Here is a 57,425-nt window from a genome sequence, read left to right as displayed (position 1 = left end):
GCTGGCGTGAAGGCTACGAGAAGGACGACGAACGGCGGGCCTTCCGGCTCCTGAACGAATGGGGCATGGGCCCGATGCTCAACCGCCGTTTCGTGTCCCTGTCCGAGGGTGAACGGAAGCGGGTCCAGATCGCCCGCGCCCTCATGACGGATCCCGAACTGCTGCTCCTGGATGAGCCAGGAGCTGGCCTGGACCTCGGCGGCCGCGAGGACCTGGTCCACCGGCTCAGCCAACTGGCCCGCGATGAGGCGGCCCCGGCCATGATCCTGGTCACACACCACCTCGAGGAAGTCCCGCCCGGCTTCACGCACGCCATGCTGCTCCGCGATGCGGGAGTGGTGGCCTCAGGCCCCATCGAAGAGGTACTGACCGGTGCGAACCTGAGCCGGACCTTCGGCCTGGACCTCGACGTGAGCGTCAACGCCGGCCGGTACGCCGCCGTCGCCCGCCGCTGACCCCGGAGCCTGCGGCGTGGACCTCCTCAGCAGCATCTTTGTGTCCATCGCCGGGCTCTGGGCCGGCACCATCAACGCGGTGGTGGGCTCCGGCACGCTGGTGACGTTCCCGGTGCTTATTGCACTGGGCGTGACCCCGGTGGTGGCGTCGATGTCCAATGCCATGGGCCTGGTGTTCGGCACGGCGGCCGGTGCGTTCGGCTACCGCCGCGAACTCAGGGGCCGCGGCCGGCAGCTGCTTAAGCTCCTGCCGGCGTCCCTGCTGGGCGGCATCTCCGGCGCATGGCTGCTGCTGCACCTCCCCGAACAGGTGTTCCACTACGTGGCGCCGGTGCTGCTGGTCCTCGCGCTCCTGATGGTGGTGTTCCAGCCCCGGCTGCAGGCATGGGTCCGCAACCGCGAGTCCGATCCGGAACAGGCGGTCCGGGACAAACGGCACGGCCTGCTCCTGGTGGTGCTGGTGTTCCTGGCCGGGGTGTACGGCGGCTACTTTGTGGCCGCCCAGGGCATCCTCCTGGTGGGCATCCTGGGGGTCTTCCTCAAGGGCACCATCCAGAACGCCAACGCCATGAAAAATGTCCTGGTGCTCGGCGTGAACCTGGTGGCTGCCCTGTCCTACCTGCTCTTCGCCTTTGACCGGATCCACTGGCTGGTGGTCCTTCTGATCGCCGTCACCTCCACGGTGGGTGGACTGGTGGGCGCGAAAGTGGGCCGGAAACTGAAGCCCGCAGTGCTCCGCGGCGTGATCTTCGTCCTGGGCCTGGTGGCCCTGGGCTTTATGGTCGCCAACCTGCTGAAATAATCACCCCGTGACCCTCCACTACCTCGAGACCGCCGAAGACCCGCGCGTCTCCGACTACACCCAGCTCACCGACGTGCACCTGCGCAAGCTCCGGGAGCCCGCAGAAGGCATGTACATCGCCGAGTCCTCCCGGGTGCTGCGCCGCGCGTTGGCAGCAGGCCACCGGCCGAGGTCCTTTTTCCTGGCCGAAAAGTGGCTGGCGGATCTCCAGGACGTCCTGGCCGCCCACCCGGACGTGCCGGCCTTCATCGGCACTGCCGCTGTGCTGGAGGAGATCACCGGATTCCACCTGCACCGGGGGGCCATGGCCGCCATGCAGCGGCCCGCGCCGGTGCCGTTGGCCACCATCCTCGCCGGCGCCCGCCGGGTGGCGGTCCTGGAAGACATCGTGGACCACACCAACGTCGGCGCCATCTTCCGTTCAGCGGCGGCCCTGGACCTGGACGCCGTCCTCGTTTCGCCACGGTGCGGGGACCCCCTGTACCGCCGCAGCGTCCGGGTCAGCATGGGTACCGTCTTCCAGGTGCCCTGGGCGCGGCTGGCGGACTGGCCCGGCGACCTGGCAGTGCTCAAGGAGCACGGTTTCACCGTGGCGGCCCTGGAACTGACGGCGGACGCCGAGGACGTGGACGCGGTGGCGGCCCGGAACCCGGACAAGCTGGCGCTGGTCCTGGGAACGGAGGGTGCCGGCATGAGCCCGGAAACCCTGGCAGCCGTGGATCTTGCCGTGAAGATCCCGATGCGGCGGGGCGTTGATTCGTTGAACGTGGCGGCGGCGTCCGCGGTGGCTTTCTGGGAGCTCCGGGCGCGGCCCTGACCGCCGCGGCGCGTTCGTCAGTACGCGGCGCCTTCCGCTATGATGGGTAGCTGGTTGTCCTGCCATGCCAGCTTTCTGCTGCAGCAACGGCCAGCCATCCCATTCATACCTGGCATCTGGCAAAATCCAGTTGCGTTGAACAAAGGCCCCATTATGAAGTCGAACACCCACCCGAAGTACGAAGCAGTTGTTTTCAACGACCTGGCTTCCGGCGTTAAGTTCCTGACCAAGTCCACCGTTGGCTCCAAGAAGACCATCGAGTGGGAAGACGGCAACACCTACCCGGTCATCGACGTCGAAATCTCCTCCGAGTCCCACCCGTTCTACACGGGCAAGCAGCGCATCATGGACTCGGCCGGCCGCGTCGAGCGCTTCAACGCACGCTTCAAGGGCTTCGGCGGCAAGAAGTAACCCTTCGCCCCAGCAGTTCCCAGAACGCCCGCACCGGAAACGGTGCGGGCGTTCTGCGTTGGCGGGCCACCTCTTCCCTGGGGCAGGATGGAACCATGACCTCCGAACAGCTTTCAGCCAACGACCCTGCCGACGCCCGGAGCAGGCACGGCGAGTACAAAGTGCCGGGCGGCAAACTCGTGGTGGTTGACCTGGCCGTGGTTGACGGTGCGCTGGCCGACGTCTCCGTCAGCGGCGACTTTTTCCTGGAGCCGGATGAGGCCCTCCTGGACATCAACAGGGCACTCACCGGATTGCCGGAGACGACGCCGGCCGCTGACCTCGCCGCGGCCGTGACGGCCGCGCTGCCCGCCGCCGCAGTCCTGTTCGGCTTCACCGCGGACGCCGTGGCCATCACCGTCCGCCGGGCCCTCGCGAAAGCCACGTCCTGGCAGGACCACCACTGGGACGTTATTGCCCCCACCGTGCTGCCCACCGAGATCAACGTTGCCCTGGACGATGTCCTCACCGAGGAAGTAGGCGCCGGCCGCCGCAACCCCACCCTGCGTTTCTGGGATTGGGAGGAACCCTCTGTGGTGATCGGCAGCTTCCAGTCGGTCCGGAATGAAGTGGACCCGGACGGCGTGGCGCGGCACGGCATCAAGGTGGTCCGGCGGATCAGCGGCGGGGGAGCGATGTTTATGGAGGCCGGCAACTGCATCACCTACTCGCTGTACGTCCCGCAGACCCTGGTGGACGGCCTGAGCTTCGCCGACTCCTACCCCTTCCTGGATGCCTGGGTCATGGCGGCCCTGGAGAAGATCGGCATCAGCGCCTACTACGTGCCGCTGAATGACATCACCACCGACCAGGGCAAGATCGGCGGCGCGGCCCAGAAGCGGCTGGCCAACGGCGGCATGCTCCACCACGTGACCATGAGCTATGACATCGACGCGGACAAAATGGTGGAGGTCCTGCGGATCGGCAAGGAAAAGCTGTCCGACAAGGGAACCCGCAGCGCCAAGAAGCGCGTGGACCCGCTCCGCCGCCAGACGGGCCTGTCCCGTACCGCCATCATCGCGGCCATGACGGAGGTGTTCGCCGAAAGGTACGGCGCTACCCCGGCGGAGCTCACCCCAGCGGAGCTCACCACGGCCCGCGAGCGGGTGGAGCAGCGCTTTGGCACCGACGAATGGCTCCACCGGGTCCCCTGAGCGCCCCCAGGCCCGGGTTCGCTGCGCAGGTTGGTTCAGGCCGCCTGCGCCGTGAGGGCCCGCAGCAGGTGGCTGCGCTGTTCGATGATGATCCGGCGCAGGGCGCGGGGCGCATCGGCGTTGGCTTCGAGCCAGCTGTCGGTGCGGCGCAGCACCGGGTGCTCCGCCGGCTCCGTACCAGGCGCCAGGTCCTGCGCGGACGGATACAGGCCCCTTACAATCCGGCTGGCAATCTCGATGCTGCGACCGGCCCACACGCCCCGCAGGCAGTCGAAGTACCGCTCCACATAAGGAGCCAGCAGGTGGGCCGGCGCCGTGGTGAAGCCGCTGATGGTGGCGCTGAGGAGTTGGTTGGACAGCTCCTCGCCCTCCACTGCCGCGGCCCAGGCTGCGGCCTTGACGGCGGCATCCGGGCGGGCCGCCATGGCCGCGGCGTGGCCCGCGCGCCCGGACGCGGTGGTGTCCCGGGCCAGTTCGGCGGCCAGCTCCGCCTCCGTGGCGTTGCCCTGCGCGGCCAGGGCCAGCAACAGATGCCAGCGCAGTTCGGGGTCCACGGCCAGGCCGGGAGCCGGTGCGGTGCCGTCCAGGAGTCCGGCGAGCCGGCCCCGCAGGGCATCGTCGGTCCGGCTGAGGGTTCCCACCGTGCGTGCCCAGGCCAGCTGCTGGTCCGAGCCGGGAGCAGCCCGGTCCAGCTCCGCAGCGGCGGTGGCCAGGAACGAGGACCGGGCAGCGTCCCTTTCAGCGGCGGGTGTGTAGCGTTCGACGGCGGCACTGGCGTTGTCGAGGATGTTCAGCAGGACGCCGATCCCCGTCTCCGCGGGGCCAAACGACGCCACGGCGTCGATGTAGCGGAGCGCCGGGCTTTCGCCGTCCCGGGCCGAGTTCCACAACGCCGTCCAGCACAGCGCCCGGGCCATGGGATCAGCGATCCGGTCCAGGGACGCCAGGACGGTGGCGAGCGACTGCGGGTCCAGGCGGACCTTGGCGTAGGTCAGGTCGTCGTCATTGGGCAGCAGCAGGGCGGGCCGTGCCTGGCCGCTGAGTTCGGGGACGGCCGTCAGGTCACCGGCGATGTCGGTTTCCACACTTCCGGTACGCACCAGGGCGTCACCGTCGAAGTTGTAGAGCCCCAGCCGGAGCCGGTGCGGACGGGGGACGGACAGGCCCGTGACGGGGTCCGTGGCGTCCTGGCGCACGCTGACGGCACCGAGCACCTGATCCGTTGTCGCAGCGGACATCTCCAGCTCCAGGGTGGAGATCCCGGAGGTCTGCAACCACTGCTGTGCCCAGCCGGCCAGGTCACGGCCGGAGGCTGCGCTGAGCGCCGCCAGGAGGTCAGCCAACGTGGTGTTGCCGTAGGCGTGCTCGCGGAAGTAAGCACGGGAACCCGCAATAAAGGCGTCAAAGCCCACGTACGCCACCAGTTGCTTCAGGACCGAAGCGCCCTTGGCGTAAGTGATGCCGTCGAAGTTCTGCTTGGCGGCTTCGAGGTCCGGGATGTCCGCCACGATCGGGTGCGTAGTGGGCAGCTGGTCCTGCACATAAGCCCACGCCTTGCGCTTGTTGGCGAAGTTGACCCAGGCGGAGTCCCAATCGGTGGCCCGGTCAACACCGAGGGTGCCCATGTAATCGGCAAAGGACTCCTTGAGCCACAGGTCGTTCCACCACTGCATGGTCACCAGGTCCCCGAACCACATGTGCGCCATCTCATGCATCAGCGTGTTGGCCCGGGCCTGGTACTGCGAGTCCGTGGCCCGCGACGTGAAGACATAGCTTTCCGTGAACGTCACCAGGCCCGGGTTTTCCATGGCGCCGAGGTTGTATTCGGGCACAAAGGCCTGGTCGTACTTACCCCACGGGTAAGGGAAGTCGAAGAGCCGGTTGAAGAAGTCCAGGCCGTTTTTGGTCAGCGTAAAGAGCGCATCAGCATCGAACGACGCCGCCATCGAGGCCCGGCAGTACAGGGCCAGCGGGACGTCCATGGCCGTGCCGTCCGCCAGCGTGGCCTGCCAGCGGTCCTCAGCCTTGAAATAGGGTCCGGCCAGCACGGTGGTGATGTAGGTGGACATCCGTTCGGTGGTGGCAAAGTCCCAGCGGGCAGCAGCCGGGTCATCGCCAAGGACGGTGCGGGCCGTTTCGACGCCGTTCGAGGCCACCTGCCAGTCAGCAGGCGCCGTGACGTGGAACGTAAACGCCGCTTTGAGGTCCGGCTGTTCGAAGTTGGCAAACACCCGGCGCGCGTCGGCCGGCTCGTACTGCGTGTAGAGGTAGCACTGGCCGTCTGCCGGGTCCACAAAGCGGTGCATTCCCTCGCCGGACCTGCTGTACAGCGCCGTGGCCGTGACCACCACCTGGTTTTCCGCCTGGAGGTTCTCCAGCCTGATGCGGGCGCCGTCCGCCACCCCGGCGGGAAGTTCCACGCCGTTGAGCAGGACGCTGTGCACCTCGCCGATGAAGTCCAGGAACGTTGAACTGCCCGGCTCTGCGGCGGAGAAGGTGATGGTGCTTTGGGTGCGGTAGCCGGCAACATCCGGATCCGCCGCCTGCCTGACGTCCAGTGCGACGTCGTAGCTGGTGGTGCTGATCAGGGCTGAACGGTGGGCGGCTTCATCGCGCTGCAGATTCTCATGTGACACCCAGCTATCTAATCATGGGGCCGTCGGTCCGGATCAGCCGGCAATCAGGACGGCGGCGCCCAGGCCCAGCACGGCAATCAGCAGCCACGACGCGAGGGCGGCCAGGAGCGCCCGGCCGCCGGTCAGGAGCAGCGCCCGGATGCGGACAGCAGAGCCGAGGCCGAACAGTGCGGCCCCGAGCAGGATGTCCTGCAGCACCGCCCCTGCCTCCAGCCAGCCGTCGGACAGCCAGTCCGTGGACCGCAGCCCCACCATGGCGATGAAACCGAGGACAAACAGCGGGATCACAGGAGGACGCACCTGCCCGCTTTCCGGGCTGTCGTCAGGCTGCCGCGCCAGCCGCTGGTGGGCCCCGGCGATGGCCACCACCGGGGCCAGCAGCAGCACGCGGGTGAGTTTTACGACAACGGCGATCCCAAGTGCCGCCGTGCCGGCCGTTTGCGCCGTGGCCACCACTTGTCCGACGTCGTGGACGGAGGCGCCGGTCCAGGCGCCGAAGACCGGGGCGGTGAGCTGGAGCGGATGGATCAGCAGCGGGAGGGCGCCGATGGCAAGCGTGCCGCAGAGGGTCACCAGGGCCACCGGCAGGACGGTGTCCACGTGCTTGATGCGGCGCACGGCGGCCATGGCACCAATTGCGGAGGCACCGCAGATCGAGAATCCGGTGGCCACCAGCAGGGCCGTGACCGGCGGCAGCCGGAACAGCCTCGAGATCAGGTACGTGCCGCCGAAGCTGGCAGCCACAACGCCGGTGATCAGGACCAGCGCCAGCCAGCCGAGTCCCAGCACGTCCATCACGCTGACCTTCAGGCCCAGGACCACAATCCCGCCACGCATCAGGTGCTTGCCGGCGAAGTCGAGTCCCGGCCTGCCGCGCCCGGCAGTAAAGGCGCCCGCCCAAGGAAGGTTGGCGGTGAGGACGCCCAGCACCACGGCCAGGGTCATTGCGGGCAGGACCGGGACCAGCCCGTGGACCAGGAAGGCCACCGCCAGGGCTACAGCAGCGGCGGCGAGCCCGGGAAGCAGCCGGCGGGCACGACGGGGGCTCCCCGGTGGGGGTCGAAAACGGCTTCTGCTCGCTGGCACTCACCTACTGTGCCGGAAAACCTCCGGAATCCACGAACCCACACAGCCCCACCAACACGCCAGAATGGGCCACAGTAATGAATTCGAAACAAAAAGGTGGTTGGCTATTGGACATGTCAGACCTATTCCAGGATTACTCCCAGGCCGCAGGCCGGTCCGGAGCCTACGACGAGATGTTCGCTCCCGGGCAGCAGGCACGGGACTCCTACGGGCAGGTGGCGGACGCCCTGCGGAAACTTTCCCTGGCTGATGTCAGCGCCCGCGCGGACTCGATGGCGCGCACCTTCCTGGACCGCGGTGTCACGTTCGATTTCGCGGGGGAGGAGCGGCCCTTCCCGCTCGACATCGTTCCCCGCGTCATTCCCGCCGCCGAGTGGGACGTCCTGGAACGGGGCGTCGCGCAGCGTGTGCGCGCCCTGGAGGCCTTCCTCAACGACGTCTACGACAAGATGACTGTTGTGGCGGACGGTGTCATTCCCCGCCAGCTGGTCACCACCAGCGCCCACTTCCACCGCCAGGTCCAGGGCTTCGAACCCGCCGGCGGCGTCCGGGTGCACATTTCCGGCATTGACGTGGTCCGCGACGCCGCCGGTACGTTCCGGGTGCTGGAGGACAACGTCCGCGTCCCGTCCGGCGTCAGCTACGTCCTCGAAAACCGCCGCGCCATGGCCAAGGGCCTGCCCGAGGCTTTCGGCCAGCAGCTGATCCGGCCCGTCGAGGAATACCCACGCCGGCTGCTCTCCGCGCTGCGCAAAACGGCGCCGTCCGGTGTGGACGATCCCACCGTTGTTGTCCTGACGCCCGGCGTCTTCAACAGTGCCTACTTCGAGCACACCCTGCTGGCCGGGTTGATGGGTGTGGAACTGGTGGAAGGCCGCGACCTGATCTGCCGCGGCAACCGCGTGTACATGCGCACCACTGCCGGTGAGCAGCGCGTGGACGTCATCTACAAACGCATCGACGACGACTTCCTGGACCCGCTGCAGTTCCGGGCCGATTCCATGCTTGGCTGCCCCGGACTGGTCAACGCCGCACGCGCCGGCGGGGTGACCATCGCCAACGCCGTGGGCAACGGCGTCGCGGACGACAAACTGGTCTACAGTTACGTTCCTGACCTGATCCGCTACTACCTCAGCGAGGAGCCCATCATCGCGAACGTGGACACGTTCCGCCTCGAGGAGAAGGAAGCCCGGGAGTACACCCTGGACAACCTCGCAGAACTTGTGGTGAAGCCTGTGGATGGCTCGGGCGGCAAGGGCCTGGTGATCGGCCCCGATGCCTCCAAGGATGAACTGGATGCCTTGCGGCAGAGGATCATCGGCGACCCGCGCGGCTGGATCGCCCAGCCGGTCCTGCAGCTTTCGACAGTCCCTACCCTGAGCGGGGACAAGTTCGGTCCCCGGCACGTGGACCTCAGGCCTTTCGCAGTGAACGACGGCGACAACGTCTGGGTTTTGCCGGGCGGCCTGACCCGGGTGGCGCTCAAGGAGGGCTCCCTGATCGTCAACTCCAGCCAGGGCGGCGGCTCCAAGGACACCTGGGTCCTTGCCGATTCGCCGCAGGTCCCGGTGGAAACCCTGCCGCGGCAGGCCATCACCGTCCGCGAACGCGTGTCCGTGTGGCCCGTGGAGAGCAACTGGCGCGACCGCCAGTCGGAGCAGCAGCAGTGAACCGGCTCTTCGGAAGTTTCCCGTCTTTTTCCATGCAGGGCCTGCAGGAGGTTGCAACGAATGCTTAGCCGTATTGCCGAGTCACTTTTCTGGATCGGCCGTTATGTTGAGCGGGCCGACGGTACCGCCCGCATCCTCGACGTGCACCTGGAGCGGTTGAACCACCTGCCCATGGAGGAGCGCCGCAGCGTGGCCCAGGAGCTTCTGGCCGTGATGGGCGCCCGGCCACAGAGTGAGGACTTCGGCCTGCCTGAACTCCTGCACGCGCTGGCGTACGACAAAACCAGCGCCACGTCCATCGCAGGGTCCCTCGGGGCCGCCCGTGAGAACGCCCGGCGTGCCCGGGAAACAGTGTCTTCCGGGCTGTGGGAAAGCCTGAACACCACCTATTACGGGCTGAGCCAGCACCGCAAGGACGTGGTGGGCACCTACAGGTTCTGCAACTGGACCCTGGAGCGCACGGCAATGGTCAGCGGGCTCGCTGACACCACTGTCAGCCACGACGAGAGCTGGCTGTTCCTGGTCCTGGGCCGCTCCCTGGAACGCGCCGACATGACCGCCCGCATGCTGTCCACCCGCGATGTCCTGTCCGCGGGCATGTCCTGGGTGAACATGCTCCGGTGTGCAGGAGCGTACGAGTCCTTCCTGCGGACCCGGCGGGCTGCGTTCGGGGACCAGCACGCCGCCGAGTTCCTGCTGCTGGACCGGCTGTTCCCACGGTCCATCGTGTACGCCCTGCGGGACGCCGACGAATGCCTGGCGAAGCTGGACCCGTCAGCGCAGCGGGTGGGCTTCATCAACGACGCCCGCCGCATTGTGGGCCAGGCGCGCACGTTCCTCGAGTTCCACCGCACCGATGACCTGATGTCCGAACTGCCAGAACACATGGAGCGCGTGCAGAAGGCCGTTTCGCAGGCGTCCGACGCCATTTCCCGTAAGTACTTCAATCAGGCGGACGAACTGGCCTGGGTGGGAGAAGTTTCATGACCCGGCTCAGCATCGTCCACAGGACGGCCTACAAATACAACAAACGCGTCACCCTGTCCTACAACGAGGCCCGGATGACGCCGCTCACCGACGCCCAGCAGGTGGTCCTGGAATCCACCGTCAAGGTTTCGCCCACCCAGGCCGCGGTCAGCACGTACCGCGACTACTGGGGCACCCGGGTCACCGCGTTCGACATGCAGATGCCGCACGAGCACCTTGAGGTGGTCTCCAACATCACAGTGGAGGTCCACCGCGCCGAGAAGATCCCGTCCGAGTCGGACATTGTGGGTTGGGATGTCCTGTCCGCTCCGGAAACCCTTGACGTCCACAGCGACTGGCTCCCGCAGTCCAGGCTCAGTGGGCCCGGTTCCGAGGTGCTGGGCATTGTGCCGGCAGTGGTGGCGGGGAAGAACCCGCACGAGGCGGCGCTGGCCATTTTTGCGTGGATGCGCGGCGAGATGACGTACATGTCAGGCTCGACGGCGGTGACCACCAACGCGGAGGAAGCCTGGGGTCAGCGCCAGGGGGTCTGCCAGGACCTGGCGCACCTGGCCATCGGTGCCCTGCGCAGCTGCGGGATCCCGGCCCGGTACGTCTCCGGATACCTGCACCCGCGCTCCAGCGCCGGAATCGGCGAGACAGTGGCCGGGCAGTCGCACGCCTGGCTGGAATGGTGGGACGGGGCCTGGCGGAGCTGGGACCCCACCAACCATAAGCCCGCCGGGGACTTCCACGTCACCGTGGCCAGGGGCCGGGACTACCGCGACGTCCCGCCACTGAAGGGCATCCTGTCCGGTGGCGGCGGCTCGGCGCTGAGCGTCACGGTCGAGATCACGCAGGTAGCTTAGGGATACCGGTCCGGCGCCCCCCGTGTGGGGCGCCGGACCGTTCGCTTACCAGGGGCTGGGCTTGTAGTCCTTCAGGAAAACACCGTACTGGTCTTCGCCGTCCTCGCCCATCACGATGGGGTCGTAGACCCGCGCTGCGCCGTCCACCAGGTCCAGGGGAGCGTGGAAGCCTTCCTCCATCAGCCGGACCTTGGTGTAGTGCGGCCGCTCGTCCGTGATCCAGCCGGTGTCCACGGCGGTCATCAGGATGCCGTCCGAGTCCAGCAGCTCCTGGGCGCTGGTGCGGGTCATCATGTTCAGGGCCGCCTTGGCCATGTTGGTGTGCGGGTGCCCCGGACCCTTGTAGGCGCGGGAGAACTGGCCTTCCATGGCGGAGACGTTCACGATGTATTTGCGGTGTGCAGTGGACCGGCGCATGGCGTCCCGCAACCTGCTGACCAGCAGGAACGGTGCTGTGACGTTGCAGAGTTGGACTTCGAGCATTTCCAGCGGATCCACCTCGTCCACCACCTGGGTCCAGCTGTTGATCCCGGCCAGGTCCGGGACCAGGCCGCCGGCGTCGATGGCTGTTCCTGCCGCGATGCGTTCCAGCGACGCGGACCCCGTGGACAGCGCCAGCGACGTGATGGCGTCCCCTGCCAGGACAGGGTGCTCCATCACGCTGCCGGCAAGGGCCAGCGGGTGCTTGTCGTGGGCGTGCCCGAAGGTCAGCAGTTCCGGGCCACCGTTGGCGGGCTCCAGGGCAGCAGGCAACGGCTCGTCCTCGGCGTCCACCAGGGGCTTGTAGGCATTGCCTGAACGGCGGACGGTCTGGGCCGCGTTGTTGATGATGATGTCCAGCGGACCGGCCTCGTTGAGGGAATCGGTCAGGGCCATCACCTGTGACGGGTCGCGGAGGTCGATGCCCACGATCCGCAGCCGGTGCAGCCATTCGCCGCTGTCCTCCATGGCAGCGAACCGGCGGGCGGCGTCCTTGGGGAACCGGGTGGTGATGGTGGTGTGGGCGCCGTCGCGGAGCAGCCGCAGGGCGATGTACATGCCGATCTTGGCGCGGCCGCCGGTGAGGAGGGCGCGCCTGCCGGTGAGGTCGGTCCGCGCGTCCCGCTTGCCGTGACTGAACGCCGCGCACTCGGGGCACAGCTGGTGGTAGAAGGCGTCCACCTGGGTGTAGTGGTTTTTGCAGATGTAGCAGGGCCTGGACCTGATGAGGTGGCCGGCCACGTCTCCGGTGGCCGAGGGCGCCAGCTTGTTGCCCCGGGTTTCGTCGTCGATGCGGTCCGGCGCGGCAGTGGCGGTCAATGCGATGACGGCCCGGTCGGCCTCGGAGATCAGGTCCCGCTTGGAAACACGGCGGTGCCGCTTCACGGCCTTGAACATTTTCCCCGTGGCCCGGCGCACCGAGATGTAGTCCGGGTGCTCCTCGTCGTAGGCGTGGATGGTGTTCAGGACCTTCAGGCAGGCCTGGATTTCCTCGGGCGACAGATCGGGGGAGCTCATTCGATCAATTTTACAGCCTGGCCCCCGGGCCGGCCGCACGGCTGGTGCCGCGCTGCCGGACCCGGTGCAAGGCAGGGAAAAACGCTACCGCTGGGCGGCGTTTGCCGCCGCGGCAGCATGGTTTTCGCCCACCCGGCCCACGGCGCCGCGGACATCCGGGTATCTGTCAGCGGCGGCCATCACGGACTTCGGGATCCTGTCCAGGTGCTCCGCGGCAAGCCGGCGCTCGTCGTCGCCGGGCTCCGGGACCAACTGGCCTTTGGCCAGGACGGTGATCCCGGAATCGGTGACCTTGTAGCCGCGGGCACGGTCCAGGTCGGCGTCCAGGCCGATGGCTGCCCCCGCGGGTACCTTCACGTTTTTGTCGAGGATGGCACGGTTGATCACGGCGCCTTCGCCGATCGTGACCTTGTCCATCAGGACGGAATCGATGACCCGGGCACTGGTTCCCACCTTGACGTCGTTGGAGAGGACGGAGCCTTCCACCACGCCGCCGGAGATGACCGCGCCGCTGGAGACGATGGAGTCGAGTGCGGTGCCCACGGTGTCGTCCCGGCCGCGGACAAACTTGGCCGGCGGGGAGATGCTCTGCCGGGTGTAAATGGGCCATTCGGAGTTGTACAGGTTAAACACCGGCAGCGGGGAGATGAGGTCCATGTGGGCGTCGTAGAACGAGTCGATGGTGCCGACGTCGCGCCAGTAGGTGCGGTCCCGTTCCGTGGAACCCGGGATGTCGTTGAGGGTGAAGTCGTACACGCCGGCTTCGCCCTGGTTCACGAAGTAGGGAATGATGTCCCCGCCCATGTCGTGCTTGGTGTCCAGCCGTTCGGCGTCCACGTGGAGGGCCGCGACCAGCGCGTCGGCGTCGAAAACGTAGTTGCCCATGGAGGCCAGGAACTGGGACGGATCAGCGGCGAGGCCGGGGGTGCTGGCCGGCTTCTCCACAAAGGCGGAGATCTTCTGCGGGTCGTTGGGGTCCACTTCGATGACCCCGAACTGGTCCGCCATGTGCAGGGGCTGGCGGACGGCCGCGACCGTGGCCTTGGCCCCGCTGTTGACGTGCTGGGCCACCATCTGGGAGAAGTCCATCCGGTACACGTGGTCCGCGCCCACCACAACAACGATGTCGGGGTTGGAGTCGTGGATCAGGTTCAGGGACTGGTAAATGGCGTTGGCGCTGCCCAGGAACCAGCTCTTGCCCACGCGCTGCTGCGCGGGGACGGAGGCAACATAGTTGCCCAGCTGCGTGGACATCCGCCAGGTCTCCGAGATATGTCGGTCAAGGCTGTGCGATTTGTACTGCGTGAGGACCACAATCTGCAGGTAGCGCGAATTCACCAGGTTGGAAAGGGCGAAGTCGATCAGGCGGTAGCTTCCCGCGAAGGGGACGGCCGGTTTGGCGCGGTCCGCCGTCAGCGGCATCAGCCTGTTGCCCTCGCCGCCTGCGAGGACAATGGCCAGGACTTTTTTGTTCAACGGCATGGTGGTCGCTCCTGTACGCCTTCGTAACTCCCAAGACAGTCCGGTTGGCCCGGACTCCTTCACACTAGAACAGTTAAGCGTGAACGACTACCTTGGGTGTTGTGCGAATAGACATTGTGACTAAAGAGTTTCCGCCGGAGATCTACGGAGGCGCCGGAGTCCACGTGGCAGAACTGAGCAGGGTGCTTAGTAAGCACGTTGACCTGCAGGTTCGTGCCTTCGGGGCACCGCGCGACGCCGACTACCATGGGGCGGCGGTGACGTCCTATGCGGTCCCTGAAGACCTGGGCAGTGCCAACGCCGCTGTGCAGACGCTCGGGGTGGACCTGCGGATAGTACCCGATATCGCCGGGGCGGACCTGGTGCACTCGCACACCTGGTACGCCAACATGGCAGGGCACCTGGCGGGTCTGCTGCACGGCATCCCGCACGTCCTCAGCGCGCACAGTCTCGAGCCCCTGCGGCCGTGGAAGGCCGAGCAGCTCGGCGGCGGCTACGCCCTGTCTTCCTGGGTGGAGAAAACCGCCTACGAAGCCGCGGCCGCCATCATCGCCGTCTCGGAGGGCATGCGGCAGGACATCCTGCGCAGCTACCCGGAGGTGGACCCCGCCAAGGTGCGGGTGGTACACAACGGCATCGACGTTGAACTGTGGACCCGGGACGAAAACGACGACGCCGTCCGCGCCCTGGGCATCGACCCCGCCAGGCCCAGCGTGGTCTTCGTGGGCCGCAACACCCGCCAGAAGGGGGTTCCGTACCTCCTGCGGGCAGCGGCGAAGCTGCCGGCGGAAGTCCAGCTGGTTCTTTGCCTTGGCGCCGCGGACACTCCAGAGCTGGCCGCTGAAACCGCCCGCCTGATCGAAGAGCTGCAGGAGCAGCGCACCGGCGTGGTACTGATCGAGCGGATGCTTCCCCGGCATGAGCTGATCCAGGTCCTCAGCCATGCCACCGCCTTCGCCTGCCCCTCCATCTACGAGCCGTTGGGCATCGTCAACCTTGAGGCCATGGCCTGCGGAGCTGCCGTGGTGGCCAGCGCTACCGGCGGCATTCCCGAGGTGGTCCAGCATGGTGAGACGGGCCTGCTGGTTGACCTTGAGCAGGTCACGGACGGAACCGGCACCCCGCTGGACCCGGAGAAGTTCGTCACCGAGTTCGCCGCCGCGCTCACCGAGGTGGTTTCCGATCCGGAGCGTGCCCGGGCCATGGGCAAAGCCGGCCGGTTGCGTGCGGAACAGCACTTCTCGTGGGAATCCATCACGGAAACCACCCTGGAGGTCTACCGCTCAGTCCTCCCGGCCCAAGGCCAGTAACGTCCTGACGACGACGGCGCCGTTCCCCTTGGGTGGGAGCGGCGCCGTCGTTGTTTGCGGCCGTTGCTGTTGCGGGCGTCCGGTCAGGCCGGGTGCCGGGCGCCTGCCCTGCGCTGCCCGGCGGCGCGGGCGATCAGGACCTTTTCGTCCATCGGGGACCGGCCGCTGGCGCGGCTGGCCCGGAAGTAAGCCCGGGCTTCGTCCTGGCGTTCCTTCTCTGCGCCCGTGGCGATGGCAGCCCTGATGTGCTCGTCGCCGTATCCGAAGGCAGCCACGAGGTCCAGGGCGTGCGGCCGGATTTTCACCAGCAGCCTGTTGATGTAGTCCCCCACGGTGCGGCCGCGCTGCATGGAGAGCCTGCCGTTCATGAGGTACCAGGACAGGTTTTTCTCGATCAGGGACAGCCCGAACAGGTCACGCAGCCAGGTCAGCACCTTTTTGGTGCCCGGGTCCTCGACATCCGCCAGTGCGTCGGTGAAGGCTTCCCACTGCAGGAGTTCGGCGTGCGCCTGGGCGGCGTCGATGAGTTCATTCTGGTGCTGGTTGAACAAAGCCGCGCCCTGCTCCTGCGAAAGTTTATTGCTCCCCTTCAGGGCTGCGCCCATCCCGGCCACCATTGTCTGCACCCGGTCGGTAAGCAGGGCGCGTTGGCCTTCCTCGTCCCGGAGGGCGATGGCGGCCCGCTGCACGGAGCCGGTGTCGGCCATGAACTGGGCCACCTGCCGCAGTCCGGTGCGGTGGATCGCGGCGCCGGTGGCCTGCCCCACCACGTACCGCGCCAGGACGCCGAAGTCGACGTTCCGGAATTCCTTGGCGTAGTCGGCCAGGAGGCGCTTGGCCACCAGCTGCAGCAGCACGGTGTTGTCGCCTTCAAAGGTGGCGTAGACATCCAGGTCCGCCCGGAGCGAGGCGAACCGGTTTTCGGCGAGGAACCCGGCGCCGCCGCAGGCCTCGCGGCATTCCTGCAGGGTGTCGAGGGCGTGCCAGGTGCTGAGGGGCTTCAAGGCGGCGGCGAGGGTTTCCAGGTCCTGCCGGTCCTCATCGGTGTCGTGGGCGCCGGAGAAGACGTCGTCGAACTTCTGCAGCAGCTGTTCGTGCGCGAAGCTGGCGGCATAGGTTCCGGCGAGCCGGGTAAAGAGCCGCTTCTGGTGGCGCTGGTAGTCCAGCAGCACTTCCTCCTCCGTGTGCGAGGAGGCGTTAAACTGGCGGCGTTCAGTGGCGTAGCGGATGGCGGCCGTCAGGGCCACCTTGGAGGCTGCGACTGCTGCCCCGTCCAGGGACACCCGGCCCTGGACCAGGGTTCCGAGCATGGTGAAGAAGCGGCGGCCGGGGCTGGCGATGGGGGACGTGTAGGTTCCATCCGCTGCGACGTCGCCGTAACGGTTGAGGAGGTTGGTGCGGGGAACCCTGACGTTGGTGAAGTGCAGCCGGCCGTTATCGATCCCGTTGAGGCCGCCCTTAATGCCGTCGTCCTCGCCGCCGACGCCTGGCCGGAACGCACCTGTCTTCGGGTCCCGGAGCTCCACGTAAAAGGCGTGGACGCCGTGGTTCACGCCGTTCGTGATGAGCTGCGCAAACACCACCGCTGCCAGGCCGTCGATGGCGGCGTTGCCGATGTAGTCCTTCCACGCGGCACGGAACGGGGTGTTGAGCACAAATTCCCCGGCGGCGTTGTTATACGTCGCGGTGGTGGCGATGCTGGCCACGTCCGAGCCATGCCCTGTTTCGGTCATGGCGAAGCATCCGGGGATGTCCAGGTTCATGATGCCGGGCAGCCAGTTGGTGTGGTGGGTTTCGGTGCCCAGGTGCATCACGGCGGAGCCGAACAGCCCCCATTGGACGCCTGCCTTGATCTGCAGCGACGGGTCGGCCACCACAAGTTCCTCGAACCCGGCAATGTTCCCCCCGTGGTTGTCCGCCCCGCCCAGGTGGGCCGGGAAGGCCCGGTGCACGGCGCCGTTGTCCACCAGGAACTGCAGTTGGCCCGTCACGCGGGACCGGTGTTCGGTGTGCGTCAGGCCTTCGGTCTTGTGCAGTTCCGGCCGGCCGGCCAGGTCGCGGGCCTGGTGCCGGATCGCGGCCCATTTGCCCAGCAGCTGTTCCCCGAGCGCTGCGGTGTCCACGGCCGGCTGCGCCGTGGGGGTGCCGGCGCCTAAGATGGCGGAACGGTCAACTACGTCAGTCATGTCAGTCCTTCGTTGGTAGTGACAGGGAGTTGTGGATGGCTGGCGGGGCGGGCAGGTCTGAGGCGACGCCCACGCAGAGCCAGGTGGTGATTTGGCGGGCCATGGCTTCCTGGCCCGGTTTGGCGGGAGAGTCAGGCGTGCCAAGCCACTGTTCGCCGGCATTGCGGACCAGCCCGATCGCAGCCTTCGGCCAGTAGCCGATAACCGCTTCCTTACCTTCACCCAGGTGGGAACGCATGGGCACGGCGATCATGTCGGCGATCGCATCGAAGAAATGGCCCAGCGCGCCCGGGGCTGCCGCAGACCCGGGGGTGGCGTCCGGCTCGCCCACACCGTAGCGGGTCACAAACGAGTACACGTTGGGGCTGGTCTCCGCCATTTGCAGGTAGGCGGACACCATGGCCAGCAGTCCCTCCCGCGGCACCTGGGCGCCTTGTGCTGCTTCCTGGATGCGGCGCTGCATCTGCCGGAGAACCACTTCGCCCACCGCCTGCTGGAGCCCGGCCTTGTCCCCGAAGTACCGGTAGAACACGGACTTCGACGTTCCGGCCGCCGTCGCGATGTCCTCCATGGAGGCATCACTGCCCAGGGTGTGCACGGCGCGGCGTGCGGCCTTGATCAGTTCACGGCGCCGTTCGTCCCGGTGGTTCTGCCAGCGGGAGGAGCGTCCGTCGGGGCTGCCGGCCGCGGTATCGCCGGCGCCGGGTTCCTGGATGTTCACGATACCCAGCGTATCAGGTACGCTGGGTATCGGTAACCGCCCCGTGACCAAAGGAGACCCCATGTCCAGTGTTGGACAACCCACAGCAGGCCCCGCCAAAACCGGCTCCGCAGGTGCAGCAGCCGTCCGTCGCGCAGTGATCGTGGGCGGCAACAGGATCCCGTTCGCCAGGTCCGGGGGAGCGTACGCAAAGTCCTCCAACCAGGACATGCTCACGGCAGCGCTGGACGGACTGATCGCCAGGTTTGGCCTGCAGGACGAGCGGCTGGGCGAGGTGGCGGCAGGTGCCGTCCTCAAGCACTCCCGCGACTTCAACCTGACCCGCGAGGCTGTGCTGGGATCCGCGTTGTCCGCCGAAACCCCGGCCTACGATCTGCAGCAGGCCTGCGCCACAGGGCTTGAAACCGTGGTGGGACTTGCCAACAAGATCAAGCTGGGCCAGATCGAGTCTGCGATCGCCGCAGGAGTGGATTCCGCCTCGGACGCCCCTGTGGTGGTCAGCGAAGGCCTGCGCGCCGTCATCCTGGACCTGAACCGGGCCAGGACCATCCCGCAGCGCCTCCAGATCCTCAGCCGGCTCCGGCCCAAGGACCTGGCACCCTTGGCGCCCGGCACCGCCGAGCCACGGACCGGCCTGTCCATGGGCGAACACCAGGCCCTCACCACGGCGCAGTGGAAGATTTCCCGCGCGGCCCAGGACGAGCTTGCGTTCAACAGCCACCGCAACCTGGCGGCTGCCTACGACGCAGGCTTCTTCGACGACCTCGTCACCCCCTACCGCGGCCTGGCCCGCGACGGCAACCTGCGCGCAGATACATCGCTGGAAAAGCTGGGCACCCTGAAGCCCGTGTTCGGCAAGGGCCTTGGCGCGGACGCCACCATGACGGCGGGGAACTCGACACCCCTGACGGATGGTGCCGCCACCGTCCTGCTGGCCTCCGACGAATGGGCTGACGCCCACGACCTGCCCAAGCTCGCCGCAGTGGTGGACGCCGAGGCCGCAGCCGTTGACTTTGTGCATGGCAAGGACGGCCTCCTGATGGCACCTGTTTTCGCCGTTCCGCGCCTCTTGGCCCGGCAGGGGCTCACCCTCGACGACATCGACTTCTTCGAAATCCACGAAGCCTTTGCCGCCACCGTGCTCAGCACCCTGGCGGCCTGGGAGGACGAGGAGTTCTGCCGGACCCGGCTGGGCCTGCCCGGCGCGTTGGGCAGCATCGACAGGAGCCGGTTGAACGTCCACGGTTCCTCGCTGGCCGCAGGGCATCCGTTCGCGGCCACCGGTGGCCGCATTGTGGCCTCACTGGCCAAGATGCTGCACCAGAAGGGCAGCACCGAAGGCCGCCCCGCGCGGGGCCTGGTGTCCGTCTGCGCTGCCGGCGGCCAGGGCGTCGTCGCCATTCTCGAATCTCTGTAGGGGACACCATGACCGACAAGTACACCCAACTGGTCAATCAGGGCCTCGGCAGGAACCTGGCCAAAAAACTTGGCCTGCCGCAGCCTGCTTTCCTGCGCCGGTACCAGCCGGGGCAGCCGCTGATCACCGGGCCTGTCCTGGTGCAGGGCAGCACCCCGGGCGCCGACAGCCTCGCTGCCGAGCTTTTGGCCTGGGACCTGGACGTCCGCCGGCACGCGGTGCCCCGCGAACGGCTCGGCGCCATCATCCTGGTCCTGGACGACGTGGTGACGCCGGAGGACCTTGCCGGCCCGGTCCTGGTGGTGGCCGCTTCCCTCCGTGACCTCGGACCCGGCGGGCGGGTCATCACCGTGTCGCGGCCGGCGTCGGACACCGCCGATCCCGCCGCGGCGGCCGCCCGGCAGGGCGTGGACGGGTTCCTCCGCTCGCTGGCGAAGGAACTGCGCCGCGGGGCAACCGGAAACGGCGTGCTCCTGGCCCCGGACGTGGCACCCACCAGTCCCAGCTCGCTGGCTGCCATGCGGTTTTTCCTGTCCGGCCGCTCTGCCTTCGTCGATGGCCAGTTCATCACCGTGACGGGCACGGGCAGCGATCCCCAGGACACCCCTGACCGGCCGCTGGCAGGCAGGACCGCCGTCGTGACCGGCGCCGCGCGCGGCATCGGCGCCGAGATCGCCAGGACCCTCCACCGTGACGGCGCCACCCTGGTCCTGGTGGACGTCCCGGCCGCCGGTGACCGGCTGGCCGCCGTCGCCAATGAGGTCCGCGGCACCGCCCTGCAGTTGGACATCACCACGCCCGGTGCCGGCCAGCGCATCATCGACCACGCCGTGCAACGCCATGGCGGCCTGGACGTCGTCATCCACAACGCCGGCATCACCAGGGACAAACTGCTCGCCAACATGGACGAGGCGAAGTGGAACTCCGTCATCAACATCAACATCGCGGCGCAATTGCGGATCAACGAGGCGCTGCTGGCATCGGACCATTTCCGTACTGCACCGCGGATCGTCTCCCTGGCCTCGACCAGTGGCATCGCGGGCAACAGGGGCCAAACCAATTACGCGGCATCCAAAGGCGGCGTGATGGGCATGGTGCGTGCCACCGCGCCGCTCATCGCAGCTTACGGCGGCACCATCAACGCCGTGGCACCGGGCTTCATCGAAACGGACATGACGGCCCGGATTCCGGTGGCCCTGCGTGAACTGGGCCGCCGGGCCAACTCGCTCCAGCAGGGCGGCCAGCCCATCGATGTGGCCGAAGCGATCGCCTTCCTGGCCAGCGGTGCCGCCGGCGGCATCAATGGCCAGGTACTCCGGGTCTGCGGGCAGAACCTGGTGGGAGCATGAGCACCGGCCAGCCGGTGATCCTGGGCGAGATGCCGTCGTTGTCCAAGCTTTATGTCAACGCCGCAGCCCAGGCTGCGCGCCGAAGGATCCTGGGTGCGCACGACCTTCCCGCCCTTCCCGGGGACAGCCATGAAGTCCGCGGTGTGGCGGTGGATGTAGGCAACCTCACCGCCTACCAGCACCTGGTGGGGGAGACTGCCAGTGACGTGCTTCCCGCCGGGTTCATCCACGCACTCTCCTTTCCGCTGGCCATGAGTGTGCTGAACCGGGACGACTTCCCGCTCCCGTTGCTGGGGATGATCCACCTCAGCAACACCGTGGCGAACCTGCGGCCCCTGGTCTTCACCGACACCCTGGATATGACGTCCCGGGTGGAAAACCTGCGTGGACACCGGGCCGGAACCCAGGTGGACGTGGTGACTGAAGTGCGGCAGGCCGGACGTGCGCTTCCCTGCTGGCGGGGCGTCTCCACGTACCTCGCCAAGGGTGTGTTCCTGCCCGGCATCGACAAGCCATCCACTGCCCCGGCACGCCCGGACTTCACCGCCCCGGATCCCACGGCGTCCTGGCAGCTGGGAGTCGACACAGGCCGGGCCTACGCGGCCGTGTCCGGTGACTTCAACCCGATCCACCTGAGCGTGCTGTCCGCCAAGGCCCTGGGCATGCGGCGGTCCATCGCGCACGGCATGTACCTGGCCTCAAGGGCACTTGCGGATGTGGGCCCGGCCCGCGGGGATGCCTTCACCTGGGACGTCAGCTTCGACGCACCGGTATTCCTGCCCTGCCGGGTGGCGTTGGAAATCAGGTCCACCCACGGCGGGGGTGCCGAACCGGGCAGGTCCGACTTTGTGGCCTGGAGCCCGAGGTCCGGGCGCCGCCATTTCGCGGGGTCGGTGACTGCGCTTTAGTTGGGGGGCCGCAGGGCCCGGAGGATCCGGTGCAGGCTGAGGAGGATTGATTCCGAGGCCGGAACCATCTCCGGTTCCGCCTCACGGCCGGCGGTGGAGGCCATGCAGGCTTCCACCGCCGTCCGCGCTGCATCGAAGCCTTCCGAGTCGAAGCCCACAGCCTTGCCGTCGGCTTTCACGTCGGCTGAGGCGGTGAGATAGCTGCCCGTCGCGGTCATCGCGTCCGCCAAGGGACCGCTGTCCTGCACCGGAACGTCGTATGGCACGTCGCTGTCCCAGATCACGTCGGTGAGGACGTCCGTCATGTCCTGGATGTGGAAGGTGACCCGTTCCAGGTTCCGCAGGTCGCGGTAGTCGCCCTCCACGTCGCGGGGATGCAGCTTCCGCCGCGGATTGGCCCGGCGGCTGGCATCCGCTTCCTTGACCAGGTGCCGCACGGACCTCGCAGCCGCCGCAAGCTCCTCCGAACGGCTGGACCACTCCTCGTGTTCGGGCGGCCACTGCTCCTTCAGGGCCGAGCCCATGTCCGTGAGCTGCCGGCCCAGGGCGCGGCGCAGGTCGGCCAGGCTCGAGGCGGCGGCGTTCAGGTGCAGCGGTGGAAAGATCAGGAAATTGACGCCAATGCCCACCGCCACGCCGGCGCCCATCTGCACCAGGTAGCCAAACGAGAAGTCGTCCGGATTGCTTCCGCCCACCAGCAACACCAGCAGGGCCGCCGTCGGAATCCAGTCGCTGCCTGAGCCGATCAGCGGCAGCCCGCCGAGCAGGACCCCGATGCCCATAAAAACGGCAACTGTCAGCGGGGAGGGGTCTGTGACGTTGACCAGGATGAATGCGAGGCCGATGCCAAGCGACAGGCCGATCAGTGCCTGCAGTCCCTGCCGCACCGAGCCGGCCACGTTGTGGTACATCGCCACGAGGGCGCCGAGGGGTGCGTAGTAGGGGTACTGCGCTGCGGCCCCAGGCATCAGGGGCGCTATCAGGAACGCCAGCCCCGCCGCGAGGGCGGCTTTGGCCGCCAGCTGGAGGCGCTGGGCCGCGAAGGCGGCCGACAAGCCGGTGACTGCCTGTTTCAGAAGCTGGGTTCCCCGTGCCCACCTGACGTTGTTACGTGCTGGAGCTTTATGCATCAGCCCCACAGTAGGGCCGGGGGCGGCCTACGACAAGGTGGCGGCAGCTGACCGGCGGACCTCCGCGGCCAGCCGGTGGGCCTTGCCCGGCGTGCGGCCTTCCTCCGCACGCCGCGGAATGTAGCCATAGGACAGGGCGTAGGCGGGGTCCGCGAAACCCAGGGCCGCGTTGGCGCCTTCGTGACCAAACGCACGGTGGCTGCCGAAATTCCGCGTGGGGTGCGGTTTCATAAAAACAACCGCGAAGGCGTTGTCCTGTCCGGAGGACCGGTCCAATCCCCAGACCTGCTCCTGGGCCATCGCCTCGATGGTCCCGGGCTGGAGGAAAGCAGCACCGCCGTCCACCCCCGTGGCGGCGGCCGCGTAGAGCCGCGCCAGCCCTTCGGCTGAGCCAACACCACCGGCGGCCGACATGCCTGCCGCACGGACAATCCGGAGGTTGGGCAACTCCATGATGGTGCTTACCGGAGCGTTGCCGTTCAGGCCTTCCAGGCTCAGGGGGTCCAGCCAGATCTGGTCCTCCGGGGCAGCTGCGTACAGCACGTCGCGGTACCGGTGTTCGTGGTCCCCGGGAAGGCCCAGGAAGAAGTCCACACCGTGCGGGGTACGGATCAGCTGGTTGTACAGCTCCTGCAGGGACCGGCCCGCGGTGCGCCGGCACAGTTCCTCCATGATGATTCCGATGGTAAGGGCGTGGTAGCCGAACTGGCTGCCGGGCCGCCAGGTGGGACGGGCGGCGGCCAGCCGTGCGGCTCCGGCGGCTGTGGTGAAATCCTCGAGGGCAATTCCGCCCGCCAAGCCCATCAGCCCGGCCTGGTGCGACAGCGCCTCGCGGACCAGCAGCCGGTCCTTGCCGTGCACTGCAAATTCCGGCCAGTAGTGCGCGACGGCGGCATCCAGGTTAAGCAGCCCGTCCTGCACCAGGAGTGCAATCACCATGGCGGCAACCCCCTTGGAGCAGGAATAGGCCCCGGTCACCGTGTCCGGGGCCATGTCCGGGCCGCCGGTGAGGCGGACCACAACTTTTCCGTGGTGGTAGGCCGCCACCTGGGCGCTGTAGTCCGGGTCCGCTGCCAGGAAGGAGTCAAAGAGGTCCCGGACGCTTTCATAACCAGGAGCGGCAAAGCCTGACGAAATCTGCATCCTGCCAGTCTAGTCAGAAAGCGCTTTCCACTCGAGGGGCCGCACCGTGCCCGGGCAGGACTTCCTCGCCGGCGCGGACAGGTCCCGGGGGAGTCCCATCGCCAAACGGGCGCCCGCCCAGGGCCTCGCGGCCGTGGGCTTCCAACCACCCGGAAAGGTCAGGTCCGGCGGGGACGATTCCGGTGGGGTTGATGTCCTCGTGGACGATGTAATAGTGCTGCTTGATCTGCACAAAATCGGTGGTGTCGCCGAAGCCGGGCGTCTGGAACAGGTCACGGGCGTAACCCCAGAGCGCGGGCATCTCTGTCAGTTTTTGCCGGTTACATTTGAAATGGCCGTGGTAGACGGCGTCAAAGCGGGCCAGGGTGGTGAACAGCCGTACGTCCGCCTCCGTGATGGTCTCACCCACCAGGAACCGCTGGCCGGAAAGCCGCTCCTCCAGCCAGTCCAGGGCTGTCCACAGCCGGTCGTAAGCCGCGTTGTAGGCGTCCTGGGAGCCGGCAAACCCGCAGCGGTACACACCGTTGTTGACTTCGGTGAACACCCGCTTGTTGACGTGGTCGATTTCGGCGCGCAGGTGTTCGGGGTAGAGATCCGGTGCCCCGGACCGGTGGAATGCCTTCCACTCGGTTGAGAAGTCCAGGGTGATCTGCGGGAAGTTATTGGTCACCACGGCCCCGGATGGCACGTCCACCAGTGCCGGGACAGTGATGCCCCGCGGATAGCCGGGGAAGCGGGTGAAGTAGGCGTCCTGGATCCGCTCAATCCCCAGCACCGGGTCCACACCGCCGGGATCCAGGTCGAAGGTCCAGGAGCGGGAGTCGTGGGTGGGGCCTGGTTGGCCCAGGGAGATTGCGTCCTCGAGGCCCAGCAGGCGGCGCACAATCACCGTGCGGTTGGCCCAGGGGCAGGCCCGGGCGGCGATGAGCCGGTAGCGTCCGGTTTCCACCGGCCAGCCGGGTTCCCCATTGGCACCGGGTTTGCCGTCGCTGGTGATCCGGTCTTCGATGTAGTTGGTGTCCCGGGTGAATTCCGCGCCGCCCGTAACGTAAGCCCCGCGCGTGCTGTGGTCCGCCCCGCTGTCGGAGGCCTTCTGCTTGCTGTCCGTGTCCTGGCTCATCGCTCCAGCCTATGCGCCCGGCAACGGAATCCGCGCGATCGGCTGCCAGGCCAGCAGCCAGGCGGCTGCAACCACCACGGCAAACGCGGCGATCCACAGCCCCGACGGCACCCTCGTGGCGCGGTAGAGGATATAGGCGTCCGAGCTCGACAGCCGGTTCCGCCGCTTGAGGTGCAGGTGGACGAGTTTGAAGATGTCCCGGACCGCCCCCACCAGGAGGGCCAGTCCCAGGACGACTGCAACGTGCCCCGCAAACGCGTGGGGGACCAGCAGCAGCAGGCCAGCCGAAGCGCCGATCGCGCTGAAGGTGATGAGGAAGCCTGCCGGGTTGCGCAGGAACACCAGCGAGACGGCCAGTATGATGGTTCCCGTGGCCAGGGCCGCCGGCCCCCACCCGCTGAAGCCGCACCAGACGAAGGCCGCTCCCGCCAGGGCGGGTACAGGATAACCCCAGAAACACGACCAGGCGGCGGCCGCCCGGCTCCTGCTGTAGCTGGTGGTGGTCCCGGAGTGGTCCAGCCGCAGCGTGATTCCCGAGAGCCGCTGGCCGCTCAGCACCGCCGCGAACGCGTGGCCCAGCTCATGCGTGGCAGTGGTCAGCAGGCCGAAATATCGCCACGAGGCCTGCGGAATGGAAAGGGTAATGGCCGCCAGCAGCGCCACCAGGAGCTCCACCGCGGTGATGGCAGGCAGCTCTGCCCGGCTGAAAAGGGCAGCAAGCCACTGCCCGGCGTTGCCGGCGAAGTCCATGGGTACCGTTGTTTCCGTGTAGGGTCCGGGTTAAAAGCCAAAAGGCACGCCGGAATCGGGGCGTGCCCTCAAGGCAACGGGGCCGCGGGTCATCCCGCCGCCCCGAACGGGGTGGACGGATTAGCCTTCGCACTCCGTGCAGTAGCTGTGGCCGTCCTTCTGCTTCGCGATCTGGGACCGGTGACGGACCAGGAAGCAGGAGTAGCAGGTAAACTCGTCGTCAGCCTGCGGAATGACCTGCACCACAAGTTCTTCGGCGACAAATTCGCCTCCGGGAACTCCGGCGCCGTCCAGCCCGTCAGCCTCATCCAGCTCCAGGACAACGCTGCGCGCGTCGGGAGCATTGGCAGACTGGAGCTGCTCGAGTGAGTTGTCCTGCGATTCCTTGACGTCGGAACGCAGTTCATCGTAATCGGTTGCCACTTTGGGTGCTTCTCTTTTCTTTGGTTCGCCTGTCGCGTATGAAACGTACAGCATCAACCCGGTATTCCCCAAGAGGTGGTGACCGGCGCGGCGCCCGCCCCGGTGCCGGAACGGACTGGCGGAGAGCCCGGTTTGGCCCTATTGTGGCAGCACTGACGGCGGCTTGCCCACGGCAATGGCGGCACCCGCCACACCGGAAGGGGAGATCGGTGGATCACCTCACAGCTGAATTCGGCGGCGCCGAACAGATGGATACCGCCGTCGGTCCGGTCCTGCAAAGGTTCAGCGGCGTACGCCGGATCGCGGTGCTTCGCGGCGGTGGCCTGGGCGACCTGATTTTTGCACTGCCGGCAATCACTGCCCTCAGGAGCGCATATCCGGGCGCGGTCATTACCTTGCTGGGCACGCCCGTCCACCGGAGCCTGCTGGCTGCAGTGCAGTCCGCGGTGGATGAGGTGCAGATCCTGCCCTTCGCTGAGGGGGTCCGTCCCGGGACAAAGGACCCTGCTGCCGTGGACGCCTTTTTTGCGGATATGCAGCGCCGCCAATTCGACCTCGCAGTCCAACTGCATGGCGGCGGCCGCTATTCCAATCCTTTTTTGCTGCGATTGGATGCACGGCACACCGTGGGGACCAGGACGGCCGATGCCGCGAGCCTTGAGCGCACCGTTCCCTATCTGTATTACCAGCACGAACCCCTGCGGGCGCTGGAAGTGGCAGGACTGGCGGGGGCAGCCCCGGTGGACCTCGAGGCCCGGCTTGCTGCCGCGCCTTCGGCCGGTGCCGCTGCAGTCCTTCCGGACGACGCCGGCAGCCGGCCTTTGGTGGTCGTCCACCCGGGAGCCACAGATCCCCGCCGCCGCTGGCCGGTGGCGCACTTCGCGGAACTTGCAGCGGCATGTGCCGCCGATGGCTGCGCCGTGGTGCTGGTGGGGGATGAAAGCGACCGCCCACTGGCCCAACGGATCCTCGCCCTTGCCGCGCCTGCGCCAGTAGTTTCCCTGGCGGGCGAACTGGACCTGGCCGGGCTGGTGGACGTCCTGGCGGCAGCGGATGTGGTGGTGGGGAACGACAGCGGACCGAGGCACCTGGCCCAGGCACTGGGTACCCCCACAGTGGGCATCTTCTGGGTAGGCAACATGATCAACGCCGGCCCCCTGGGCCGCAGCCTGCACCGCGTCCAGCTGGGCTGGACCACCGCCTGTCCGGCGTGCGGAATCGACGTGACCCAGGTGGGCTGGACTGCGCCCAGGTGCGGCCACGATGATTCTGTGGTGGCGGGAGTGCCTGTCCAGGGAGTGTATGAAGACGTGCGCAGCCTGGTATCCACGCCACGCCCCGGACGGCAAGGATGATCGTCGGAACGGCGCACCCGGAAGCAGCCGGCATCCGGGAGGCCAAGCCGGAATTGCTGGTGCTCCGGGCCTTGAAACTCGGCGACTTACTGGTGGCCGTCCCTGCCTTGAAAGGGCTCCGCCGTGCCTTCCCGGGCCACCGCCTGCGGTATGCGGCCCAGGGGTGGCTCACGGAAGCACTGGACCTGGTGGGCGGCTACGAACTCCTGCCCACCCACGGATTGGATGAACCCCTGGCACTGGCGCCTGGCGTGGTGGACGTGGCAGTCAACCTTCACGGCAGCGGCCCGGAAAGCCAGGGCCGCATCGATGCCCTGCAGGCACGGACCACCATGGGCCACCGCGGCCTGCACCGGGACGGTCCTGCGTGGGACGCGGACCTGCATGAGCGCGAACGCTGGGTCAGGCTGCTGGCCTGGCATGGCGTCGCCGCCGACCCCCTTGATGTCCGGCTGCAGGCACCCCGGGTTCCCAGCAGCGCACCTGGCGCCACGGTCCTCCATGTCGGTGCTGCCTACGGAAGCCGGCTGTGGCCGGCGGAGCGGTTTGCGGCAGTGGCAACGGCCCTGGACCGGGCAGGGCACGCCGTGGTGTTCACTGGCAGCAGTGCCGAACGGGACCGGGCACTTCAGGTCTGCACCCTGGCAGGCCTGCCAGCGGAATCAGTACTCGCTGGAAAACTGCCGCTTGCGCAGTTCGCGGCCACTGTGTCCGCTGCCCGGCTGGTGGTCTCCGCCGACACTGGCGCAGCCCACCTCGCCTCAGCCTACGGAACGCCATCAGTTGTCCTCTTCGGACCTGCTCCGCCGGAGATCTGGGGTCCGCCGCCGGGACCGCACGTGGTCCTCACCCGGGCCGCGCTGCGCCGGGGAGACACGTTCGCACAGCAACCGGATCCGGCACTGCTCGGAGTAACGGTGGCCGACGTGCTGGCGGCCGTCGGGACCCTGGGCCTGCCGTGAATCCCGCGGCTGACCCTGCAGCCGGAACAAAAGTTACTCCAACGAACAGATTTAGGCTGGCCAGGCCCTACTATTATCACGTCGCATCACTCGAACAACCGGGGGGTTCCCTTGAGCTATCCACAATATCCAGACCAACAGCAGGCAGCTTTTGCTCCGACAGGCGAGGTTCCGCTGTGGGCACCGCACTATGGCGCTTCGCTGCCGGTGGCCGTCCGCCGCTTCTTCAAGAAGTACGCCACGTTCTCCGGCCGTGCAAGCCGCAGCGAGTACTGGTGGTTCACGCTGGCCAACGCCATCGTCATCACCGTCCTTTACATTGTGGCCGGCATCGCCGCTGCCACCAGCTCCACCACCGACGTTAACGGCAGCCCCATGGCCGGCCCGGGGTTCTTCATCGTGGGGTCCCTGATCCTGCTGTGGGGCCTGGCCATTTTTGTCCCGTCCCTGGCGTTGACTGTCCGCAGGCTCCACGACGGGAACTTCAGCGGCTGGCTCATCCTGCTCAACCTCGTTCCGTTCCTGGGCGCGCTGGCAGTCTTCATCCTGACACTCATGCCGGCCAACCCGGCCGGGCAGGTCTACGACCAGCCCACAGGCAACTAACCACCGCAACATAGGCAGGGAGTCCACCGCTCACGGTGGGCTCCCTGCTTTGCTTAGCGGTAACGGATCCCCGGGCGCCGCGGAGTCACCGGATGGCATAACACCGGGAACGCAGAAAAACCCCGGAAAATCATTGATTTTCCGGGGTTTTTCGTTTGTGCGCGGAGGGGGACTTGAACCCCCACCCCCTTTCGAGGACTAGCACCTCAAGCTAGCGCGTCTGCCATTCCGCCACCCGCGCAGGGTGTTTCCCGACGACGTTTCCCGCCTTTCGGCGTTTCGCATCTCTCGGAAGCAGCGAGAAAAACTCTAACATGAACTTTCCCGAAACATGGAATCGGCGCCTGTGGGGGGCGTGTGGGTAGGCTGAGGGCAGCAGTTGGGAACACCCCACCAGCCACCAAACCCGAGGAGTTTTCCATGCCTGACGTCCTGCCTGAGGATGAAGTTGTCCGGATCTGCCAGGACCTCATCCGGATCGACACTTCGAACTACGGCGATGGATCGGGTCCGGGGGAGCGTGCGGCCGCCGAATACGCGGCAGGCCTGATTGAAGAGGTGGGCCTCTCCGCTGAGATCTTCGAGTCCGCACCCGGCCGGGCCAACGTTGTCACCAGGATGGCCGGCGAAGACCCGGCCGCCAGTGCCCTGGTGGTCCACGGCCACCTGGACGTGGTCCCCGCCCTGCGCGACCAGTGGTCAGTGGACCCGTTTGGCGCCGAGCTCAAGGATGGACTGATCTGGGGCCGCGGCGCGGTGGACATGAAGGACATGGACGCCATGATCCTGTCCGTACTGCGCGGCTTCGCCCGGTCCGGCAAAAAGCCCAAGCGCGACATCATCTTTGCGTTTTTCGCCGACGAGGAAGCCGGTGGCGAGTACGGCGCCCGCTACGCGGTGGATAAACGCCCCGAACTCTTCGAAGGCGCCACCGAAGCGATCTCCGAGGTGGGCGGCTTCTCGGCCACCATCGGCGGGCAGCGCACCTATCTCCTGCAGACCGCCGAAAAAGGCATCTCCTGGCTGCGCCTCGTGGCGCACGGCCGGGCCGGCCACGGCTCGCAGATCAACACCGACAATGCGGTCACCAGGCTCGCCGCCGCCGTCACACGCATCGGCGACTACAAGTGGCCCATCGAACTGACGCCCACCACGCGCCAGTTCCTGGATGGCGTCACGGAACTGACCGGCGTCGAATTTGATGCGGACAACCCGGACCTGCTGCTGGACCAGTTGGGCACCGTGGCCCGCTTTGTGGGCGCAACGCTGCAGAACACCACCAACCCCACCCTCCTCAAGGGCGGCTACAAGCACAACGTCATCCCCGAATCCGCCGAAGCCCTGATCGACTGCCGCACGCTGCCCGGCCAGCAGGACCGCGTCCTGGAGATTGTCCGCGACCTCGCCGGGGCCGGCGTCGACGTCAGCTACGTCCACCAGGACGTCTCCCTCGAGGTGCCTTTCGCCGGCAACCTGGTTGACTCCATGATCGATGCGCTCCATTCCGAGGACCCCGGCGCCAAGGTCCTGCCGTATACCCTTTCGGGCGGCACGGACAACAAATCCCTGAGCCGGCTTGGTATCACCGGGTACGGTTTCGCGCCCCTGATGCTCCCGGACGACCTTGACTTCACGGGGATGTTCCACGGCGTGGACGAGCGTGTGCCCGCCGATTCGCTGAAGTTCGGGGCCAGGGTCCTGGACACGCTGCTCACCAACTACTGACAGGCGCCGTCGTGACCCCCGAGGATGTCCTGCCGGACCCCCTGCTGGAACGCATCAGGGGCAGGGCGGCCGGCTATGACCGGGACAACACCTTCTTCCACGAAGACCTGGCGGAGCTGGCGGCCGCCGGTTACCTGAAACTGTTTGTCCCCACGGACGACGGCGGCCTGGGCCTTGGCCTCGAAGCCGCGGCGCAGTGCCAGCGGCGGCTGGCCACGGCGGCCCCGGCCACGGCCCTGGCGGTCAACATGCACCTGGTGTGGACCGGCGTCGCCTGCGTCCTCGGCGCCCGGGGCGACCACTCCCTGGACTTCATCCTGGCGGAGGCGGCGCAGGGGGAGGTCTTTGCCTTCGGTAACTCGGAGGCCGGGAACGATTCCGTCCTGTTCGACTCGCGCACGGTCGCCGAACCGCTGCCCGATGGTGGCTACTCGTTTACGGGGACCAAGATCTTCACCAGCCTGTCGCCGGCCTGGACGCGGCTGGGGATCTTCGGCAAGGACGCTGCCGGCCGGGACGGCGAGGGCGAACTGGTGCACGGGTTCATAACCAGGGACACTCCGGGCTACCTCATCAAGGACGACTGGGACACCCTTGGCATGCGCGCCAGCCAGTCGGGCACCACCGTCCTGGCCGGTGCCGTGGTGACGGCGGACCGGATCTTCCGCAAGCTCCCCGTGGGGCCCAATCCGGACCCGCTGGTTTTCGCCATCTTTGCGTGCTTCGAAACGCTGCTGGCGGCCGTATATACCGGGCTGGGGGAACGTGCGCTCACTGTGGGTGTTGAAACCGCCAAGCGGCGCACCTCGCTGAAGAACGGCGGCAGGAGCTACGCCCAGGACCCGGACATCCGGTGGAAGGTTGCGGAGGCGGCCATGGCAATGGACAACCTGTACCCGCAGCTGCAGTCAGTGGCTGCTGACGTGGACCGGCTGGTTGACCACGGCGGGCAATGGTTCCCCAAGCTGGTGGGCCTGAAGGTCAACGCCACCGAAACTGCGCGCCGCGTGGTGGACCTGGCCATCCGGGTCAGCGGCGGGTCCAGCTACTTCCGGGGCTCGGAGCTGGAACGCCTCTACCGCGACGTGCTGGCGGGAATGTTCCACCCCTCGGATGACGAGAGCGCGCACAACACCGTGGCCAACGCCTGGTTGGGGCCGTTGGCGGACTGAACCGGGACCTAAACGGTCCGCTGGACCTGCATCACCCGGCGGCGGAGCCAGAACCGCCTGCCGCCACCCACGTACAGCCGGCTGCGCTCAAGCTCCCATTTGCCGTACTCGGAATGTTCAACAAGCCTGCGCCTCGCCTCGAGCAGTGAATCCTCAGGGCTGACCGTCAGGACGAGGTACTCGTACTGGCGAAGATAGTCCCGTTCCCGCTGGACCGAGCTGGTGAGAAATTGTTCCTTCATTGCTCTCCATTTTCGTCCTTTTCCGGCTAGCGTGTTGTCATGAGCATCGATCCGCGTGTCGCGCTTTCGTCCCTGACCACAGCTTTGGAAGAACACCTTATAGCAGCATCCAACCGCCGTGGAGATGGTGACCCCTCAGTGGAAGCAGCATTTTTTGCGGTAGCAGATGCTTTCGAAGTCTATGAGGACGCTCTTTACGAAGCGTACAACGAAGTGACCCCGCTCCAGATCTTTGATGACGAGGACGAGGACGAGGAAAGTGACGCGGACGAGGACCTCGAAATTCTCGAGGACTAAGCCGCCTTGAAGGACACGTCATCCAGGGCGCTGGAGATTTCCGGTGGCAGCGGCGTCAGCTGCGCGTCCAGGATCTCCTTGAGCTGTACCGGTGTGCGCGGCCCCACCACAGCCGTGGCCACGCCGGGCTGGCGCAGCAGCCAGCTGAGGGACACGTCCAGGGCGGAACGGCCCAGCCCCTTGGCTGCCATGCAGGCAGCTTCCACGGTCCGCGACGCCGGCTCGTCGAGGTACGCCTCCACATAGGAGGCATCGGCCGCCGACGCGGCGCGTGAACCGGAGGGGATGCTGCCGCGGTACTTACCGGTGAGGACGCCCCGGCCCAGCGGGGCCCACGCCATCAGGCCAAGGCCTGCGTCCTCAATGGCGGGGACCAGTTCGGTTTCGGGTTTGCGCTGCAGCAGGGAGTACTCCGCCTGCGCCGCCACCAACGGGAAACCGGCGATCGCAGCGGCTTTGGCGGCCTGCCAGCCGCTGAAGTTGGACACTCCCGCGTAGCGTGCCCGGCCGGAGCGGACAGCGAATTCCAGGGCGGACAGGGTTTCCTCCAGCGGAACGTTGCCGTCCCAGGCCTGGGCAAACCAGACGTCCACATAGTCGGTGCCCAGTCGCGCCAGGCTGGCGTCGAGGCCGGTGAGCATCGCGTTGCGGGACGCGTCGACGGCGAGCCGGCCGGCCGGCGTCGTCATTCCTGCCTTGGTGGAAATCGAAATTTCCGTCCTGGCCACCACATCATTCAGCAGGGACCCGATGATGGCTTCGGACTGGCCGTCGGCATAGGACGCTGCGGTGTCCACCAGCCGGCCGCCGGCGTCGAGGAAGGTGCGGAGCAGCGCCGCGGCGTCCTGCTCGTCTGTTCCGGCGCCCCAGGACATGGTGCCCAGCGAAAGGGCGGAGACTCGCAAACCACTGTTGCCGACGTAACGCTGCTGCATAGCTGCAAGCTTACGGGCTGGAGTACAGCTGCCCATGACGTAGGGTCTTACCGTGAACTGGTTTGAGGTGGCCCTGCTGGGCCTAGTGCAGGGACTGACCGAATTTCTACCCATCTCGTCAAGCGCGCATCTGCGGATTGTGGGGCAGTTCCTGCCTGGCGCCGCTGATCCGGGGGCGGCGTTCACCGCCATCACCCAGCTGGGTACAGAGACGGCCGTGCTGGTGTATTTCTGGCGGGACATTGTCCGGATCGTCAAAGCCTGGGCCGGATCCCTGAGCGGCAAAGTCTCCCGGCAGGATCCCGACGCCCGCATGGGCTGGCTGGTGATCCTGGGCAGCCTGCCCATCATCGTGCTGGGCCTGCTGTTCCAGGACCAGATCGAGTCCGTGCTCCGCAGCATGTGGATCGTGGCCACCATGCTGATCGTCTTCGGCCTGATCCTTGCCGTGGCCGACGCCGTGGGCAAGCAGGAACGGGACCTCACCCAGCTGACCTACAAGCACGGCATCTTCTTTGGCCTCGCCCAGGCCATGGCCCTGATTCCAGGCGTGTCACGGTCCGGCGGAACCATCACCGCGGGGCTCCTGATGGGCTACAACCGGGAAGCGGCGGCCCGCTACTCCTTCCTCCTGGCCATCCCGGCCGTGTTCGGCAGCGGGCTGTACCAGTTGTACAAGGTGGTGTCCAAGGACGGGCTGACCGGCCCGTACGGCCTGCCCGAAACCGCTCTGGCAACCGTCATCGCCTTTGTGGTGGGCTATGTGATCATCGGCTGGTTCCTGAAATTCGTTTCCACCCGCAGCTACCGGCTCTTTGTCTGGTACCGGATCCTCCTGGGCCTCGCCCTGTACATCCTGCTCGGTTTCGGTGTCATCGCCGCGTAGCACTAGGCTTGCCCTGTGAAATCCTGGACCTCCCGCCCCGTTCCAACCCTGCCCGGAAGCATGCCTGCCATCCGGTTGTTCGACACCGCAGCAGGCCGCGAAACTGCGCTGGATGCTGGCCCGTCGCCCTCGATGTACGTCTGCGGCATTACCCCGTACGACGCCACCCACATGGGCCACGCCGCCAGCTACGTCGCCTTTGACCTGCTGAACCGTGTGTGGCGCGACGCCGGCCACCGGGTTGCGTACGTCCAGAACGTCACCGACGTGGATGATCCACTGCTGGAGCGGGCCACCGCCACCGGCGTTGACTGGCGGGACCTGGCCGCCAGCCAGATCGAACTCTTCCAGACGGACATGGAAGCCTTGAACGTCCTGGCCCCGGACCGTTACGTGGGCGCCGTGGAATCCATCGCCCTGATTGTTCCCGCCGTGGAAAAGCTGGTGGCACTTGGCCTGGCCTACACCGTCCAGGGCAGCAACGGTGAACCGGACGGCGACGTCTATTACGACGTTGAGGCCGCGGGAAAGCAGTCGGTGGCACCCGATGCATGGACGTTGGGCGCCATCTCCGGGCTCGCCGAAAGTGAAATGCTGGAGCTCTTTGCCGAGCGTGGCGGCGACCCCGGCCGGGCCGGGAAGCGGCAGGCACTCGACCCGCTGCTGTGGCGGGTGGCCCGCGAGGGCGAACCCCACTGGCCCGGCGCAAGCCTTGGCGCCGGCAGGCCCGGCTGGCACATCGAGTGCACCGTCATCGCACAGCAGTATCTGCCGGCCCCGTTCACGGTGCAGGGCGGCGGCTCGGACCTGGTCTTCCCGCACCACGAGATGGGGGCCGGACATGCGTACTCCCTGGCCGGTGTTCCGCTGGCCCGGCACTATGCACATGCCGGCATGGTGGGCCTGGACGGCGAGAAGATGAGCAAGTCCAAGGGAAACCTGGTGCTGGTGTCCCGGCTGCGCGCAGCGGGGGAGGACCCTGCAGCGATCCGGCTGGCCATCCTGGCCCACCACTACCGCTCGGACTGGTCCTGGACTGACGAAGGCTTCGCCGCAGCCAAAGCGGAGATCAGCCTGTGGCGCCAGGCGCTCGGGCATGCGCCGGAAGGCTCTGCGGCGCCGTTGGTCGCCCGGATGCGCGACGCCCTCGCCGCGGACCTCAACGCCCCCGCAGCCGTGGCTGCGGTGTCCCAGTGGGCGCAGCAGGCAATGTCCGACGGCGGTCCGGCAAGTTTGACCGACCAGGCGCTGGTCAGCGACGCCGTGGACGCCCTGCTGGGTGTTGTGCTCTAGCCAGGGTCAGCAATACTGATGCGGCGCCGGTCCCCAGGACCGGCGCCGCTCTGCATTCAGGGCCGGTCCTGGCCGCGCCGCTTGAGGTAACGCTCGAATTCCCGGGCGATGGACTCCCCGGTGGCCTCCGGCAGGTCGGCGGTGTCCTTGGCTTCTTCCAGTTGCCGGACGTAGGCGGCGATCTCGGGGTCCTCGGTGGCGAGCTCATCCACGCCCCGCTCCCAGGCATCGGATTCCTCAGCCAGCTCGTGGATGTCCAGCGGGACCTGGAGCAGCTCCTCGATCCGGTGCAGCAGGGCAAGCTGTGCCTTGGGAGATGGCGCCTGGGCCACATAGTGCGGCACCGCAGCCCACAGCGAGATGGTGGGAAGGCCGGCCAGGAGCGCCACCTCGGACAGGACGCCGACGATGCCCACCGGCCCCTCGTACTGGGAGGCCTCCAGGTTCATCCGCTCCCGGAGCGGACCGTCGTCGGACGAGGTGCTGACGGGGATGGGCCGGCTGTGCGGAACATCCGCGAGCAGTGCCCCCACCAACACCACGTAATCGACGTTCAGCGCTTCGGCGTGGACCAGCAGTTCGGCGGTATAGGCCCGCCACTTATAGGACGGCTCCGTGCCCTGGACAAAAATCACGTCCACATTGGAGCTGGGGGCGCTGGCTTTGTAGATCCGGGTGGACGGCCACTTGATCTTGCGTTCACCCGACGCATTCCGGCGGACGGTGGGCCGGGTGAACTGGAAGTCGTAATATTCGTCGGCGTCTATCGACGCCGCCTTTTTGCCGCCCCAGAGCTTATTCAGGTAGCGCAGGGAGTCGCTGGCCGCTTCCCCCGCATCGTTCCAGCCTTCGAAAGCTGCAAGCATCACTGTTACGCGCCGTCCCTCAGCCACAGGCTGCAGGAACCGCTCCTGCCCCGGTACGGCACCCGGTTCGGTGGTGTCTTCCTCGAAGCTATTCATTTCTTCACCCTACGTCCAAGAACCGCCCTCCCGCAGTGCATGAACCGCCGCAAAAGTGTCCCGCCCCCGCGCGGTCAGCAGGCACAACAGGCGTATTCGCCGTGGGCGTACCCACCAGCAACCTTCCAGCGAGTCGCCGTAGACTGTGCAGCATGCGATCCCCCTCCCCACATTCCCCACTCAAAGCCGTCCTCTGGGACATGGACGGGACCATCGTGGACACGGAGCCCTATTGGATGGCTGCCGAGCATGCACTGGTGGAAGCCCACGGCGGGACATGGTCGCACCAGCAGGCGGTGCAGCTGGTGGGCCAGTCGCTGGACTACTCCGCCAGTCTGCTGCAACAAGCCGGTGTGGCCCTTGAAATCCGGGAGATCATCGACGTGCTGACCGGTGAAGTGGTCCGCAGCGTCCGGCAGGAGGTGCCCTGGCGGCCCGGCGCGAAAGAACTCCTTGAGGAGCTCCACGGCGCCGGCATCCGATGCGCCCTGGTCACCATGTCCGAAGGCCCGCTGGCCCGGGAAGTTGTTGCCAGCCTGCCACGGCCCTACTTTGAGGTCATTGTCACCGGCGACTCCGTGACCCAGGGGAAGCCGCACCCCGAGGCGTACCTGACCGCCGTCGAACTCCTCCAGGAAACCGACCCGAACCTGAATATCGGTGACTGCGTTGCCCTGGAGGACTCGGCTCCGGGCGTGGCGGCAGCCGTTGCCTCCGGTGTGGCCACCGTCGCCATCCCGCACATCGTGCCGTTGCCCCTGGATGACCGCTACACCCGCTGGGACACTTTGGCCGGCCGGTCACCGGCAGATTTGGAAGCTTTGCTGCTGACCGGCCAGGAGCCGGCAGCGCCGGTGCCCGCAACAGGGCACGCCCATGACTGAAACCAGCACCCCGGTCCGCCGCGAAGGCATTCCGCTGGGCCGGATCTTCGGCGTTCCCGTGGTCCTTGCCTATTCGTGGTTCATCATCGCGGCTTTCACCGTGATCGTTTACGGCCCTGTCCTTGCCCGCAGCAACCCGGCGCTTGGAACCAGCGCCTACGTTGTGGCCTTCGCCTACGCAGTCCTGCTCCTCATCTCGGTCCTGGTCCACGAGCTGGCGCACGCCCTGACCGCAAAGATCTACGGCTGGCCCACGGAAAAAATCGTCCTGAACCTCTGGGGCGGACATACCCAGTTCGAAAGCTTCACCGCGTCTCCCGGCCGCTCCGTCCTGGTGGCCCTGGCCGGGCCTGCCGCCAACTTTGTCCTGGCCGGGGGCGCCTGGCTGGTCCTGGCCAACACCTCCATGGGGAGCGTCGCGGAGATCCTGACCAACATCTTTATGTGGGCCAACTTCCTCATCGGCGTGTTCAACGTCCTGCCCGGCCTGCCCCTGGACGGCGGCCGCATGGTGGAATCCGCTGTCTGGAAGGCCACCGGCAGCCAGGCGAAAGGCACTATCGCCGCCGGCTGGGGCGGCCGGCTCATTGTGGTGGGCATTGCCTACTGGTTCCTCATCCGTCCCTTCCTGGCCGGCGACGACCCGGACCTGGGCCTGGTCATGATCACCGTCCTGGTGGGTAGCTTCCTCTGGATGGGCGCGTCGGCATCCATCCAGCAGGGACAATTCCGCACCCGGCTCCCGGGAGTCACCGCCGCCGGATTGTCGACGCCGGCCACCGGGCTTCCCGCCACCGCGTCTGTTAAGGACGCCCTGGCCAGCAGCGCCGGCGGAACGGTCAGCGTGGTGGTCTGCGGCGCAGACGGCCGACCGGAAGGCGTGGTGCAACCCGCAGCGCTGCACTCCGTGCCGGACGCTGCAGCGGCGGTCACCCCAATCACCGCCGTATCCTTTGCCTTGGCCGCCGGCGCCTACGTCCCGGAGTGGTCCCGGGGCCAGGAGCTGATCGGCTTCCTGTCCCAGGTGAAAGGCAGGCACTATGCCGTTGTGGACCACAACGGCAAGGTGACGGGCCTCCTGGCCCAGGACAGCGTGGTAACCGCCATCACCGGCAAGGCGCCCCGGCCCAATAGGGGCGCGCCGGGCAGGACCCGGTAGAGTTACCTGCCGGTCGGTGCATCGCCACGGCAGGTCCCGGTGAGGGACGTCCCCGCAGCGGCGCCAAAGGTTTACAAGGAGTGAGGAATTCCATGAGCAGCGAATCTGCCGTCAACGAAGCCACAGCAGCAGCCCAGCCCGGCGCTGCCGGCGGCGGCTCGCAGCCGGCCGGTGCGGCCCGCCGCCGGGGCCCTTTTCGCGAAGGCGAACGCGTCCAGCTGACGGACGAACGTGGCCGCATGAACACCGTCACCCTGGAAACGGGTGGCGCGTTCCACACCCACCGCGGCTTCCTCAACCACGATGAGATCATCGGCCAGGCGGACGGCTCCGTGGTGGTGAACAACGTGGGCCAGCAGTACCAGACGCTCCGGCCGCTGCTGTCCGACTTTGTGCTGTCCATGCCCCGCGGTGCCGCTGTGGTGTACCCCAAGGATGCAGGCCAGATTGTCACCATGGCCGATATCTTTCCGGGCGCCCGCGTGGTGGAAGCCGGCGTGGGCTCCGGGGCGCTGTCCATTTCGCTGCTCCGTGCAGTAGGTGACAATGGCTACCTGCATTCCTTCGAGCGACGTGAGGAATTCGCGGACATTGCCCGCGGCAACGTCGAAACCATCTTCGGCGGGCCGCACCCGGCCTGGCAGATTTCGCTGGGTGACTTCCAGGAGGAAGTGGTCCGCAGCGAGGCTCCGGGTTCCGTGGACCGCGTGGTCCTGGACATGCTCGCTCCCTGGGAATGCCTGGACGCGGTCGCCACGGTCCTGGCCCCCGGCGGAGTATGGATCAATTACGTGGCCACCGTCACGCAGCTGTCCAGGACCGCGGAGGCCATCCGTGCCGACGGCCGCTTCACCGCACCGGACGCCTGGGAATCCATGGTCCGCGGCTGGCACCTCGAGGGCCTGGCAGTCCGCCCTGACCACCGGATGGTGGCGCACACCGGCTTCCTGCTGGTCACGCGCCGCCTTGCGGACGGCGTCACGGGCATCTCCGTCAAACGGCGACCGTCCAAAACCGAATTCAACGCTGAAGACGTCAACGCCTGGACCCCCGGCGCTGTGGGCGAGCGGCTGGTTTCGGATAAGAAGCTCCGCCGCGCCGCCCGCGATGCCATCGCCGGCACCCACGTCAAGGACGCTCCGGAGGTCACGAACTAGTCCACATTTCGGGAGCCTCCACCCCTACCTGCCATCTTGGGACTAGTGTCGTAAGGGAAGCGCAGGAAGGGGCTGATACATCATGGAGACGCCGAACCAGGACTCCGGACGTACACCGGCAGAGCAGTCTGCCGCCAACGACCTCTCGGTTGCAGACCGCCAGGTCAACATCCTCCGGGACAAGCTCAGGCACATCGACAGGCAGTTGGCTGCGGCATCGCAGAACAACACCAAGCTGGTGGCCATGCTGGAAGCCGCGAAAGCCGAGATCATCCGGCTGAAAAACGCGTTGGACCAGGAAGGGCAGCCGCCGTACAGCTTCGGCACCATCCTTCAACTCAATCCCAAAAAGCAAGCCTCCCAGGGCAACAGCGGGCAGGCGGCCACCGAGGAGTCGGTGGACATCTTCAACGCCGGCCGCAAGATGCGGGTGGGTGTCAGCCCGCTGGTCAACATGAACCAGCTGGCAGTGGGCCAGGAGGTCCTGCTCAACGAGGCCCTCCTGGTGGTTGCCGGGCTCGGCTACGAGCGTGCCGGGGAGCTGGCCACCCTCAAGGAGATGCTGGGCACCGACCGGGCCTTGGTGGTGGGACGCGCCGACGAAGAACGTGTGGTGCGCCTTTCCGGTGCCTTGCTGGCCCAGAAGCTCCGGGTGGGCGACGCCTTGTCCATCGACTCCCGCACCGGGTATGCCCTGGAAAAGGTGCCGCGCTCCGAAGTGGAAAACCTGGTCCTCGAAGAGGTCCCGGACATCACGTACGAGGACATCGGCGGCCTGGGACCCCAAATCGAGCAGATCCGGGACGCGGTGGAACTTCCGTTCCTGCACCCGGACCTCTACCGCGAGCACGGCCTGAAGGCGCCCAAGGGCATCCTGCTCTACGGCCCGCCAGGCTGCGGCAAGACCCTCATCGCCAAAGCCGTGGCCAATTCGCTGGCCGCCCGCGCCGCCGAACGGTCCGGCAACGTTGACTTGAAGAGCTACTTCCTGAACATCAAAGGCCCCGAGCTGCTGGACAAGTATGTGGGCGAAACGGAACGCCACATCCGGCTGATCTTTGCCCGGGCGCGCGAGAAGGCATCGGATGGCAGCCCCGTTGTTGTTTTCTTCGACGAAATGGATTCGCTGTTCCGCACCCGCGGCACCGGCATTTCCTCCGACGTCGAGACCACCATCGTTCCGCAGCTCCTCAGCGAGATCGACGGCGTCGAGCGGCTGGACAACGTGATTGTGATCGGCGCGTCCAACCGCGAGGACATGATCGACCCCGCCATCCTTCGGCCGGGCCGGCTCGACGTCAAGGTCAAGATCCAGCGCCCTGACGCCGAGGCCGCCGCGGACATCTTCAACAAATACATCACCCCGGACCTGCCGTTCCACGTGTCTGACCTGGCGGAGTACGGCGGCGACATCCAGGCCACCGTGGACGCCATGGTGCAGCGCACCGTGGAAGCGATGTACTCCACCGACAAGTCCAACGAGTTCCTGGAAGTCACGTACGCCAACGGCGATACCGAGATGCTGTACTTCAAGGACTTCAACTCGGGCGCCGTGGTGCAGAACGTGGTGGACCGCGCCAAGAAGTACGCCATCAAGGACCTCCTGACCACCCAGCAGAAGGGGCTCCGCATCGAGCACCTCCTGCGGGCCGTCGTTGATGAGTTCCGTGAGCACGAGGACATGCCCAACACCACCAACCCGGATGACTGGGCCCGGATCTCCGGCAAGAAGGGCGAGCGGATCACCTACATCCGCACCATCGTCCAGGGCAAAGCCGGCCAGGAGCCCGGCAAGTCCATCGAAACGATGCCCAGCACAGGACAATATCTGTGACGGCTGCACCGGAACCCGTCGGCGGGGGAGCGCTCCCGGCCGGCGGGGCCATGCGGGTCATGGGCTCGGAAACCGAATATGGCATCCACGCGCCCACCGCACCGTCAGCCAATGCCACCATGATGAGCGCCAGGGTGGTCCAGGCCTACGCACAGGTGACCCGGCAGCGTGCGGCAGGCGGGGCCGAAACCCGCTGGGACTACACGGACGAGGAACCGCTGCACGACGCCCGCGGCTGGACTGTTGACCGCGGCGCGGCACACCCGAGCCAGCTGACGGACCAGCCTCCCGTGCTGGACGCCGAGGCCGTGGCCCTGGCGTACGGCCGGGAGGAACTCGAACTGGACGGACAGGACGAATCAGGCACCCTTCTGATGAATATGGTCCTGGGGAACGGCGCCCGGCTCTACGTTGACCACGCGCACCCCGAGTACTCCAGCCCCGAAGTAACCAACCCGCTGGACGCCGTGACCTGGGATGCGGCCGGGGACCTCGTGGCGCTGGCCACCGTGCGGCGCCTCGCAGCGGATCCCGAACTGCCCCCCGTGAACCTCTACAAAAACAACACGGACAACAAATCCGTTTCCTACGGTTCCCACGAAAACTATTTGATGCCCCGGTCCGTGCCCTTCGGTGACATTGTCCGCGGACTGACACCCTTTTTCGTCACGCGCCAGATCATGTGCGGCGCAGGCCGGGTGGGACTGGGACAGGACAACTCGGCCGCCGGCTACCAGATCAGCCAGCGGGCCGACTTCTTCGAAGCGGAAGTGGGACTGGAAACCACCATCCGCAGGCCCATCATCAACACCCGCGACGAACCGCACGCCACCGCCGACAAATACCGGCGCCTGCACGTCATCATCGGGGACGCCAACCTTTCCCAGGTGGCCAACTACCTGAAGTTCGGCACCACGGCGATGGTCCTGAGCCTGATCGAAGCGGGCCTCGCGCCCAAAGTGGAGGTCTACGAACCCGTGGCCGCCCTGCAGGCGGTCAGCCACGACACCGGCCTCACCGGCAAACTGCGGCTCATCGACGGCCGGCGCGTCAGCGCCCTTGACCTGCAGTGGATGTATCACGAAGCCGCCGCCAAACTGGCCCAGGATACCGGCGTCGCCGATCCGGTGGACGGCGACGGACACACCCACGGCGTGCTGGAACGCTGGGCCACCGTCCTGACGCAACTGGACACCGACCGGGCAGCTGCCGCCTCATCGGTCGAATGGCTGGGCAAACTCTCCCTCCTGGACGGATACCGGCAGCGTGACGGGCTCGACTGGAACGATGCCAGGCTTGGCCTGGTGGACCTGCAGTGGGCAGACATCCGGCCGGAGAAGGGCCTGTACCACCGCCTGCTGGCACGGGACCGGATGCAGCGGATCACCCCGGATGCTGCCATCGCGGCGGCAATGACGGAGCCACCACCGGATACACGTGCGTTCTTCCGCGGCCGGTGCGTCAGCACGTTCGGCAAGGACGTGGTGGGGGCCAGCTGGGACTCCGTGATCTTCGATGTCCCCGGCTACGGCCGGCTGCAGCGTGTCCCCACCCGGGAACCGCTGCGGGGCACCAGGGCGCTCACCGGCGGGCTGTTTGCCCGCCACCGGGAAGCGGGTCCATTCCTCGCTGAACTGCTGGGACACACCACCGCTCCGCCTGCGGCGTAAACCACGCCGGGAGGTGCGGCCCGTGGCAGGATGGGCATATCGGAGGATCCGCCGGATCCAAAGACTGAATATTGGAAGGAAACATCATGGCAGGCCAGGAGCAGCAGCAGCCGCAGTCGCGGGACAGCCAAGTCGACGAAGACATCCCCGAGGCGCCGCCGGCACCGCCCGAAGCGCAGGCGTCAGCCTCGACCGAAGGCGTGGATGACCTCCTCGACGAGATCGACGGCGTCCTGGAATCCAACGCCGAGGAATTCGTCCGCGCGTTTGTCCAAAAGGGCGGCCAGTAGCCGCAGCACCCAGGTGGCGGAAGCCCCGGACGGCCGGAATCTGAAGCGACGTCGAAGGACCACGTTCAAGGAGTGCATGAGTGCAGGAATCAACCGCCAACAAGGTAGCCGCCTACGCCACCTCGTCCTTTACCGAACACCTCCAGCGTGAACGGCCCGAACTCCTGCCGTTCATGCGGGCCCTCCCGACCGGGGCCGCCGTGACAGCGCCGCTCCAGGTCCCGCACGCCACCACCATCGTGGCCATGGGCTACGCGGGCGGCGTGTTGATGGCGGGGGACCGCAGGGCCACCATGGGCAACGTCATTGCCAGCCGGCACATTGAAAAGGTGTTCCCCGCTGACCGGTTCTCGGTCCTCGGGATCGCCGGCACCGCGGGCATTGCCATTGACCTGACCCGGCTGTTCCAGGTTGAGTTGGAGCACTACGAAAAAATCGAGGGAACACTCCTCAGCCTTGAGGGCAAAGCCAACCGGCTCGGCGCGATGATCCGCGGCAACCTGCCGCTGGCCATGCAGGGCTTGGCGGTAGTGCCGCTCTTCGCCGGATTCGATACCGGCGCCAACGCGGGCCGGCTGTTCTCCTACGATGTCACGGGCGGCCGGTACGAGGAACACGAACACCACACCGTGGGTTCCGGGTCCGTCTTTGCCCGTGGCGCCCTGAAAAAGCTGTGGCGGCCCAATCTCACCGCCGCCGAAGCCTTGGCCGTAGCGGTCGAGGCTCTCTACGACGCCGCCGACGACGACTCAGCCACGGGCGGGCCTGACACCGTCCGCCAGTTGTGGCCTGTGGTCTACACCGTTGACAGCACCGGTACCCGACGGGTTCCCGACGAAGAGCTCGGGGCGGCCGCGAGGGCTGTCATCGAGGCACGCACCATCGCCGGACGGGAGGCCTGAGATGACACAGCAGTTCTACGTCTCACCCGAACAACTCATGAAGGACCGCGCCGACTTCGCGCGGAAGGGCATCGCCCGTGGCAGGTCCGTGGTGGTCATCAGCTGTGGCGAAGGGATAGCTCTCGTCGCGGAAAACCCCTCCCCGTCACTGCACAAAATCGGCGAGATCTACGACAAAATCGCGTTCGCCGCCGTAGGGAAATACAACGAATTCGAAAGCCTCCGCCAGGCGGGTGTCCGCTACGCAGACGTCCGGGGATACTCCTACGACCGCGAGGACGTCACCGCCAGGGGCCTGGCCAGCGTTTACGCGCAAAGCCTCGGCGCCGTCTTCACCACAGAACAGAAACCCTTCGAGGTTGAACTTGCGGTGGCGGAAGTCGGAGCCAGCCAGGAAGGCGACCACCTGTACCGGCTGACGTTCGACGGGTCCATCGCCGACGAGCACCGTTTTGTGGTCATGGGCGGCCAGGCGGACAAAGTCTCCGCCGCCATCGAGGACGGCTGGCGGACCTCGCTGACCCTGGCCGAGGCAGTCCGCCTCGCCATGGGCGGGCTGGTCCGGCCGGCGGCTGGGGCCGCTGAACCAGCGGGTGCCGCAGCGCCGCTGCCTGCCGGCGCCCTGGAAGTTGCAGTCCTGGACCGGCATTCGGAGGCAACACGCGGCGCGCGGCGGGCCTTCCGACGGCTCAACGACGCCGACATCGCCGCACTGCTGACCTAGGAGGACAGATGGACAAGAGGATCTTCGGCATCGAAACCGAATTCGGCATCTCGTATTCAAGCCCCGACTCGAGGCCGCTGGCCCCCGAAGAGGTGGCCCGGTACCTCTTCCGCAAGGTGGTGTCCTGGGGCCGTTCCTCCAATGTCTTCCTCACCAATGGGTCCCGGCTGTACCTCGATGTGGGGTCCCACCCTGAGTACGCCACCGCGGAATGCGACGACCTGGCCCAGCTGATCGCCCACGACCGTGCCGGCGAACTCATTCTCGATGACCTGGTGGACGAAGCGCAGGCCCGCCTCGCTGCGGAAGGGTTCAACGGCACCGTCTACTTGTTCAAAAACAACACCGACTCCGCCGGCAACTCCTATGGCAGCCACGAGAACTACCTCATCCCGCGCCGCGGCGAGTTCTCCCGGCTTGCCGAGATCCTCATCCCCTTCCTTGTCACGCGCCAACTCATCGCCGGTGCCGGGAAGATCCTCAAGACACCGCACGGGGCGACCTACGCCTTCTCCCAGCGGGCAGACCACATCTGGGAAGGCGTTTCCTCCGCCACCACCCGGTCCCGGCCCATCATCAACACCCGGGACGAACCGCACGCGGACGCCGAGTTCTACCGCCGCCTCCACGTTATCGTAGGCGACTCCAACATGTCCGAAACCACCGCCCTGATGAAGGTGGGCACGGTGGACCTGGTGCTGCGCATGGTGGAGGCCGGGGTGATCATGCGGGACATGCGGATGGAAAACCCCATCCGCAGCATCCGGGAGATCTCCCACGACCTCAGTGGCCGCGCGCTGGTCCGGCTGGCCAACGGGCGCCAGTTGACCGCCCTGGAGATCCAGCAGGAATACCTCACCAAAGTGACGGCGTTCGTCCGGGAGCATGGCGCCCACAACCCGCACGTCCCGCTGATCCTCGACCTGTGGGAGCGGACGCTGAAGGCCATCGAGTCCGGCGACCACCGGGGGATCGACACGGAAATCGACTGGGCCATCAAAAAGAAGCTGATGGACAGCTACCGGAACCGGCACAGTTTGAGCCTGGACGCTCCGCGCATCGCGCAACTGGACCTGACGTATCACGACATCTCCCGTACCCGGGGACTCTATTACCTGCTTCAGTCCCGCGGCGCCGTCCGCCGGATGGTGGATGACACCGTGATCAAGGACGCGGTGGACGCGCCGCCGCAGACAACGCGTGCCAAGCTCCGCGGTGACTTCGTGCGGCGCGCCCAGGAACTGGGCCGCGACTACACGGTGGACTGGGTCCATCTGAAACTCAACGACCGGGCGCACCAGACCATCCTGTGCAAGGATCCGTTCCGGAGCGTGGACGAACGCGTGGATGCGCTGCTGGAGTCTATGGGCTGACACCCAGCTTTCCGGGCTATTCTTGAAAAGGCCCATTATTTGGGCTGCCGCGATAACGGCCGCTGCAAGCGGCGTGTCGCCCCCACCCTGCCCCGACGAAAGTTTCCAACGTGCGCCGACTACTAGCAATCCTCCTTCCCGGCCTGCTGCTGCTGACTGCCTGCGGCGGTACCGGTGAACCGGAGCCCACCAGCCAGTCCGCTGGCGAGACTGCAAAGTTCGACTCCCTCAAACTGACCGAAAACGGTGACAAAAAAGCCCCGGGCGTCGAATTCGACAAGCCCCTCGCGGTCACGGAACCCACCGCCAAGCTGGTTACCGAGGGCAGCGGTGACGCCGTCAAGGCCAACCAGATCGCCAACCTGTCCATCCTCGCCATCAACGGCGAAGACGGGGCAACCCTGGAAGACACCTTCCCCGCTGAGCCGGAAGCACTCGAGCTCAACGATGAACTGAAAACCGGCAGCGAGCTGGTTTACAACGCAATCGTTGGGGCCAAGGTTGGCTCCAGCATCGCCCTCGCCGTCCCCGGCCAGGCCGGCACCGCGGGTGCCCCGGCGCAGCCCACCCAGCTGCTGGTGATCAAGGTCATCTCCACCACCGAGGTTGCCCCGGTCCTCGAAAAGCCGGAGGGTGAAACCATTACCCCGCCGGCCGGGCTGCCGACGGTGAAGGAAAACGGCGACGGCGTCCCGGAGATCAACGTTGACGGCGTCGCAGCTCCCACGGAGCTCATTTCCCAGGACCTCATCAAGGGCACCGGTGCCACCGTCAAGGAAACCGACACAGTGACGGCGAACTACGTGGGCGTCACCCTCGTGGGCGGCACCAAATTCGATTCCAGCTATGACCGCGGCAAGCCCACACCGTTCTCGCTGCAGCAGGTCATCAAGGGCTGGACCCAGGGCCTCGCCGGTAAAACGGTGGGTTCCCGCGTCCTGCTGGTGATCCCCAAGGACCTGGCGTACGGTGACGCAGGCCAGGGCGAAGCCAAGGGCGACCTGGTCTTCGTAGTGGACATTCTGGGCGTCAAGTAACAACATTTAAGACCGGAGCACGGGATTCCTCCGTGGCATCCCACCAGTAAGCACCAACGACAAGGAGCAACCATGTCCTTTGGACAGCGTGATTTCGACCGCCAGAAGCCCGAGATCGATTTCCCCGAGGGCGACGTCCCCACGGACCTGGTCATCACGGACCTGATCGAAGGCGACGGACCGGAAGCCCAGGCCGGCAGCACCGTCTCCGCCCACTACGTGGGTGTCGCCTGGTCCACCGGCGAAGAGTTTGATGCTTCCTGGGGCCGCGGCGCACCCCTGGACTTCCGGGTTGGCGTGGGCCAGGTCATCCAGGGCTGGGACCAGGGCCTGCTGGGCATGAAGGTTGGCGGCCGCCGCCGCCTGGAGATCCCTTCCGAGCTTGCTTACGGCTCACGTGGCGCCGGTGGAGCGATCAAGCCCAACGAAGCCCTGATCTTCGTTGTTGACCTGGTGGGCGTCCGCTGATCCGGAAGGCCCCCTGACCTGCCCGGGTCAGCCGGTTCCCGGCACCCTGGCAGGCACCGTAAAGCGCGGCAGCTGATCGGACCTTGCGTCCACATGCTGCCGCGCTTTGCGCGTTCCGGGCCGTCATTGAGTAACGTAGCAACCGTGTCCGCATCCCGCACTGAACGCCTCCTGAACCTGCTGATCGCCCTTCTCAACACCCGGTACGGCCTGCGCCGCAGCGAACTGCGGGAGACCGTGTACCGCACCGTCACCGGAAACGACGTGGCGTTCGGCCGCATGTTCGAACGGGATAAAAACGATCTCCGGCAGTTCGGCTTCGACGTTGAAACCCTGACGGACCTGGGCTGGAGCGAAGACGATCCAGCCACCACCCGGTACCGGATCGGCAAGGAATCCAACCGTCTTCCGGACGTCCAGTTCAGCCCGGACGAATGGACAGTGCTGCTCCTTGCCTCCCAGTTGTGGGAACGCGCGGCGCTGGGCACTGCGGCCCGCAGCGCAATGCGGAAACTTCAGGCGGCCGGCCAGATGGCCGACATTAAGCTGCCCGCCGGTGTGCAGCCCCGCATCAAGCCTGCCGGCCAGGCGTTTGACGACCTCGTAGCGGCCATGCACACCCGGCACCCGGTCTCCTTCGGGTACCGCGCCGCCTCCACCGGCCAGGAGGAACGGCGGACGGTGGAGCCGTGGGGACTGGGCAGCCGGTTCGGTCAGTGGTACCTGATCGGCTTCGACCGGGCCCGGCAGGCCGCCCGGCACTTCCGCCTTTCCAGGCTGACCAGCTCCGTGGAAACCCTGGCACGGGAGCAGTACACCCCACCTGCGGACTTCAACATCCGCCAGGAACTGGACCTCCTTCCCGAACTCCCGCGCCGCACCGCCGTCGTCGACGTCAGAACAGGACGCCTCCTGTCCCTGCGGCAACGGGCCGTTACCAATGATGTGGACCACCCGGCCGGACCCGATGCGGACTACGAACGCCTGGCACTCGCGTACCGCGACCCCGAAGTCCTGGCCGAGGAACTGGCCTCCTACGGACCCGACGCTGTGGCAGTTGCCCCGCCGGAACTCGCTGAGGCGGTGCAGCGCCGCCTCCGCGCCGCCGCGGACTTCAGCGCAGCGCCCGTTCCCCTCTTCACCCTTTCCGGAGCACGATCCCGGCAGGACAGGGCAGGAACAGCCGAGGACCAGCTCAAACGTATGCTTCAACTGGTCCCGTTCCTGGTCCACAATCAAGGACTGCACATCCAGGAAGTGGCCCGGCACTTTGGCATCTCCCGCCAGGAACTCGAGGCCGACCTGCGGATCCTGATCTGTTCCGGGCTCCCCGGCGGATACCCGGATGACCTCCTGGACATCCAGTGGGAGGACGACCACGTTTTTATCAGCCAGGACCTGGACCTGAACAGGCCGGTCCGGTTCACAGTGGAGGAAGCCTGCGCCCTGCTGGCCGGGCTGGAGACCCTCAACGGCCTGCCGGAACTGGCCGGGGGAGGAGCCCTGGAATCAGTGACACTCAAACTTATGGCGGCAGCCGGCGAAGCCGGGCTCCGGGCGGGGTCGCTGGCAGGACCCGCCATGGCGCCTGCCGATGCCGGTGTCCACACCACAGTCCGGGACGCCATCAGTTCCGGCTCGCAACTTCACCTGACGTACCTCTCACCCCAGCGCGACACCGTGTCGGAGCGGGACGTGGACCCGCTGCGGCTCTTCTCGCTGGACGACACCTGGTACTTCGAGGCGTACTGCCACCTGGTGGACGGGCTCCGGAACTTCCGCCTCGACCGGGTCCAGGACCTTCGCCCCACCGGCACATCGATCAGCACGGATGCCACAGCCCTCGTGGCCGGCTCCGGCAGAATGTTCGCAGCGAACGACGGCGATACGTCCGTAACGGTCCAGCTCACCGGGCAGGGGCGGGGACTTGCGGATGAATACCATGCGGCGCGTACCGCGGAACTTCCCGACGGCGGCCTGGTGGCGGAAATCCAGTTCGGCAACACGGCGTGGCTGCCCATGTTTGTGGCCCAGCACGGTGGCCAGGCCCGCATCCTGGCACCGGCAGGCCTGGCCGACGCGGCCCGGGAATGGCTCGCTGCGTCGCTTGCCCGGTACGGCGGCTAGACTCGAAACCATGCTTTGGTGGTCCTGGATTCTAATATGGGTGGCGCTTGTTGCGCTGGCCCTGCTGCTGTTCCTCCTTTTAGGCATCCGGCTGTTCCGGAAATTCATGGCCACGGTCAAGGACCTGGGCGCAGCAGGCGAAAAACTGGGCCACATCAGCCCCGTGTTCCTTCCCGAACCGGCGCCTGCTCCCGACCGGATGCCGGCCGGATCCGCTGTTTTTGCCTCACCCGAGATCATGAGACATGATTACGAGGCCGCCAAAGCGTCACGCCGGGAAGAACGGCGGCGCCGCCGGGTGCAGCGCAGGACAGACCGGGGCCAACTGCAGGCGCTCGGAGATCTCGACTTCACTTCGAAGTAGGATGTACTTAGAGGAAAGGATTTCCCATGGGAAGACTCTTTGATGGCCCCTGGCCCATCGTTATCATCATCGTTGTAGCACTGCTGCTTTTTGCCGCGCCCAAACTTCCGGCGATGGCGCGGAGCCTTGGCCAGTCGATGCGGATCATCAAGTCCGAGGTCAAGGAAATGAAGAACGACGGCAAGACTGACGGCGACGCCGCCGATGCCTCAGGTCCCGTCGAAGGCCGGGTAGTGAACCACCCGCGCCCCGAAACCCCGTCCAGCGGCAACGCTGACGGTACGGACGTACCGCCCTCCACCCGCGCGTAGTTCAAGGTGGCACAAAAGAAGGGCCGCAAAGCCAATCCGGAAGGCCGGATGGCTCTTTGGGACCACCTCAAGGAACTCAAGAACCGGTTGATCAAGTCGGCCATCGCCGTGGTGCTGGCCGGCATCGCCGGCTGGTTCCTTTACGATCCGGTGGTCTTCAACCTCTCTGAACCGCTCATCACCATCGCGCAGCAGACAGGCCGCACCGCGGTCCTGAACTTCGCGACCATCGCGGATCCGTTCGCGTTCAAGATCCAGATTGCCATCCAGATCGGCCTGGTCATCTCCAGCCCCGTCTGGATCTATCAGGTGTGGGCTTTTATCACCCCTGGCCTGACGGGTAAGGAACGCCGGTACACGCTGGGATTTATGGCCGCGGCCGTACCGCTGTTCCTCGCCGGCGTTTTTGTCGCCTGGCTGGTCTTCCCCACGGTGGTTCGGGCCCTCCTTCAGTTCACCCCCACCACAGGCGCCAACAACGTCTCAGCCACTGACTACCTCACGTTTGCCACGCAGATGTTCCTGATCCTGGGGGTTTCCTTCCTGGTGCCGGTGATCCTGGTCGGCGTCAACATGGCCGGCGTGGTCCGCGGCCGCACCATCCTGAAGGCCTGGCGCATCATTGTTTTCCTGGTCTTTGTCCTCGCCGCCCTGGCCGCACCCGGCACGGACGCGCTGTCCATGGTGATGCTGGCGGCTCCGCTGCTGATCCTGTTCTTCGCCGCCATCGGCCTGTGCATCATCAACGACAAGCGCAGGGACAAGCGTGAGGCAAAGGTCGCCGCTGAGACGGACGCCACCGCGGACGTCGCCACCCCCGGCAGTGAGCTCAAGAAGCTCTAAGCTCCCGCTAGGCTTGGGACATGTTCTCCACCACCGGGCCCACCGATCCTGACGAGTTATCACCGGCAGAGAGATACCGTGCCAACGCGGAACGCCAAGCCGAAAACGCCACGTACCTGGGGGCTTTCACCAGGACCCTGGAGTTCGAACTCGATGACTTTCAGCGCCAGGCCTGCCGTTCCCTCCAGGAAGGCAGGGGAGTGCTGGTGGCGGCGCCCACCGGTGCCGGCAAAACGATCGTTGGCGAATTTGCCATCTTCCTGGCCCTCCAGCGCGGGCTGAAAGCCTTCTACACCACACCCATCAAGGCCCTGAGCAACCAGAAATTCACTGAGCTCGGCGAAAAATACGGCGCCGAAAACGTGGGTCTCCTGACCGGCGACACCAGCATCAATGGCGATGCGCCGGTGGTGGTGATGACCACCGAAGTCCTGCGGAACATGCTGTACGCGGATTCCGCCACCCTTGATGACCTGGGCTACGTGGTGATGGACGAGGTCCATTATTTGGCCGACCGGTTCCGCGGCGCCGTCTGGGAAGAAGTGATCATCCACCTTCCCAGCGAGGTGCAGGTCGCCTCCCTGAGCGCAACTGTTTCCAACGCAGAAGAGTTCGGGGCCTGGCTGGACACCGTCCGAGGCGACACGGACATCATCGTTTCCGAGCACCGTCCGGTGCCGCTGTGGCAGCACGTGATGGTGGGCCGCCAGATCGTGGACCTGTTCGCCGGCGAGACCACCTTTGATGAGATCGCCCCGCCAGTGGACGCCTCCGGCGCTCCGGCGACCGTCACCGCAGCTGCCCCCGGGAGCGGCTTCGATGTGAACCCCGAACTCCTCTCCGTGGCCCGCAGCGAGGGACAGCAGGGCTTCCGCAGCAGGCCTGGCTCCGGCGGACGGAACCAGCGCGGCCGGCGCGGCGGCTCCGACCGGCCGGCCCGCGGCGCCCAGGAGCCAGGGGTCCGCAGGGCCAGCAGGCCCCAGGTGATCGCCAGCCTGGACCGGATGGACCTGCTGCCGGCCATCACGTTCATCTTTTCCCGGGCAGGCTGTGACGCCGCCGTTGCGCAGTGCGTCTCCTCGGGGCTGTGGCTGACCACGGAGCAGGAGCAGCAGGTCATCGCCCAGCGGGTTGACGCTGCCGGCCAGGACATCCCGCCGGACGACCTGGATGTCCTGGGTTTCTGGACCTGGCGCGACGGGCTGCTGCGCGGCTTTGCTGCGCACCACGCCGGCATGCTCCCCACCTTCAAGGAAGTGGTGGAAAAACTCTTTGTGGACGGACTGGTCAAGGCCGTATTTGCCACCGAAACCCTCGCGCTGGGCGTGAACATGCCGGCCAGGTCCGTGGTGCTGGAGAAGCTCGATAAGTACAACGGTGAGGCGCACGTGGACATCACCGCGGGCGAGTACACCCAGCTCACCGGCCGTGCGGGCCGCCGCGGCATCGACGTGGAGGGCCATGCAGTGGTGCTCTGGCAGCCCGGCACCGACCCCACAGCGGTCGCAGGCCTGGCCTCCAGGCGCACCTATCCGCTGAACTCCAGTTTCCGGCCCACCTACAACATGAGCATCAACCTCCTGGCCCAGTTCGGCCGCGCCCGGGCCCGGGAAATCCTGGAGTCTTCCTTCGCCCAGTTCCAGGCGGACAGGTCAGTGGTGGGCCTGGCCAAGCAGGTCAGGAGCCGGGAAGAGTCCCTGGCCGGATATGCCAAGTCCATGACCTGCCACCTGGGCAACTTCACCGAGTACGCGCGCCTGCGCCGGGAACTTTCCGACGCGGAGAACGCCGGCACCAAATCCAAGTACCGGAACCGGAAGTCCCTGAGCGATGACTCCCTGGCCCGGCTCCTGCCGGGGGATGTAGTAGACGTTCCCGGTGGGCGGGCGCCCGGCCCGGCGATTGTGCTCAGTTCGGACCACGGCAGCCGTGAGCCCCGGCCGGCGGTCCTGACCCTGGACAACCAGTTGCGCCGGATCGGCACTGACGACCTTGAGGGACCCATCTCACCCGTCACGCGGATCAGGATCCCCAAGTCGTTCAACGCGAAGGTGCCCAAGTCCCGCCGCGACCTGGCCTCCTCCGCCCGGAACGCGCTCCGTGAGAACCGTCCGCTGGCCCCGGGCCACACCCGCAACGACGACTTCGGCCGGGCAGCCGCGCTGCCGGACCAGGACAAGCGCATCACGGAACTGCGCCGCGCGCTCCGCGCGCATCCCTGCCACGGGTGCAGCGAACGTGAGGACCACGCCCGTTGGGCTGAACGCTGGTGGAAGCTCCGCCGGGAAACCGACGGCCTGGTCCGGCAGATCCAGGGCCGGACCAACACCATCGCCAAGACTTTCGACCGTGTCTGCGACGTCCTGTCCACCTACGGTTATCTCGAAAGCGCCCCGGACGGCAGGCTGTCCATCAGCCCCGACGGCCAACGGCTCCGCCGGATATACGGCGAAAAGGACCTCCTCATCTCCCAGTCGCTCCGGCTGGGCGCCTTCAACGACCTGGATGCCGTGGAAGTCGCGGCCCTGGCCAGCGTCCTGGTCTACCAGGCCAAACGCGAGGACCGGGGCCTCCGGCCGCGCATGCCCAGCGTCTCACTGGAGACGTCAGTGGACCTTGTGGTCCGGGAATGGTCCGCCCTGGAGGACGTGGAAGAGGACAACAAACTTCCCCTGACCGGCGAACCTGAACTCGGGCTGGTGTGGCCCATGTACAAGTGGGCCCGCGGCCGGCACCTGCAGGAGGTCCTGAACGGGACTGACCTCGCAGCCGGCGACTTTGTCCGCTGGGTCAAGCAGGTAGTGGACCTGCTGGACCAACTGGCCAAGATCCCCGGCCTGGAGCCCCGGCTTTCCCGGCTGTGCGCCGAAGCCATCGCCCTGATCCGCCGGGGCGTTGTGGCCTACTCGTCCGTTCTCTGACTTTTTCCCGTCCGCCGGCGCCCGCCGGCCCTTCCCCTGAGGAGCCCCGCCCTACATGACCACCCCGGAATCCCCGTCCGCAGGCCGCCCCAAAGCAGTGCTTTACCGCAACGGGTCCGTCTACACCGCCGCAGACCCCTTCGCCACCGCCATGGTGGTGGAGGGCGGCACCGTGGCCTGGGTGGGTTCCGAACAGGCGGCCACGTCCATCGCGGACAGTTCCATGGAGATCATTGACCTACGCGGCGCCTTGGTGAACCCCGGGTTCGTGGACTCGCACGCGCACCTCACCGAGACCGGCATCGCGCTGGGCTCCCTGGCCCTGGGCGGTACCGCCTCGGCGGCTGAACTGCTGGCGGCCGTTGCTGCGGCGCCGGGCCAGGGCACCGTCCTGGGGCACGGCTGGGATGAAACGCGGTGGGCTGACGCGACGCTGCCCACCGCTGAGGAACTCGAACGGGCCGCCGGCGGCCGTGCCGTGTACCTGGCCCGGGTGGACGTCCACTCCGCCCTGGTGTCCGCAACGTTGGCCGGGTCCGCGGGGCTTCGGGGCAGGGACGGGTTCGACGGCGGCCCCCGGGTCCGCCGGGACGCGCACGCAGCGGCCCGGCAGTTCACCAGGGCATTGCCGGCCGCAACCCTCCGGGAGCACCAGGCCCGGGCCCTGGCCGAGGCTGCAGCCAACGGGTACGTGGCGGTCGCCGAGATGGGAGCCCCGCACATCGGCGGCGCCGAAGACCTCCGGATCGCGGCCGCCTGGAATGAAGGAGCCGCAGGTGCCCCGGCGGTTCCCGAGGTGCTGCCCTACTGGGGTGAGCTGGCGGAGTCCGAGGCGCACGCCCGCAGCATCCTGGACAGCTTCGGTTTTGGGATCCGCGGCCTGGCCGGTGACCTGAACATCGACGGCTCATTGGGGTCCCGGACGGCGGCGCTCCGTTCCGCCTACAGCGACTCAGCGGAGCAGGGCACGCTGTACCTGGGCGTGGACGAAGCCGCGGCGCACCTGGCCGCGTGCTCGCTGCTGGGCATCCAGGGCGGCTTCCATGTGATTGGCGACGCCGGGCTGGACGCGGCACTCGACGCGCTGGACCTCGCCGCGGAACAGGTGGGCGAGCAGCGGGTCCGCGCCGCTGGGCACCGTTTTGAGCACGTGGAAATGGTGGACGCCGCCGCGGTGGCGAGGCTGGCTAAATACGCCGTCACCGTCAGCGCACAGCCGGCGTTCGACGCCGCCTGGGGTGGACCCGGCGGCCTGTACGAACAGCGGCTGGGGGAGCGGAGCCGGGGAATGAATCCGTTCGCCACCCTCTACGCACAGGGAGTCCCTGTCTGTTTCGGCAGCGACAGCCCGGTCACGCCCTTGCGGCCGTGGTCCAGCATCCGGGCCTGCCTGGAACATCACAACCCAGACCAGCGGATCTCCGCCCGCGCAGCGTTCCTGGGCCACACCCGTGCAGGCTGGCGGGCAGCCCGGCATCCCGACTTTATGGCCGGGCAACTGGTTCCCGGCGCGCCGGCAAGTTTCGCGGTGTGGGAGGTCGAAGAGTTGATGGTGCAGGTGGCGGATGGCCGGGTCCAGTCGTGGAGCACTGATCCCCGCGCCAGGACGCCGTTGCTGCCGGCCCTGGATACCGGGACCGACCCGACGTGCCTGCAGACGGTGAGCAACGGCGTCGAACTCTTCGCGAGCCCGGCCCTGCGTCACTGACCGGCGCCCCGTCCGCCCTATAATGGGTAGTTGCGCCCGCCGGTGACCCGCTCACCCTCTGGTGCATTGACCGCTCCTCCCAGGAAAGGCCCTCTGTGCGCGTCCTTACGATCATCCCCACTTACAACGAACTGGAATCGCTGCCCAAGACGCTCCAGCGCCTCAGGGCCGCCGTCCCGTCGTCGGACGTGCTGGTGGTTGATGACAACAGCCCTGACGGCACCGGCAAGCTCGCCGACTCCATCGCTGCCGACGACGCCCAGGTCCACGTCCTGCACCGTAAAGGAAAGGAAGGCCTTGGCGCCGCGTACATCGCCGGCTTCGGCTGGGGCCTCGAGGCGGGCTATGACGTCCTCGTGGAGATGGACGCTGACGGCTCCCACCAGCCCGAGCAACTTCCCCAGCTCCTGGAAGCCATCGAACAGGGCGCGGACCTGGCCATGGGATCCCGCTGGGTTCCGGGCGGCAGCGTGGTCAACTGGCCGCTGTACCGCCAGGCCATTTCCCGGATCGGCAGCACCTACGCCCGCCTTATGCTGGGCCTGAAGATCAAGGATGTCACCGGCGGCTACCGTGCCTTCCGGCGGACCACCCTGGAGCGGCTGAACCTGGACCAGGTGGACTCGGTGGGCTACGGCTTCCAGGTGGACCTCGCTTGGCGGGTGGCCCGGATGGGCATGCGCATCGAGGAACGGCCCATCACGTTTGTGGAGCGCGAACTCGGGGCATCGAAGATGAGCGGCAACATTGTGGTTGAGGCCATGATCAACGTCACCAAGTGGGGCCTGGCTGCCCGTTGGAAGGCTCTGACCGGCAGGAAAGCCGCGAACTGACGGCTCCCGCAGCCGTTCCGGCTGAACAGAAAAGGGGCCATCCC

General features: G+C 66.9%; 52 protein-coding genes and 1 tRNA gene (1 of these 53 running past the window's edge). 38 read left to right on the top strand and 15 right to left on the bottom strand.

Annotated features, from left to right (window positions below; genetic code table 11):
* From ACU18_RS16635 to ACU18_RS16615, 5 genes are all read left to right on the top strand, one after another.
* Positions 1-455 carry the 3' portion of an ABC transporter ATP-binding protein gene (locus tag ACU18_RS16635; RefSeq protein WP_050687379.1) on the top strand. The gene continues 331 nt to the left of window position 1, outside the view, so the window shows 455 of its 786 coding nt (coding positions 332-786); its start codon lies off the left edge, out of view; it ends in the stop codon at positions 453-455.
* Positions 456-471: 16 nt separating this feature from the next.
* The gene (locus ACU18_RS16630; protein WP_050687378.1) at positions 472-1,257 is read left to right on the top strand and encodes a sulfite exporter TauE/SafE family protein; all 786 of its coding nucleotides are present in this window, start codon (positions 472-474) and stop codon (positions 1,255-1,257) included.
* A 7-nt stretch (positions 1,258-1,264) separates the two neighbouring features.
* Positions 1,265-2,074: a TrmH family RNA methyltransferase gene (locus ACU18_RS16625; protein ID WP_050687376.1), complete on the top strand. Its 810-nt coding sequence runs from the start codon at positions 1,265-1,267 to the stop codon at positions 2,072-2,074.
* Positions 2,075-2,227: 153 nt separating this feature from the next.
* On the top strand, positions 2,228-2,485 hold the full coding sequence (locus ACU18_RS16620; protein ID WP_050687374.1) for a type B 50S ribosomal protein L31: 258 nt from the start codon (positions 2,228-2,230) through the stop codon (positions 2,483-2,485).
* Positions 2,486-2,580: 95 nt separating this feature from the next.
* A complete protein-coding gene (locus ACU18_RS16615) occupies positions 2,581-3,678 on the top strand; it encodes a lipoate--protein ligase family protein (RefSeq protein WP_050687373.1) in 1,098 nt (365 codons plus the stop codon).
* Positions 3,679-3,713: 35 nt separating this feature from the next.
* Here ACU18_RS16615 and pepN read toward each other — a convergent pair whose 3' ends face one another.
* Positions 3,714-6,314: an aminopeptidase N gene (gene pepN / locus ACU18_RS16610; protein WP_050687371.1), complete on the bottom strand. Its 2,601-nt coding sequence runs from the start codon at positions 6,312-6,314 to the stop codon at positions 3,714-3,716.
* A gap of 33 nt (positions 6,315-6,347) precedes the next feature.
* Positions 6,348-7,400 (bottom strand): YeiH family protein, encoded by a 1,053-nt coding sequence (locus ACU18_RS16605; RefSeq protein WP_050687369.1) that lies wholly within the window; start codon positions 7,398-7,400, stop codon positions 6,348-6,350.
* Positions 7,401-7,513: 113 nt separating this feature from the next.
* Here ACU18_RS16605 and ACU18_RS16600 point away from each other — a divergent pair, with 113 nt between their 5' ends.
* From ACU18_RS16600 to ACU18_RS16590, 3 genes are read left to right on the top strand one after another with little or no spacing between them, the layout of a single operon-like run.
* Complete coding sequence (locus ACU18_RS16600) at positions 7,514-9,070, top strand: circularly permuted type 2 ATP-grasp protein (protein ID WP_050687367.1); 1,557 nt, start codon at positions 7,514-7,516, stop codon at positions 9,068-9,070.
* 60 nt (positions 9,071-9,130) lie between these two features.
* Positions 9,131-10,057, top strand: a complete 927-nt coding sequence (locus ACU18_RS16595) for an alpha-E domain-containing protein (protein ID WP_018761308.1) — start codon at positions 9,131-9,133, stop codon at positions 10,055-10,057.
* On the top strand, positions 10,054-10,905 hold the full coding sequence (locus ACU18_RS16590; protein WP_050687365.1) for a transglutaminase family protein: 852 nt from the start codon (positions 10,054-10,056) through the stop codon (positions 10,903-10,905). Before ACU18_RS16595 ends, ACU18_RS16590 begins: the two co-directional genes overlap by 4 nt.
* A gap of 45 nt (positions 10,906-10,950) precedes the next feature.
* Here the strand turns inward: ACU18_RS16590 and ACU18_RS16585 are convergent, their stop codons facing one another.
* Together ACU18_RS16585 and glgC are read right to left on the bottom strand one after the other, a co-directional pair.
* Positions 10,951-12,402, bottom strand: a complete 1,452-nt coding sequence (locus ACU18_RS16585) for an SDR family NAD(P)-dependent oxidoreductase (protein ID WP_050687363.1) — start codon at positions 12,400-12,402, stop codon at positions 10,951-10,953.
* Positions 12,403-12,486: 84 nt separating this feature from the next.
* A complete protein-coding gene (glgC, locus tag ACU18_RS16580) occupies positions 12,487-13,884 on the bottom strand; it encodes a glucose-1-phosphate adenylyltransferase (RefSeq protein ID WP_050687360.1) in 1,398 nt (465 codons plus the stop codon).
* Between the two features lie 101 nt (positions 13,885-13,985).
* Between glgC and glgA the strand changes: the two genes are divergently transcribed.
* Complete coding sequence (glgA, locus tag ACU18_RS16575) at positions 13,986-15,194, top strand: glycogen synthase (RefSeq protein WP_050687359.1); 1,209 nt, start codon at positions 13,986-13,988, stop codon at positions 15,192-15,194.
* A gap of 83 nt (positions 15,195-15,277) precedes the next feature.
* On the opposite strand, the gene ACU18_RS16570 is transcribed toward glgA, so the two are convergent.
* Both ACU18_RS16570 and ACU18_RS16565 read right to left on the bottom strand, forming a co-directional pair.
* A complete protein-coding gene (locus ACU18_RS16570) occupies positions 15,278-17,380 on the bottom strand; it encodes an acyl-CoA dehydrogenase family protein (RefSeq protein WP_050687357.1) in 2,103 nt (700 codons plus the stop codon).
* Position 17,381: 1 nt separating this feature from the next.
* Complete coding sequence (locus ACU18_RS16565) at positions 17,382-18,101, bottom strand: TetR/AcrR family transcriptional regulator (protein WP_231686116.1); 720 nt, start codon at positions 18,099-18,101, stop codon at positions 17,382-17,384.
* A 61-nt stretch (positions 18,102-18,162) separates the two neighbouring features.
* Here ACU18_RS16565 and ACU18_RS16560 point away from each other — a divergent pair, with 61 nt between their 5' ends.
* From ACU18_RS16560 to ACU18_RS16550, 3 genes are read left to right on the top strand one after another with little or no spacing between them, the layout of a single operon-like run.
* The gene (locus ACU18_RS16560; RefSeq protein ID WP_050687355.1) at positions 18,163-19,518 is read left to right on the top strand and encodes an acetyl-CoA C-acetyltransferase; all 1,356 of its coding nucleotides are present in this window, start codon (positions 18,163-18,165) and stop codon (positions 19,516-19,518) included.
* A gap of 8 nt (positions 19,519-19,526) precedes the next feature.
* Entirely contained in the window at positions 19,527-20,867 is a 1,341-nt protein-coding gene (locus ACU18_RS16555) for a 3-oxoacyl-ACP reductase (RefSeq protein WP_050687353.1), read from the top strand.
* The gene (locus ACU18_RS16550; RefSeq protein ID WP_050687351.1) at positions 20,864-21,775 is read left to right on the top strand and encodes a MaoC family dehydratase; all 912 of its coding nucleotides are present in this window, start codon (positions 20,864-20,866) and stop codon (positions 21,773-21,775) included. Before ACU18_RS16555 ends, ACU18_RS16550 begins: the two co-directional genes overlap by 4 nt.
* On the opposite strand, the gene ACU18_RS16545 is transcribed toward ACU18_RS16550, so the two are convergent.
* From ACU18_RS16545 to ACU18_RS16525, 5 genes are all read right to left on the bottom strand, one after another.
* Positions 21,772-22,905, bottom strand: coding sequence for an FUSC family protein (locus ACU18_RS16545; RefSeq protein ID WP_231686115.1), 1,134 nt, complete (start codon positions 22,903-22,905; stop codon positions 21,772-21,774). The two genes, ACU18_RS16550 and ACU18_RS16545, sit on opposite strands and share 4 nt — an antisense overlap.
* Positions 22,906-22,932: 27 nt before the next feature.
* Positions 22,933-24,048, bottom strand: a complete 1,116-nt coding sequence (locus tag ACU18_RS16540) for a serine hydrolase domain-containing protein (protein ID WP_050687349.1) — start codon at positions 24,046-24,048, stop codon at positions 22,933-22,935.
* Between the two features lie 13 nt (positions 24,049-24,061).
* Positions 24,062-25,168 carry a glutathione S-transferase family protein gene (locus ACU18_RS16535; protein WP_050687348.1) on the bottom strand — a complete coding sequence of 369 codons (1,107 nt, stop codon included), beginning with the start codon at positions 25,166-25,168 and terminating at the stop codon, positions 24,062-24,064.
* A 9-nt stretch (positions 25,169-25,177) separates the two neighbouring features.
* The gene (locus ACU18_RS16530) at positions 25,178-25,918 is read right to left on the bottom strand and encodes a M50 family metallopeptidase (RefSeq protein WP_050687346.1); all 741 of its coding nucleotides are present in this window, start codon (positions 25,916-25,918) and stop codon (positions 25,178-25,180) included.
* 120 nt (positions 25,919-26,038) lie between these two features.
* A complete protein-coding gene (locus ACU18_RS16525; protein WP_050687344.1) occupies positions 26,039-26,341 on the bottom strand; it encodes a DUF4193 domain-containing protein in 303 nt (100 codons plus the stop codon).
* A 209-nt stretch (positions 26,342-26,550) separates the two neighbouring features.
* Between ACU18_RS16525 and ACU18_RS16520 the strand changes: the two genes are divergently transcribed.
* The 3 genes from ACU18_RS16520 to ACU18_RS16510 all read left to right on the top strand — a co-directional run bounded on the left by ACU18_RS16520 (position 26,551) and on the right by ACU18_RS16510 (position 29,264).
* Positions 26,551-27,696 carry a glycosyltransferase family 9 protein gene (locus tag ACU18_RS16520; protein WP_231686114.1) on the top strand — a complete coding sequence of 382 codons (1,146 nt, stop codon included), beginning with the start codon at positions 26,551-26,553 and terminating at the stop codon, positions 27,694-27,696.
* The gene (locus tag ACU18_RS16515; RefSeq protein WP_050687342.1) at positions 27,693-28,658 is read left to right on the top strand and encodes a glycosyltransferase family 9 protein; all 966 of its coding nucleotides are present in this window, start codon (positions 27,693-27,695) and stop codon (positions 28,656-28,658) included. Before ACU18_RS16520 ends, ACU18_RS16515 begins: the two co-directional genes overlap by 4 nt.
* 111 nt (positions 28,659-28,769) lie before the next feature.
* Positions 28,770-29,264, top strand: coding sequence for a DUF805 domain-containing protein (locus tag ACU18_RS16510; protein WP_050687340.1), 495 nt, complete (start codon positions 28,770-28,772; stop codon positions 29,262-29,264).
* 158 nt (positions 29,265-29,422) lie between these two features.
* Here the strand turns inward: ACU18_RS16510 and ACU18_RS16505 are convergent.
* Positions 29,423-29,505 (bottom strand) — tRNA-Leu (locus ACU18_RS16505).
* A gap of 179 nt (positions 29,506-29,684) precedes the next feature.
* Between ACU18_RS16505 and ACU18_RS16500 the strand changes: the two genes are divergently transcribed.
* Both ACU18_RS16500 and ACU18_RS16495 read left to right on the top strand, forming a co-directional pair.
* Positions 29,685-30,989, top strand: coding sequence for a M20/M25/M40 family metallo-hydrolase (locus ACU18_RS16500; protein ID WP_050687339.1), 1,305 nt, complete (start codon positions 29,685-29,687; stop codon positions 30,987-30,989).
* Positions 30,990-31,000: 11 nt separating this feature from the next.
* Positions 31,001-32,161, top strand: coding sequence for an acyl-CoA dehydrogenase family protein (locus ACU18_RS16495; protein ID WP_050687337.1), 1,161 nt, complete (start codon positions 31,001-31,003; stop codon positions 32,159-32,161).
* 8 nt (positions 32,162-32,169) lie between these two features.
* Here ACU18_RS16495 and ACU18_RS16490 read toward each other — a convergent pair whose 3' ends face one another.
* Positions 32,170-32,403, bottom strand: coding sequence for a DUF5703 family protein (locus tag ACU18_RS16490; RefSeq protein WP_050687334.1), 234 nt, complete (start codon positions 32,401-32,403; stop codon positions 32,170-32,172).
* 39 nt (positions 32,404-32,442) lie between these two features.
* Here ACU18_RS16490 and ACU18_RS16485 point away from each other — a divergent pair, with 39 nt between their 5' ends.
* Positions 32,443-32,700: a hypothetical protein gene (locus ACU18_RS16485; RefSeq protein WP_050687332.1), complete on the top strand. Its 258-nt coding sequence runs from the start codon at positions 32,443-32,445 to the stop codon at positions 32,698-32,700.
* On the opposite strand, the gene ACU18_RS16480 is transcribed toward ACU18_RS16485, so the two are convergent.
* A complete protein-coding gene (locus tag ACU18_RS16480; protein ID WP_050687329.1) occupies positions 32,697-33,635 on the bottom strand; it encodes an aldo/keto reductase in 939 nt (312 codons plus the stop codon). The genes ACU18_RS16485 and ACU18_RS16480 overlap by 4 nt on opposite strands.
* A 52-nt stretch (positions 33,636-33,687) precedes the next feature.
* On the opposite strand from ACU18_RS16480, the gene ACU18_RS16475 reads away from it, so the two are divergent.
* Positions 33,688-34,521, top strand: a complete 834-nt coding sequence (locus ACU18_RS16475) for an undecaprenyl-diphosphate phosphatase (protein ID WP_050687328.1) — start codon at positions 33,688-33,690, stop codon at positions 34,519-34,521.
* A gap of 15 nt (positions 34,522-34,536) precedes the next feature.
* A complete protein-coding gene (gene mshC, locus ACU18_RS16470; RefSeq protein WP_050687327.1) occupies positions 34,537-35,814 on the top strand; it encodes a cysteine--1-D-myo-inosityl 2-amino-2-deoxy-alpha-D-glucopyranoside ligase in 1,278 nt (425 codons plus the stop codon).
* 56 nt (positions 35,815-35,870) lie between these two features.
* On the opposite strand, the gene ACU18_RS16465 is transcribed toward mshC, so the two are convergent.
* Positions 35,871-36,776: a PAC2 family protein gene (locus ACU18_RS16465; RefSeq protein WP_050687326.1), complete on the bottom strand. Its 906-nt coding sequence runs from the start codon at positions 36,774-36,776 to the stop codon at positions 35,871-35,873.
* A 152-nt stretch (positions 36,777-36,928) separates the two neighbouring features.
* Between ACU18_RS16465 and ACU18_RS16460 the strand changes: the two genes are divergently transcribed.
* From ACU18_RS16460 to ACU18_RS16375, 18 genes are all read left to right on the top strand, one after another.
* Positions 36,929-37,660: an HAD family hydrolase gene (locus ACU18_RS16460; protein ID WP_050687325.1), complete on the top strand. Its 732-nt coding sequence runs from the start codon at positions 36,929-36,931 to the stop codon at positions 37,658-37,660.
* Entirely contained in the window at positions 37,653-38,819 is a 1,167-nt protein-coding gene (locus tag ACU18_RS16455) for a site-2 protease family protein (RefSeq protein ID WP_050687324.1), read from the top strand. Before ACU18_RS16460 ends, ACU18_RS16455 begins: the two co-directional genes overlap by 8 nt.
* A 92-nt stretch (positions 38,820-38,911) precedes the next feature.
* The gene (locus ACU18_RS16450; protein ID WP_050687323.1) at positions 38,912-39,976 is read left to right on the top strand and encodes a tRNA (adenine-N1)-methyltransferase; all 1,065 of its coding nucleotides are present in this window, start codon (positions 38,912-38,914) and stop codon (positions 39,974-39,976) included.
* Between the two features lie 82 nt (positions 39,977-40,058).
* Positions 40,059-41,810 carry a proteasome ATPase gene (arc, locus tag ACU18_RS16445; RefSeq protein ID WP_050687322.1) on the top strand — a complete coding sequence of 584 codons (1,752 nt, stop codon included), beginning with the start codon at positions 40,059-40,061 and terminating at the stop codon, positions 41,808-41,810.
* A gap of 50 nt (positions 41,811-41,860) precedes the next feature.
* Positions 41,861-43,480 (top strand): depupylase/deamidase Dop, encoded by a 1,620-nt coding sequence (gene dop, locus ACU18_RS16440; RefSeq protein WP_157407797.1) that lies wholly within the window; start codon positions 41,861-41,863, stop codon positions 43,478-43,480.
* A gap of 86 nt (positions 43,481-43,566) precedes the next feature.
* The gene (locus tag ACU18_RS16435) at positions 43,567-43,770 is read left to right on the top strand and encodes a ubiquitin-like protein Pup (RefSeq protein WP_015937113.1); all 204 of its coding nucleotides are present in this window, start codon (positions 43,567-43,569) and stop codon (positions 43,768-43,770) included.
* 80 nt (positions 43,771-43,850) lie between these two features.
* A complete protein-coding gene (gene prcB, locus ACU18_RS16430) occupies positions 43,851-44,672 on the top strand; it encodes a proteasome subunit beta (protein WP_050687320.1) in 822 nt (273 codons plus the stop codon).
* 1 nt (position 44,673) lies between these two features.
* A complete protein-coding gene (gene prcA / locus ACU18_RS16425; protein WP_050687317.1) occupies positions 44,674-45,396 on the top strand; it encodes a proteasome subunit alpha in 723 nt (240 codons plus the stop codon).
* An 8-nt stretch (positions 45,397-45,404) separates the two neighbouring features.
* Positions 45,405-46,769, top strand: coding sequence for a Pup--protein ligase (gene pafA / locus ACU18_RS16420; protein ID WP_050687316.1), 1,365 nt, complete (start codon positions 45,405-45,407; stop codon positions 46,767-46,769).
* A 110-nt stretch (positions 46,770-46,879) separates the two neighbouring features.
* Positions 46,880-47,806 carry an FKBP-type peptidyl-prolyl cis-trans isomerase gene (locus ACU18_RS16415; protein WP_050687314.1) on the top strand — a complete coding sequence of 309 codons (927 nt, stop codon included), beginning with the start codon at positions 46,880-46,882 and terminating at the stop codon, positions 47,804-47,806.
* 72 nt (positions 47,807-47,878) lie between these two features.
* Positions 47,879-48,274, top strand: coding sequence for an FKBP-type peptidyl-prolyl cis-trans isomerase (locus ACU18_RS16410; protein WP_050687312.1), 396 nt, complete (start codon positions 47,879-47,881; stop codon positions 48,272-48,274).
* Between the two features lie 144 nt (positions 48,275-48,418).
* Positions 48,419-50,401: a helix-turn-helix transcriptional regulator gene (locus ACU18_RS16405; RefSeq protein WP_197273609.1), complete on the top strand. Its 1,983-nt coding sequence runs from the start codon at positions 48,419-48,421 to the stop codon at positions 50,399-50,401.
* Positions 50,402-50,411: 10 nt separating this feature from the next.
* Positions 50,412-50,765 (top strand): hypothetical protein, encoded by a 354-nt coding sequence (locus tag ACU18_RS16400; protein ID WP_050687308.1) that lies wholly within the window; start codon positions 50,412-50,414, stop codon positions 50,763-50,765.
* Positions 50,766-50,791: 26 nt separating this feature from the next.
* Positions 50,792-51,076 carry a Sec-independent protein translocase subunit TatA gene (tatA, locus tag ACU18_RS16395; RefSeq protein ID WP_050687306.1) on the top strand — a complete coding sequence of 95 codons (285 nt, stop codon included), beginning with the start codon at positions 50,792-50,794 and terminating at the stop codon, positions 51,074-51,076.
* Between the two features lie 48 nt (positions 51,077-51,124).
* A complete protein-coding gene (gene tatC, locus ACU18_RS16390; RefSeq protein WP_050687408.1) occupies positions 51,125-51,919 on the top strand; it encodes a twin-arginine translocase subunit TatC in 795 nt (264 codons plus the stop codon).
* A 20-nt stretch (positions 51,920-51,939) separates the two neighbouring features.
* Entirely contained in the window at positions 51,940-54,840 is a 2,901-nt protein-coding gene (locus ACU18_RS16385; protein ID WP_050687304.1) for a DEAD/DEAH box helicase, read from the top strand.
* A 55-nt stretch (positions 54,841-54,895) separates the two neighbouring features.
* The gene (locus tag ACU18_RS16380) at positions 54,896-56,548 is read left to right on the top strand and encodes an amidohydrolase (protein WP_050687302.1); all 1,653 of its coding nucleotides are present in this window, start codon (positions 54,896-54,898) and stop codon (positions 56,546-56,548) included.
* 95 nt (positions 56,549-56,643) lie between these two features.
* A complete protein-coding gene (locus ACU18_RS16375) occupies positions 56,644-57,381 on the top strand; it encodes a polyprenol monophosphomannose synthase (RefSeq protein ID WP_050687300.1) in 738 nt (245 codons plus the stop codon).
* The last annotated feature ends 44 nt before the right edge of the window (positions 57,382-57,425 follow it).

Source organism: Arthrobacter sp. ZBG10 (assembly GCF_001238605.1).
Taxonomy (GTDB): domain Bacteria; phylum Actinomycetota; class Actinomycetes; order Actinomycetales; family Micrococcaceae; genus Arthrobacter.
This window is presented reverse-complemented; position numbering and strand designations above follow the sequence as displayed.

Coding starts and splice junctions, on each gene's coding strand:
- ACU18_RS16620 (WP_050687374.1), top strand. CDS start 2,228: ATGAAGTCGAACACCCACCCGAAGTACGAAGCAGTTGTTTTCAACGAC.
- ACU18_RS16615 (WP_050687373.1), top strand. CDS start 2,581: ATGACCTCCGAACAGCTTTCAGCCAACGACCCTGCCGACGCCCGGAGC.
- ACU18_RS16600 (WP_050687367.1), top strand. CDS start 7,514: ATGTCAGACCTATTCCAGGATTACTCCCAGGCCGCAGGCCGGTCCGGA.
- ACU18_RS16595 (WP_018761308.1), top strand. CDS start 9,131: ATGCTTAGCCGTATTGCCGAGTCACTTTTCTGGATCGGCCGTTATGTT.
- ACU18_RS16590 (WP_050687365.1), top strand. CDS start 10,054: ATGACCCGGCTCAGCATCGTCCACAGGACGGCCTACAAATACAACAAA.
- ACU18_RS16585 (WP_050687363.1), bottom strand. CDS start 12,402: ATGAGCTCCCCCGATCTGTCGCCCGAGGAAATCCAGGCCTGCCTGAAG.
- glgC (WP_050687360.1), bottom strand. CDS start 13,884: ATGCCGTTGAACAAAAAAGTCCTGGCCATTGTCCTCGCAGGCGGCGAG.
- ACU18_RS16570 (WP_050687357.1), bottom strand. CDS start 17,380: ATGACTGACGTAGTTGACCGTTCCGCCATCTTAGGCGCCGGCACCCCC.
- ACU18_RS16560 (WP_050687355.1), top strand. CDS start 18,163: ATGTCCAGTGTTGGACAACCCACAGCAGGCCCCGCCAAAACCGGCTCC.
- ACU18_RS16555 (WP_050687353.1), top strand. CDS start 19,527: ATGACCGACAAGTACACCCAACTGGTCAATCAGGGCCTCGGCAGGAAC.
- ACU18_RS16550 (WP_050687351.1), top strand. CDS start 20,864: ATGAGCACCGGCCAGCCGGTGATCCTGGGCGAGATGCCGTCGTTGTCC.
- ACU18_RS16545 (WP_231686115.1), bottom strand. CDS start 22,905: ATGCATAAAGCTCCAGCACGTAACAACGTCAGGTGGGCACGGGGAACC.
- ACU18_RS16540 (WP_050687349.1), bottom strand. CDS start 24,048: ATGCAGATTTCGTCAGGCTTTGCCGCTCCTGGTTATGAAAGCGTCCGG.
- ACU18_RS16535 (WP_050687348.1), bottom strand. CDS start 25,168: ATGAGCCAGGACACGGACAGCAAGCAGAAGGCCTCCGACAGCGGGGCG.
- ACU18_RS16530 (WP_050687346.1), bottom strand. CDS start 25,918: ATGGACTTCGCCGGCAACGCCGGGCAGTGGCTTGCTGCCCTTTTCAGC.
- ACU18_RS16515 (WP_050687342.1), top strand. CDS start 27,693: ATGATCGTCGGAACGGCGCACCCGGAAGCAGCCGGCATCCGGGAGGCC.
- ACU18_RS16500 (WP_050687339.1), top strand. CDS start 29,685: ATGCCTGACGTCCTGCCTGAGGATGAAGTTGTCCGGATCTGCCAGGAC.
- ACU18_RS16490 (WP_050687334.1), bottom strand. CDS start 32,403: ATGAAGGAACAATTTCTCACCAGCTCGGTCCAGCGGGAACGGGACTAT.
- ACU18_RS16485 (WP_050687332.1), top strand. CDS start 32,443: ATGAGCATCGATCCGCGTGTCGCGCTTTCGTCCCTGACCACAGCTTTG.
- ACU18_RS16480 (WP_050687329.1), bottom strand. CDS start 33,635: ATGCAGCAGCGTTACGTCGGCAACAGTGGTTTGCGAGTCTCCGCCCTT.
- ACU18_RS16465 (WP_050687326.1), bottom strand. CDS start 36,776: ATGAATAGCTTCGAGGAAGACACCACCGAACCGGGTGCCGTACCGGGG.
- ACU18_RS16460 (WP_050687325.1), top strand. CDS start 36,929: ATGCGATCCCCCTCCCCACATTCCCCACTCAAAGCCGTCCTCTGGGAC.
- ACU18_RS16455 (WP_050687324.1), top strand. CDS start 37,653: ATGACTGAAACCAGCACCCCGGTCCGCCGCGAAGGCATTCCGCTGGGC.
- ACU18_RS16450 (WP_050687323.1), top strand. CDS start 38,912: ATGAGCAGCGAATCTGCCGTCAACGAAGCCACAGCAGCAGCCCAGCCC.
- arc (WP_050687322.1), top strand. CDS start 40,059: ATGGAGACGCCGAACCAGGACTCCGGACGTACACCGGCAGAGCAGTCT.
- dop (WP_157407797.1), top strand. CDS start 41,861: ATGCGGGTCATGGGCTCGGAAACCGAATATGGCATCCACGCGCCCACC.
- ACU18_RS16435 (WP_015937113.1), top strand. CDS start 43,567: ATGGCAGGCCAGGAGCAGCAGCAGCCGCAGTCGCGGGACAGCCAAGTC.
- prcA (WP_050687317.1), top strand. CDS start 44,674: ATGACACAGCAGTTCTACGTCTCACCCGAACAACTCATGAAGGACCGC.
- pafA (WP_050687316.1), top strand. CDS start 45,405: ATGGACAAGAGGATCTTCGGCATCGAAACCGAATTCGGCATCTCGTAT.
- ACU18_RS16410 (WP_050687312.1), top strand. CDS start 47,879: ATGTCCTTTGGACAGCGTGATTTCGACCGCCAGAAGCCCGAGATCGAT.
- ACU18_RS16400 (WP_050687308.1), top strand. CDS start 50,412: ATGCTTTGGTGGTCCTGGATTCTAATATGGGTGGCGCTTGTTGCGCTG.
- tatA (WP_050687306.1), top strand. CDS start 50,792: ATGGGAAGACTCTTTGATGGCCCCTGGCCCATCGTTATCATCATCGTT.
- tatC (WP_050687408.1), top strand. CDS start 51,125: ATGGCTCTTTGGGACCACCTCAAGGAACTCAAGAACCGGTTGATCAAG.
- ACU18_RS16385 (WP_050687304.1), top strand. CDS start 51,940: ATGTTCTCCACCACCGGGCCCACCGATCCTGACGAGTTATCACCGGCA.
- ACU18_RS16380 (WP_050687302.1), top strand. CDS start 54,896: ATGACCACCCCGGAATCCCCGTCCGCAGGCCGCCCCAAAGCAGTGCTT.